The organism is Mesorhizobium sp. WSM4841 (assembly GCF_055811515.1).
On record NZ_JBVVQC010000035.1, the window covers coordinates 1 to 53,091 of the forward strand.

At 61.9% G+C, this 53,091-nt stretch carries 67 protein-coding genes and 2 pseudogenes (1 of these 69 only partly in view); 58 read left to right on the top strand and 11 right to left on the bottom strand.

The window, feature by feature from the left end:
- The 37 genes from AC0L14_RS28950 to AC0L14_RS29130 all read left to right on the top strand — a co-directional run.
- The coding region (locus AC0L14_RS28950) for an EF-Tu C-terminal domain-related protein (protein ID WP_454589835.1) at positions 1-76 on the top strand (76 nt) is incomplete at its 5' end.
- Between the two features lie 63 nt (positions 77-139).
- Positions 140-448 carry a 30S ribosomal protein S10 gene (rpsJ, locus tag AC0L14_RS28955; RefSeq protein WP_006205468.1) on the top strand — a complete coding sequence of 103 codons (309 nt, stop codon included), beginning with the start codon at positions 140-142 and terminating at the stop codon, positions 446-448.
- A gap of 94 nt (positions 449-542) precedes the next feature.
- Positions 543-1,289 carry a 50S ribosomal protein L3 gene (rplC, locus tag AC0L14_RS28960; RefSeq protein WP_473527902.1) on the top strand — a complete coding sequence of 249 codons (747 nt, stop codon included), beginning with the start codon at positions 543-545 and terminating at the stop codon, positions 1,287-1,289.
- On the top strand, positions 1,289-1,909 hold the full coding sequence (rplD, locus tag AC0L14_RS28965; protein ID WP_473527903.1) for a 50S ribosomal protein L4: 621 nt from the start codon (positions 1,289-1,291) through the stop codon (positions 1,907-1,909). The genes rplC and rplD overlap by 1 nt, the downstream gene beginning before the upstream one ends.
- Complete coding sequence (locus AC0L14_RS28970; RefSeq protein ID WP_010909275.1) at positions 1,906-2,199, top strand: 50S ribosomal protein L23; 294 nt, start codon at positions 1,906-1,908, stop codon at positions 2,197-2,199. The genes rplD and AC0L14_RS28970 overlap by 4 nt, the downstream gene beginning before the upstream one ends.
- A gap of 23 nt (positions 2,200-2,222) precedes the next feature.
- A complete protein-coding gene (rplB, locus tag AC0L14_RS28975) occupies positions 2,223-3,056 on the top strand; it encodes a 50S ribosomal protein L2 (RefSeq protein ID WP_029352208.1) in 834 nt (277 codons plus the stop codon).
- A gap of 16 nt (positions 3,057-3,072) precedes the next feature.
- Entirely contained in the window at positions 3,073-3,351 is a 279-nt protein-coding gene (gene rpsS / locus AC0L14_RS28980) for a 30S ribosomal protein S19 (RefSeq protein WP_006205463.1), read from the top strand.
- A 2-nt stretch (positions 3,352-3,353) separates the two neighbouring features.
- The gene (gene rplV / locus AC0L14_RS28985) at positions 3,354-3,743 is read left to right on the top strand and encodes a 50S ribosomal protein L22 (RefSeq protein ID WP_023799292.1); all 390 of its coding nucleotides are present in this window, start codon (positions 3,354-3,356) and stop codon (positions 3,741-3,743) included.
- A complete protein-coding gene (rpsC, locus tag AC0L14_RS28990) occupies positions 3,743-4,468 on the top strand; it encodes a 30S ribosomal protein S3 (RefSeq protein ID WP_077377560.1) in 726 nt (241 codons plus the stop codon). Before rplV ends, rpsC begins: the two co-directional genes overlap by 1 nt.
- A gap of 27 nt (positions 4,469-4,495) precedes the next feature.
- Complete coding sequence (rplP, locus tag AC0L14_RS28995) at positions 4,496-4,909, top strand: 50S ribosomal protein L16 (RefSeq protein WP_023799290.1); 414 nt, start codon at positions 4,496-4,498, stop codon at positions 4,907-4,909.
- 13 nt (positions 4,910-4,922) lie between these two features.
- Positions 4,923-5,123, top strand: a complete 201-nt coding sequence (gene rpmC, locus AC0L14_RS29000; RefSeq protein WP_006205459.1) for a 50S ribosomal protein L29 — start codon at positions 4,923-4,925, stop codon at positions 5,121-5,123.
- Positions 5,124-5,134: 11 nt separating this feature from the next.
- The gene (rpsQ, locus tag AC0L14_RS29005) at positions 5,135-5,374 is read left to right on the top strand and encodes a 30S ribosomal protein S17 (protein ID WP_023799288.1); all 240 of its coding nucleotides are present in this window, start codon (positions 5,135-5,137) and stop codon (positions 5,372-5,374) included.
- 82 nt (positions 5,375-5,456) lie between these two features.
- A complete protein-coding gene (gene rplN / locus AC0L14_RS29010) occupies positions 5,457-5,825 on the top strand; it encodes a 50S ribosomal protein L14 (protein WP_006205457.1) in 369 nt (122 codons plus the stop codon).
- A 12-nt stretch (positions 5,826-5,837) separates the two neighbouring features.
- A complete protein-coding gene (gene rplX, locus AC0L14_RS29015; RefSeq protein WP_013531428.1) occupies positions 5,838-6,152 on the top strand; it encodes a 50S ribosomal protein L24 in 315 nt (104 codons plus the stop codon).
- On the top strand, positions 6,145-6,723 hold the full coding sequence (gene rplE / locus AC0L14_RS29020) for a 50S ribosomal protein L5 (RefSeq protein WP_023799287.1): 579 nt from the start codon (positions 6,145-6,147) through the stop codon (positions 6,721-6,723). The genes rplX and rplE overlap by 8 nt, the downstream gene beginning before the upstream one ends.
- A 27-nt stretch (positions 6,724-6,750) precedes the next feature.
- A complete protein-coding gene (gene rpsN, locus AC0L14_RS29025; protein ID WP_029352223.1) occupies positions 6,751-7,056 on the top strand; it encodes a 30S ribosomal protein S14 in 306 nt (101 codons plus the stop codon).
- 12 nt (positions 7,057-7,068) lie between these two features.
- Positions 7,069-7,467: a 30S ribosomal protein S8 gene (gene rpsH / locus AC0L14_RS29030; protein WP_006205453.1), complete on the top strand. Its 399-nt coding sequence runs from the start codon at positions 7,069-7,071 to the stop codon at positions 7,465-7,467.
- A 112-nt stretch (positions 7,468-7,579) separates the two neighbouring features.
- Positions 7,580-8,113 carry a 50S ribosomal protein L6 gene (gene rplF / locus AC0L14_RS29035; protein ID WP_023799285.1) on the top strand — a complete coding sequence of 178 codons (534 nt, stop codon included), beginning with the start codon at positions 7,580-7,582 and terminating at the stop codon, positions 8,111-8,113.
- A 194-nt stretch (positions 8,114-8,307) separates the two neighbouring features.
- Positions 8,308-8,667 carry a 50S ribosomal protein L18 gene (rplR, locus tag AC0L14_RS29040; RefSeq protein ID WP_473751561.1) on the top strand — a complete coding sequence of 120 codons (360 nt, stop codon included), beginning with the start codon at positions 8,308-8,310 and terminating at the stop codon, positions 8,665-8,667.
- A gap of 154 nt (positions 8,668-8,821) precedes the next feature.
- Positions 8,822-9,385 (top strand): 30S ribosomal protein S5, encoded by a 564-nt coding sequence (gene rpsE / locus AC0L14_RS29045; protein WP_006333394.1) that lies wholly within the window; start codon positions 8,822-8,824, stop codon positions 9,383-9,385.
- Positions 9,386-9,410: 25 nt separating this feature from the next.
- Positions 9,411-9,608 (top strand): 50S ribosomal protein L30, encoded by a 198-nt coding sequence (gene rpmD, locus AC0L14_RS29050; protein WP_006205449.1) that lies wholly within the window; start codon positions 9,411-9,413, stop codon positions 9,606-9,608.
- A gap of 22 nt (positions 9,609-9,630) precedes the next feature.
- Positions 9,631-10,104 carry a 50S ribosomal protein L15 gene (gene rplO, locus AC0L14_RS29055; protein WP_123151505.1) on the top strand — a complete coding sequence of 158 codons (474 nt, stop codon included), beginning with the start codon at positions 9,631-9,633 and terminating at the stop codon, positions 10,102-10,104.
- A 192-nt stretch (positions 10,105-10,296) separates the two neighbouring features.
- A complete protein-coding gene (gene secY / locus AC0L14_RS29060) occupies positions 10,297-11,637 on the top strand; it encodes a preprotein translocase subunit SecY (protein ID WP_095494912.1) in 1,341 nt (446 codons plus the stop codon).
- Positions 11,634-12,254: an adenylate kinase gene (locus AC0L14_RS29065; RefSeq protein ID WP_473751563.1), complete on the top strand. Its 621-nt coding sequence runs from the start codon at positions 11,634-11,636 to the stop codon at positions 12,252-12,254. Before secY ends, AC0L14_RS29065 begins: the two co-directional genes overlap by 4 nt.
- 191 nt (positions 12,255-12,445) lie before the next feature.
- Positions 12,446-12,814, top strand: a complete 369-nt coding sequence (rpsM, locus tag AC0L14_RS29070) for a 30S ribosomal protein S13 (protein ID WP_029352234.1) — start codon at positions 12,446-12,448, stop codon at positions 12,812-12,814.
- A gap of 139 nt (positions 12,815-12,953) precedes the next feature.
- Complete coding sequence (gene rpsK / locus AC0L14_RS29075; RefSeq protein ID WP_023799279.1) at positions 12,954-13,343, top strand: 30S ribosomal protein S11; 390 nt, start codon at positions 12,954-12,956, stop codon at positions 13,341-13,343.
- 100 nt (positions 13,344-13,443) lie between these two features.
- A complete protein-coding gene (locus AC0L14_RS29080; protein ID WP_023799278.1) occupies positions 13,444-14,454 on the top strand; it encodes a DNA-directed RNA polymerase subunit alpha in 1,011 nt (336 codons plus the stop codon).
- Positions 14,455-14,493: 39 nt separating this feature from the next.
- On the top strand, positions 14,494-14,925 hold the full coding sequence (gene rplQ, locus AC0L14_RS29085; protein ID WP_023799277.1) for a 50S ribosomal protein L17: 432 nt from the start codon (positions 14,494-14,496) through the stop codon (positions 14,923-14,925).
- Between the two features lie 192 nt (positions 14,926-15,117).
- Entirely contained in the window at positions 15,118-16,605 is a 1,488-nt protein-coding gene (locus AC0L14_RS29090; RefSeq protein ID WP_473751564.1) for a DegQ family serine endoprotease, read from the top strand.
- 51 nt (positions 16,606-16,656) lie between these two features.
- On the top strand, positions 16,657-17,967 hold the full coding sequence (locus AC0L14_RS29095) for a replication-associated recombination protein A (protein ID WP_473751565.1): 1,311 nt from the start codon (positions 16,657-16,659) through the stop codon (positions 17,965-17,967).
- 79 nt (positions 17,968-18,046) lie between these two features.
- Complete coding sequence (gene crcB, locus AC0L14_RS29100; protein WP_473751567.1) at positions 18,047-18,436, top strand: fluoride efflux transporter CrcB; 390 nt, start codon at positions 18,047-18,049, stop codon at positions 18,434-18,436.
- A gap of 29 nt (positions 18,437-18,465) precedes the next feature.
- Positions 18,466-18,933, top strand: coding sequence for a fluoride efflux transporter CrcB (gene crcB / locus AC0L14_RS29105; RefSeq protein ID WP_473751568.1), 468 nt, complete (start codon positions 18,466-18,468; stop codon positions 18,931-18,933).
- The gene (locus tag AC0L14_RS29110; protein WP_065009799.1) at positions 18,930-19,268 is read left to right on the top strand and encodes a DUF190 domain-containing protein; all 339 of its coding nucleotides are present in this window, start codon (positions 18,930-18,932) and stop codon (positions 19,266-19,268) included. The genes crcB (AC0L14_RS29105) and AC0L14_RS29110 overlap by 4 nt, the downstream gene beginning before the upstream one ends.
- A 64-nt stretch (positions 19,269-19,332) precedes the next feature.
- Positions 19,333-20,313, top strand: coding sequence for an RluA family pseudouridine synthase (locus tag AC0L14_RS29115; protein ID WP_473494212.1), 981 nt, complete (start codon positions 19,333-19,335; stop codon positions 20,311-20,313).
- A 50-nt stretch (positions 20,314-20,363) separates the two neighbouring features.
- Positions 20,364-21,239 (top strand): DMT family transporter, encoded by an 876-nt coding sequence (locus AC0L14_RS29120; RefSeq protein ID WP_473751587.1) that lies wholly within the window; start codon positions 20,364-20,366, stop codon positions 21,237-21,239.
- Positions 21,240-21,250: 11 nt separating this feature from the next.
- Positions 21,251-22,042 carry an ATP12 family chaperone protein gene (locus AC0L14_RS29125; protein WP_473751569.1) on the top strand — a complete coding sequence of 264 codons (792 nt, stop codon included), beginning with the start codon at positions 21,251-21,253 and terminating at the stop codon, positions 22,040-22,042.
- Between the two features lie 285 nt (positions 22,043-22,327).
- Positions 22,328-24,217, top strand: a complete 1,890-nt coding sequence (locus tag AC0L14_RS29130) for an MFS transporter (RefSeq protein ID WP_473527908.1) — start codon at positions 22,328-22,330, stop codon at positions 24,215-24,217.
- Between the two features lie 87 nt (positions 24,218-24,304).
- Here AC0L14_RS29130 and AC0L14_RS29135 read toward each other — a convergent pair whose 3' ends face one another.
- Positions 24,305-24,499, bottom strand: coding sequence for a DUF2735 domain-containing protein (locus tag AC0L14_RS29135; protein WP_123151494.1), 195 nt, complete (start codon positions 24,497-24,499; stop codon positions 24,305-24,307).
- A gap of 317 nt (positions 24,500-24,816) precedes the next feature.
- On the opposite strand from AC0L14_RS29135, the gene AC0L14_RS29140 reads away from it, so the two are divergent.
- Positions 24,817-25,857, top strand: a complete 1,041-nt coding sequence (locus tag AC0L14_RS29140) for a glutamine synthetase beta-grasp domain-containing protein (protein ID WP_473751570.1) — start codon at positions 24,817-24,819, stop codon at positions 25,855-25,857.
- 172 nt (positions 25,858-26,029) lie between these two features.
- Here AC0L14_RS29140 and glnA read toward each other — a convergent pair whose 3' ends face one another.
- Both glnA and AC0L14_RS29150 read right to left on the bottom strand, forming a co-directional pair.
- Positions 26,030-27,439, bottom strand: coding sequence for a type I glutamate--ammonia ligase (gene glnA / locus AC0L14_RS29145; RefSeq protein WP_287087643.1), 1,410 nt, complete (start codon positions 27,437-27,439; stop codon positions 26,030-26,032).
- 54 nt (positions 27,440-27,493) lie between these two features.
- A complete protein-coding gene (locus tag AC0L14_RS29150; RefSeq protein WP_095494897.1) occupies positions 27,494-27,832 on the bottom strand; it encodes a P-II family nitrogen regulator in 339 nt (112 codons plus the stop codon).
- Between the two features lie 378 nt (positions 27,833-28,210).
- Between AC0L14_RS29150 and AC0L14_RS29155 the strand changes: the two genes are divergently transcribed.
- Positions 28,211-29,734, top strand: coding sequence for an NAD(P)H-hydrate dehydratase (locus AC0L14_RS29155; protein ID WP_473751571.1), 1,524 nt, complete (start codon positions 28,211-28,213; stop codon positions 29,732-29,734).
- Positions 29,731-31,734 carry a hypothetical protein gene (locus AC0L14_RS29160; protein WP_473527911.1) on the top strand — a complete coding sequence of 668 codons (2,004 nt, stop codon included), beginning with the start codon at positions 29,731-29,733 and terminating at the stop codon, positions 31,732-31,734. Before AC0L14_RS29155 ends, AC0L14_RS29160 begins: the two co-directional genes overlap by 4 nt.
- Positions 31,735-31,769: 35 nt before the next feature.
- On the opposite strand, the gene AC0L14_RS29165 is transcribed toward AC0L14_RS29160, so the two are convergent.
- The gene (locus tag AC0L14_RS29165) at positions 31,770-33,302 is read right to left on the bottom strand and encodes an acyl-CoA carboxylase subunit beta (protein WP_473527912.1); all 1,533 of its coding nucleotides are present in this window, start codon (positions 33,300-33,302) and stop codon (positions 31,770-31,772) included.
- Between the two features lie 196 nt (positions 33,303-33,498).
- Here AC0L14_RS29165 and AC0L14_RS29170 point away from each other — a divergent pair, with 196 nt between their 5' ends.
- The 3 genes from AC0L14_RS29170 to AC0L14_RS29180 all read left to right on the top strand — a co-directional run bounded on the left by AC0L14_RS29170 (position 33,499) and on the right by AC0L14_RS29180 (position 35,775).
- On the top strand, positions 33,499-33,735 hold the full coding sequence (locus AC0L14_RS29170) for a transcriptional regulator (protein WP_473527913.1): 237 nt from the start codon (positions 33,499-33,501) through the stop codon (positions 33,733-33,735).
- 6 nt (positions 33,736-33,741) lie between these two features.
- Complete coding sequence (locus AC0L14_RS29175) at positions 33,742-34,029, top strand: type II toxin-antitoxin system RelE/ParE family toxin (RefSeq protein ID WP_473527914.1); 288 nt, start codon at positions 33,742-33,744, stop codon at positions 34,027-34,029.
- Positions 34,030-34,371: 342 nt separating this feature from the next.
- Positions 34,372-35,775: a DEAD/DEAH box helicase gene (locus tag AC0L14_RS29180; RefSeq protein WP_473527915.1), complete on the top strand. Its 1,404-nt coding sequence runs from the start codon at positions 34,372-34,374 to the stop codon at positions 35,773-35,775.
- 96 nt (positions 35,776-35,871) lie between these two features.
- Here AC0L14_RS29180 and AC0L14_RS29185 read toward each other — a convergent pair whose 3' ends face one another.
- Together AC0L14_RS29185 and AC0L14_RS29190 are read right to left on the bottom strand one after the other, a co-directional pair.
- Entirely contained in the window at positions 35,872-36,846 is a 975-nt protein-coding gene (locus AC0L14_RS29185) for an alpha/beta hydrolase (protein WP_473751572.1), read from the bottom strand.
- Between the two features lie 96 nt (positions 36,847-36,942).
- Entirely contained in the window at positions 36,943-37,764 is an 822-nt protein-coding gene (locus AC0L14_RS29190) for an SDR family oxidoreductase (protein ID WP_473527917.1), read from the bottom strand.
- 210 nt (positions 37,765-37,974) lie between these two features.
- Here AC0L14_RS29190 and AC0L14_RS29195 point away from each other — a divergent pair, with 210 nt between their 5' ends.
- The 7 genes and pseudogenes from AC0L14_RS29195 (at position 37,975) to AC0L14_RS29225 (ending at position 43,528) form a co-directional block, all read left to right on the top strand.
- Positions 37,975-39,009 (top strand): cysteine synthase A, encoded by a 1,035-nt coding sequence (locus tag AC0L14_RS29195; RefSeq protein ID WP_473527918.1) that lies wholly within the window; start codon positions 37,975-37,977, stop codon positions 39,007-39,009.
- Positions 39,009-39,749 (top strand): alanyl-tRNA editing protein, encoded by a 741-nt coding sequence (locus AC0L14_RS29200; protein WP_473487437.1) that lies wholly within the window; start codon positions 39,009-39,011, stop codon positions 39,747-39,749. Before AC0L14_RS29195 ends, AC0L14_RS29200 begins: the two co-directional genes overlap by 1 nt.
- Positions 39,750-39,783: 34 nt before the next feature.
- The gene (gene sseA / locus AC0L14_RS29205) at positions 39,784-40,641 is read left to right on the top strand and encodes a 3-mercaptopyruvate sulfurtransferase (RefSeq protein ID WP_473487438.1); all 858 of its coding nucleotides are present in this window, start codon (positions 39,784-39,786) and stop codon (positions 40,639-40,641) included.
- Complete coding sequence (locus tag AC0L14_RS29210; RefSeq protein WP_473487439.1) at positions 40,641-41,204, top strand: GNAT family N-acetyltransferase; 564 nt, start codon at positions 40,641-40,643, stop codon at positions 41,202-41,204. The genes sseA and AC0L14_RS29210 overlap by 1 nt, the downstream gene beginning before the upstream one ends.
- Positions 41,205-41,303: 99 nt before the next feature.
- Positions 41,304-41,860: pseudogene (locus AC0L14_RS29215) on the top strand (OmpA family protein).
- A 316-nt stretch (positions 41,861-42,176) separates the two neighbouring features.
- Complete coding sequence (gene dapB / locus AC0L14_RS29220; RefSeq protein ID WP_473487441.1) at positions 42,177-42,983, top strand: 4-hydroxy-tetrahydrodipicolinate reductase; 807 nt, start codon at positions 42,177-42,179, stop codon at positions 42,981-42,983.
- Positions 42,984-43,060: 77 nt separating this feature from the next.
- Complete coding sequence (locus AC0L14_RS29225; protein WP_473751573.1) at positions 43,061-43,528, top strand: DUF1203 domain-containing protein; 468 nt, start codon at positions 43,061-43,063, stop codon at positions 43,526-43,528.
- Between the two features lie 115 nt (positions 43,529-43,643).
- Here the strand turns inward: AC0L14_RS29225 and AC0L14_RS29230 are convergent, their stop codons facing one another.
- Positions 43,644-44,801 (bottom strand): outer membrane protein, encoded by a 1,158-nt coding sequence (locus tag AC0L14_RS29230; RefSeq protein ID WP_473751574.1) that lies wholly within the window; start codon positions 44,799-44,801, stop codon positions 43,644-43,646.
- A gap of 252 nt (positions 44,802-45,053) precedes the next feature.
- Entirely contained in the window at positions 45,054-46,169 is a 1,116-nt protein-coding gene (ald, locus tag AC0L14_RS29235; protein ID WP_473751575.1) for an alanine dehydrogenase, read from the bottom strand.
- A 159-nt stretch (positions 46,170-46,328) separates the two neighbouring features.
- On the opposite strand from ald, the gene AC0L14_RS29240 reads away from it, so the two are divergent.
- A complete protein-coding gene (locus AC0L14_RS29240) occupies positions 46,329-46,802 on the top strand; it encodes an Lrp/AsnC family transcriptional regulator (protein ID WP_023675099.1) in 474 nt (157 codons plus the stop codon).
- Here the strand turns inward: AC0L14_RS29240 and AC0L14_RS29245 are convergent.
- Positions 46,799-47,395 (bottom strand): 5-formyltetrahydrofolate cyclo-ligase, encoded by a 597-nt coding sequence (locus AC0L14_RS29245; protein ID WP_473487491.1) that lies wholly within the window; start codon positions 47,393-47,395, stop codon positions 46,799-46,801. The two genes, AC0L14_RS29240 and AC0L14_RS29245, sit on opposite strands and share 4 nt — an antisense overlap.
- Positions 47,396-47,663: 268 nt before the next feature.
- On the opposite strand from AC0L14_RS29245, the pseudogene AC0L14_RS29250 reads away from it, so the two are divergent.
- Positions 47,664-48,101 (top strand): annotated as a pseudogene (locus AC0L14_RS29250) (NAD(P)/FAD-dependent oxidoreductase); the annotation flags it as partial.
- A 135-nt stretch (positions 48,102-48,236) separates the two neighbouring features.
- On the opposite strand, the gene AC0L14_RS29255 reads toward AC0L14_RS29250, so the two are convergent.
- A complete protein-coding gene (locus AC0L14_RS29255) occupies positions 48,237-49,493 on the bottom strand; it encodes a class I SAM-dependent methyltransferase (RefSeq protein WP_473527922.1) in 1,257 nt (418 codons plus the stop codon).
- Between the two features lie 246 nt (positions 49,494-49,739).
- On the opposite strand from AC0L14_RS29255, the gene AC0L14_RS29260 reads away from it, so the two are divergent.
- Together AC0L14_RS29260 and AC0L14_RS29265 are read left to right on the top strand one after the other, a co-directional pair.
- Positions 49,740-49,874 (top strand): hypothetical protein, encoded by a 135-nt coding sequence (locus AC0L14_RS29260; protein ID WP_473487446.1) that lies wholly within the window; start codon positions 49,740-49,742, stop codon positions 49,872-49,874.
- Positions 49,875-49,979: 105 nt separating this feature from the next.
- On the top strand, positions 49,980-50,270 hold the full coding sequence (locus AC0L14_RS29265; RefSeq protein ID WP_192364685.1) for a Dabb family protein: 291 nt from the start codon (positions 49,980-49,982) through the stop codon (positions 50,268-50,270).
- A 12-nt stretch (positions 50,271-50,282) separates the two neighbouring features.
- Here AC0L14_RS29265 and AC0L14_RS29270 read toward each other — a convergent pair whose 3' ends face one another.
- A complete protein-coding gene (locus tag AC0L14_RS29270; protein ID WP_473487447.1) occupies positions 50,283-50,408 on the bottom strand; it encodes a hypothetical protein in 126 nt (41 codons plus the stop codon).
- A 145-nt stretch (positions 50,409-50,553) separates the two neighbouring features.
- Here AC0L14_RS29270 and AC0L14_RS29275 point away from each other — a divergent pair, with 145 nt between their 5' ends.
- From AC0L14_RS29275 to AC0L14_RS29290, 4 genes are all read left to right on the top strand, one after another.
- On the top strand, positions 50,554-51,462 hold the full coding sequence (locus AC0L14_RS29275; protein ID WP_473751576.1) for a VOC family protein: 909 nt from the start codon (positions 50,554-50,556) through the stop codon (positions 51,460-51,462).
- Positions 51,459-52,289, top strand: coding sequence for a 3-deoxy-8-phosphooctulonate synthase (gene kdsA, locus AC0L14_RS29280; RefSeq protein ID WP_473751577.1), 831 nt, complete (start codon positions 51,459-51,461; stop codon positions 52,287-52,289). Before AC0L14_RS29275 ends, kdsA begins: the two co-directional genes overlap by 4 nt.
- Positions 52,290-52,391: 102 nt before the next feature.
- Positions 52,392-52,595, top strand: coding sequence for a dodecin family protein (locus tag AC0L14_RS29285; protein ID WP_095494875.1), 204 nt, complete (start codon positions 52,392-52,394; stop codon positions 52,593-52,595).
- Positions 52,596-52,781: 186 nt separating this feature from the next.
- Positions 52,782-53,091, top strand: the 5' portion of a protein-coding gene (locus AC0L14_RS29290) for a PRC-barrel domain-containing protein (protein ID WP_095494874.1). 56 nt of this gene lie beyond the right edge of the window; 310 of the gene's 366 nt are visible here — the first part of the coding sequence; its start codon is at positions 52,782-52,784; the stop codon falls past the right edge of the window.

Consider the following 53,091-nt stretch of genomic DNA (forward strand, 5'->3'; position numbering starts at 1 on the left):
AGAGAAGCTGCGCTTCGCCATCCGTGAAGGCGGCCGCACCGTCGGTGCCGGCATCGTCGTCACCATCAAAGAGTAATTTGGACTTAAACCGATCTGTCGCGGGCGCTGCCCGCGCCGCGCCAGAACAAGGAAGTGACGCATGAACGGACAGAATATCCGCATCCGCCTGAAGGCGTTCGATCACCGGGTGCTTGACGCCTCGACGCGGGAAATCGTGTCGACGGCCAAGCGCACCGGCGCCAACGTCCGCGGCCCCATTCCGCTGCCGACGCGGATCGAAAAGTTCACGGTCAACCGGTCGCCTCACGTCGACAAGAAGAGCCGCGAGCAGTTCGAGATGCGCACGCACAAGCGTCTCCTCGATATCGTCGATCCGACCCCGCAGACGGTCGACGCTTTGATGAAGCTCGATCTTGCTGCCGGTGTCGACGTCGAGATCAAGCTCTAAGGAACCAGAGGGGCGGGGCGACCCGGAACTCTGAAGGAACAAGAGGCGTGGAGGGGCGACAGCCCCGACAGGGAACTCTAAAGGAATTGAACCGATGCGTTCAGGTGTGATTGCAAAGAAGGTGGGAATGACCCGCATCTACAACGATGCCGGGGAACATGTTCCCGTCACTGTTCTCCAGATGGAGAACTGCCAGGTCGTGGCGCAGCGCACGCAGGAGAAGAACGGCTATACCGCCGTCCAGCTCGGCGTTGGCCTTGCCAAGGTGAAGAACACGTCGAAGGCGATGCGCGGCCATTTTGCGACCGCTTCCGTCGAGCCGAAGGCCAAGGTTGCCGAATTCCGTGTCTCCGCCGACAACATGATCGATGTCGGCGCCGAGATCACCGTCGATCATTTCGTCGCCGGCCAGAAGGTCGATGTGACGGGAACCACGATCGGCAAGGGTTTCCAGGGCGTTATCAAGCGGCACCACATGGGCGGTGGCCGCGCGACCCACGGCAACTCGGTCTCGCACCGTACCCACGGCTCGACCGGCCAGCGCCAGGACCCGGGCAAGGTGTTCAAGGGCAAGCATATGGCCGGCCACATGGGTGACACCCGCGTCACCACGCAGAATGTCGAGGTCGTCTCGACCGACGCCGATCGCGGTCTGATCCTGATCCGCGGCGCGGTTCCCGGTTCGAAGGGCGCCTGGATCCTGGTCCGTGACGCGGCCAAGGTTGCGCTGCCGGCCAATGCGCCGAAGCCCGCCGCAATCCGCGCCGTTGCAACCAGTGATGGCGCCAAGAACGATGCCCCGGCCACAGTAGATGCCCCGGCCACAGAGGGAGCGGAATAATGGACCTCAAGATCACAACGATTGGCGGCAAGGACGCCGGCAAGGTGAAACTCTCCGAGGAGATTTTCGGCCTTGATCCGCGCGAGGACATCCTGCAGCGCGTCGTGCGCTGGCAGCTTGCCAAGAAGCAGCAGGGCACGCACAAGACCAAGGGTCGCGCCGAGATCGCCCGCACCGGCGCCAAGATGTACAAGCAGAAGGGTACGGGCCGCGCCCGTCACCATTCGGCACGCGCTCCGCAGTTCCGCGGCGGCGGCAAGGCCCACGGTCCGGTCGTCCGCAGCCACGAGCACGACCTGCCGAAGAAGGTGCGTGCGCTGGGCCTCAAGCATGCTCTCTCGGCCAAGGCCAAGAGCGCGTCGCTCATCATCATCGACGAGCTGATGCTGACCGAGGCCAAGACCAAGGCACTGATCGCGAATTTCGCGACGCTGGGCCTGTCCAACGCCCTGCTGATCGGCGGCGCCGAGCTCGACAAGAACTTCAAGCTGGCGGCCACGAACATCCCGAACATCGACGTGCTGCCCATCCAGGGCATCAACGTCTACGACATTCTGCGCCGCGGCACGCTGGTCCTTTCGAAGGCCGCCGTCGAGGCTCTCGAGGAGCGTTTCAAATGACCGACCTTCGTCACTACGACGTGATCGTCTCGCCGGCGATCACCGAAAAGTCGACCATGGCTTCCGAGCAGAACCAGGTCGTATTCAACGTCGCCAAGAAGGCGTCGAAGCCGGAAATCAAGGCTGCCGTCGAAGCGCTGTTCGGCGTCAAGGTGATGGCCGTGAACACGCTTGTCCGCAAGGGCAAGATCAAGCGCTTCCGCGGCACGATCGGCCGCCAGAGCGACGTCAAGAAGGCGATCGTGACGCTGGCTGACGGCCAGTCGATCGACGTCGCGACGGGTCTCTGAGCAAGACCGCGAGGACAACAAAGATGGCACTGAAAAAATTCAACCCGATAACGCCGAGCACCCGCCAGTTGGTCATCGTCGATCGCTCGGGCCTCTACAAGGGCAAGCCCGTCAAGGGCTTGACCGAAGGCCTGACCAAGTCGGGCGGCCGTAACAATTACGGCCGCATCACGGCCCGCTTCATCGGCGGCGGTCACAAGCGTACATACCGCATCATCGACTTCAAGCGCCGCAAGTTCGACATTGTCGGCACTGTCGAGCGTATCGAATACGATCCGAACCGCAGCGCCTTCATCGCGCTGATCAAGTATGACGATGGTGAGCTGTCCTACATCATCGCCCCGCAGCGCCTTGCTGCCGGCGACAAGATCGTGGCCGGCGAAGCGGTCGACGTGAAGCCGGGCAATGCGATGCCGCTGGCCTCGATGCCGGTCGGCACGATCGTCCACAACATCGAGCTGAAGCCGGGCAAGGGCGCCCAGGTTGCCCGTTCGGCTGGCGGTTATGCCCAACTCGTCGGCCGTGACCAGGGCATGGCGATCCTGCGCCTGAATTCGGGTGAGCAGCGTGTCGTCCACGGCTCGTGCATGGCCACTGTCGGCGCCGTGTCCAACCCGGACCACGGCAACATCAATGACGGCAAGGCAGGCCGCACGGTGTGGCGGGGAAAACGTCCGCACAATCGCGGCGTGACCATGAACCCGGTCGACCATCCGCATGGCGGCGGCGAAGGCCGCACCTCGGGTGGCCGCCATCCGGTTTCGCCTTGGGGCAAGCCGACCAAGGGCAAGAAGACGCGGTCCAACAAGGCGACCGACAAGTTCATCCTGCGCTCGCGCCATCAGCGCAAGAGCTAAGAAGAGGTAACGCCAAGTGACTCGTTCGATTTGGAAAGGCCCCTTCATCGACGGCTACCTTCTCAAGAAGGTGGACAAGGTTCGTGAAGGTGGTCGCAATGAGGTGATCAAGATGTGGAGCCGTCGCTCCACCATCCTGCCGCAGTTCGTCGGCTTCACCTTCGGTGTCTACAACGGCCAGAAGCACGTTCCCGTTTCGGTGAACGAGGACATGGTCGGCCACAAGTTCGGTGAATTCGCTCCGACCCGGACCTATTACGGTCATGGCGCGGATAAGAAGGCGAAGAGGAAATAATCATGGGCAAGGCCAAAGCTCCGCGCAGGCTTGCTGATAACGAAGCGCGCGCCGTGTTGCGCACGATCCGTATCAGCCCGCAGAAGCTGAACCTGGTTGCCGCGCTGATCCGCGGCAAGAAGGTCGCGACAGCGCTTTCCGATCTCGAATTCTCGGCCAAGCGGATTTCCGGCACGGTCAAGAAGACGCTGGAATCGGCGATCGCCAACGCGGAAAACAACCACGACCTCGACGTCGATGCGCTGATCGTGGCGGAAGCCTATGTCGGCAAGTCGATCGTCATGAAGCGGTTCCATGCCCGTGGCCGTGGCCGCGCCAGCCGTATCGAGAAGCCGTTCTCGCACCTCACGATCGTCGTTCGTGAAGTCGAAGAAAAAGTGGAGGCCGCATAATGGGCCAGAAAATCAATCCGATCGGTCTGCGTCTTGGCATCAATCGCACCTGGGATTCGCGCTGGTTCGCCAACACCGGCGAGTACGGCAAGCTGCTGCATGAGGACATCAAGATCCGCAAGTATCTTGAGAAGGAACTCAAGCAGGCTGCGATTTCGAAGGTCGTGATCGAGCGCCCGCACAAGAAGTGCCGCGTCACCATCCATGCGGCGCGTCCGGGCCTGATCATCGGCAAGAAGGGCGCCGACATCGAGAAGCTTCGCAAGAAGCTGATGGAGATGACGAAGTCCGAGACGCATTTGAACATCGTCGAAGTGCGTAAGCCCGAGATCGACGCCACGCTGGTCGCCCAGTCGATCGCCCAGCAACTCGAGCGCCGCATCGCGTTCCGCCGCGCCATGAAGCGCGCCGTGCAGTCTGCGATGCGCCTCGGTGCCGAAGGCATCCGCATCAACTGCGCCGGCCGTCTCGGCGGCGCCGAGATCGCGCGCATGGAATGGTACCGCGAAGGTCGCGTGCCGCTGCATACGCTGCGCGCCGACGTCGACTACGGCACGGCCGAAGCACACACCGCCTACGGCATCTGCGGCGTCAAGGTCTGGGTGTTCAAGGGCGAAATCCTCGAGCACGACCCGATGGCTTCGGAGCGCCGCGCCACCGAGGGCGATCATGCCCATGGCGGTGGTGGTGAGCGCGAACGCGGTCGCCGTCGCGAAAACGCCTGAGACAGTTGAGAATTTGGAGTTAGAACGATGCTGCAGCCAAAGCGCACAAAGTTCCGCAAGCAGTTCAAGGGCCGTATCCATGGTGCCGCCAAGGGTGGCACCAATCTGGATTTCGGCGGTTTCGGGCTGAAGGCGCTTGAGCCGAACCGCGTCACCGCGCGTGAGATCGAGGCGGCCCGCCGCGCGATCACTCGCGAAATGAAGCGCGCCGGCCGCGTCTGGATCCGTATCTTCCCGGACGTGCCGGTGACGTCGAAGCCGACCGAAGTCCGCATGGGCAAGGGCAAGGGCGCGGTCGATTACTGGGCGGCGCGCGTCAAGCCGGGCCGCATCATGTTCGAGATCGACGGCGTCAATGAGGAAACCGCCCGTGAGGCGCTGCGTCTCGGCGCGGCCAAGCTCTCGGTCAGGACGCGCTTCGTACAGCGCATCGCAGAATAAGGACGGGCTGATCATGAAAGCCGAAGACATCCGGACCAAGACCCAGGACCAACTGACCGACGACCTGGCCAGCCTGAAGAAGGAGCAGTTCAACTTGCGCTTCCAGAAGGCTACCGGCCAGCTCGAGAAGACCGCGCGCGTGAGGCAGGTCCGCAAGGACATTGCGCGTATCAAGACCATCGCTGCGGAAAAGTCCGCGGCTAAGAAGGCTTAAGGACGAAAACCATGCCAAAGCGCATTCTGCAGGGCACCGTCGTCAGCGACAAAAACGAGAAGACGGTTGTCGTCAAGGTCGAACGGCGCTTCACGCATCCCGTGATGAAGAAGACCGTGCGCATGACCAAGAAGTACAAGGCGCACGACGAGAACAACGCCCACAAGGTTGGCGATCAGGTGTTCATCCAGGAATCGAAGCCGATTTCCAAGGACAAGCGCTGGACCGTCGTGTCTTCGGACCAGGCCTGATCAGGGCGAACGAAACGAATTTTGGACAGACCGGGGAAGGGTGAAGAACCCGTCCCGTTAGAAGAGAAGAAGGCGGCCAGTCATGATTCAGATGCAAACAAACCTCGACGTCGCGGATAATTCCGGCGCCCGTCGTGTCATGTGCATCAAGGTGCTGGGCGGCTCGAAGCGGAAATACGCTTCCGTGGGCGACATCATCGTGGTGTCGATCAAGGAAGCAATCCCGCGCGGCCGCGTCAAGAAGGGCGATGTGATGAAGGCGGTCGTGGTTCGCACGGCCAAGGACATCCGTCGCCCGGACGGCAGTGTGATCCGTTTCGACAAGAATGCGGCCGTTCTCGTCGACAACAAGAAAGAGCCGATCGGCACGCGTATCTTCGGACCGGTTCCGCGCGAACTCCGCGCCAAGAACCACATGAAGATCATCTCGCTCGCGCCTGAAGTGCTGTAAGGAGCCGGACCAATGCAGAAGATTAGAAAAGGCGACAAGGTCGTCGTGCTGGCCGGCAAGGACAAGGGCCGTTCGGGCGAAGTCCTCTCGGTACAGCCGAAGGAAGACACCGCGCTGGTGCGCGGCGTCAACATGATCCGTCGTCACCAGAAGCAGTCCCAGTCCCAAGAGGGCGGGATCATCACCAAGGAAGCGCCGATCCAGCTGTCGAACATCGCGCTGGCCGACCCCAAGGATGGCAAGCCGACTCGCGTCGGCTTCATCTTCCAGAAGGACGGCAAGAAGGTGCGCGTCGCCAAGCGCTCGGGAGAAGTCATCAATGGCTAAGGCTCAAACCAAGCAGGCGACTGCCCAGAACACGCCGCGCCTCAAACAGGTCTACAACGAGACCATCCGCAAGGCGCTGCAGGAGCAGTTCGGCTACGAGAACGAGATGCAGGTTCCGCGCATCGACAAAATCGTGCTGAACATGGGTGTCGGCGAAGCGACCGGCGACTCGAAGAAGCCTTCGATCGCGGCGGAAGATCTTGCGCTGATCGCCGGCCAGAAGGCCGTCGTCACGCACGCCCGCAACTCGATCGCCGGCTTCAAGGTCCGCGAAAAGATGCCGATCGGCGCCAAGGTCACGCTGCGCAAGGAACGCATGTACGAGTTCCTCGACCGTCTCGTGAACATCGCGCTGCCGCGCGTCCGCGACTTCCGCGGGCTCAATCCGAAGAGCTTCGATGGCCGTGGCAACTATGCCATGGGCATCAAGGAACACATCGTGTTCCCGGAGATCAACTACGACAAGGTTGATCAGATCTGGGGCATGGACGTCATCGTTTGTACGACTGCGAAGACGGACGACGAAGCCAGGGCATTGCTCAAGGCCTTCAACTTCCCCTTCCGCCAGTAACGGCAGCGAGAAAAGGAAAAATCTGAAATGGCAAAGACCAGCTCAGTCGAGAAGAACAACAGGCGCCGCAAGCTTGTGGACCAGTACGCTGCCAAGCGTAAGGCCCTCAAGGCGATCATCATGGATCAGTCCAAGCCGATGGAAGAGCGCTTCCGCGCTCAGCTGAAGCTTGCGGCACTGCCGCGCAACTCGGCCAAGATCCGCATCCGCAACCGCTGCGAAGTCACCGGACGCCCGCGTGCCTACTATCGCAAGCTCAAAGTATCGCGCATCGCGCTTCGAGATCTCGGCAACAACGGCCAGATCCCGGGCCTGGTCAAGTCGAGCTGGTAAGGAGGACATAACATGTCATTGAGCGATCCTCTCGGCGATATGCTGACCCGCATCCGCAACGCCTATGGCCGCAAGAAGTCGAGCGTTTCGACGCCGGCCTCGCGCCTGCGTACCCGCGTCCTCGACGTGTTGAAGGCGGAAGGCTATATCCGCGACTACAGCCAGACCGACTTCGACAACGGCAAGTCCGAAATCGAGATCGAACTGAAGTATTTCGACGGTGCGCCGGTCGTGCGCGAAATCGCCCGCGTCTCGAAGCCGGGCCGTCGCGTTTACGTTTCGGCGAAGTCGATCCCGCACGTCGCCAACGGCCTCGGCATCGCCATCCTTTCGACACCGAAGGGCGTGATGGCCGACCACGAAGCGCGTGAACAGAATGTCGGCGGGGAAATCCTCTGCCAGATCTTCTGATCTGGAGCGCGATCCCGAACCGAACCACGCAGTGAAAAGTGGAACCCGGCCTTCGGACAAGATCACGCTCGAAACAGAGACCTGAAACAAGAGAAGTGACGAGGACAACAAAATGTCTCGTATTGGAAAGAAACCCGTTTCGCTGCCGCAGGGCGTGACCGCGACCGTCGACGGCCAGACCGTCACGGCGAAGGGCCCCAAGGGTGAGCTGAAGTTCGTGGTGAACGACGAAGTGCTGGTCAAGATGGAAGGCAGCGAGATCGCTGTCCAGCCACGCGACCAGACCAAGACCGCCCGTTCTAAATGGGGCATGTCGCGCACGCAGATCGTCAACATCCTGCAAGGCGTCAAGGACGGTTTCGAAAAGAAGCTTGAGATCACCGGCGTCGGCTATCGCGCCGCCATGCAGGGCAAGAACCTGCAGCTGGCGCTCGGCTTCAGCCATGATGTCGTCTACGAAACGCCGCAGGACATCACGATCACCGTGCCGAAGCCGACGGAAATCACCGTGACCGGCATCGACAAGCAGAAGGTCGGTCAGGTTGCTGCCGAGATCCGCGAATATCGCGGTCCCGAGCCGTACAAGGGCAAGGGCGTCCGTTACGCTGGCGAGAAGATCGTCCGCAAGGAAGGCAAGAAGAAGTAGTTTCGTCAATGGTGAATGGTGAATGGTAAAATGGCAGTAGGATAGAACAGGGGCCGGGTGGCACTTCGTTTCTACCACTTCACCATTTTTCCATTCACCATTCACTGCAAATCAACGCCGCGGGGAGCGGTCGCGGGAGGCTTGTCCTACCGCATAGGGTTGCCCCCGTTTTTTGAAGGCAAGGAACTGATATCATGGGCTCGAAAGAATCCACACAACGCCGCGCTCAGCGCGTCCGCCGCCAGATCAAGAAGGTCGCCGGCGAGCGTCCGCGTCTGTCGGTCCACCGCACGTCGAAGAACATCTACGTCCAGGTGATCGACGACGCCAAGGGCCACACCATCGTTGCCGCCTCGACGCTTGAGAAGGACCTCAAGGGTTCGCTCAAGACCGGTGCAGACACTGCCGCCGCTGTGACAATCGGCAAGCTGATCGCCGAGCGCGCTTCGAAGGCCGGCGTCAAGGAAGTCGTCTTCGACCGCGGACCGTACATCTATCACGGCCGCGTCAAGGCGCTGGCCGAGGCCGCCCGTGAAGGCGGCTTGAGCTTCTAAAGCATGATCCCGAACCGGAGGTCAGCGCAGCAAAAGTTGCAGACTTTTCGGATAAGATCATGCGAAGGGAAAAATGAGTTTCGCCCCCGGCAACCCACAGAGGTGCCGGATATCATCATCAACCGTGCTTCCGGAAAAAAACAAGGAACAGGATATGGCACAGGAACGTAGGGATGGCGGCCGCGGCCGTGATCGCGAAGAGCGCGACGACGGCATGGTGGACAAGCTCGTCCACATCAACCGCGTTGCCAAGGTCGTCAAGGGCGGCCGGCGCTTCGGCTTTGCAGCACTCGTCGTCGTCGGCGACCAGAAGGGCCGCGTCGGCTTCGGTCATGGCAAGGCGCGCGAAGTGCCTGAGGCGATCCGCAAGGCGACCGAATCGGCCAAGCGCGACATGATCTTCGTGCCGCTGCGCTCGGGCCGTACGCTGCACCACGACGTCGAGGGACGCTGGGGTGCCGGACGCGTTCTCCTGCGCGCTGCCAAGCAGGGTACCGGCATCATCGCCGGCGGCCCGATGCGCGCCGTCTTCGAGACGCTCGGCATGCATGACGTGGTCGCCAAGTCGATGGGTTCGTCGAACCCGTACAACATGGTTCGCGCCACCTTCGACGCGCTGAAGAGCCAGATGCATCCCAAGGATGTGGCTGCTGCGCGCGGCATCAAGTATTCGACCCTTCAGGCCCGCCGCGGCACCGCCGTTGCGGCCGAAGAATAGTCGACGCTGACCAGGGATTGTGACCATGGCCAAGAAAGCAACCAAGACCATCACCGTCGAGCAGATCGGTTCGCCGATCCGCCGGCCGAAGGAGCAGCGCGCGACGCTGGTCGGCCTCGGCCTCAACAAGATGCACAAGCAGCGCACGCTGGAGGACACCCCCTCCGTGCGCGGCATGATCGCTGCCGTCCAGCATCTCGTCCGCGTCGTGGACGAGGGCTGAACCAGAGCGCAGGAGAACTCAGATGAAACTCAACGATCTGCGTGACAAGGACGGCGCGACGCATTCCAAGAAGCGTCTCGGCCGCGGCATCGGTTCCGGCTCGGGCAAGACCGCCGGTCGCGGCGTCAAGGGCCAGAAGGCGCGCTCCGGCGTCGCCGTCAACGGCTTCGAGGGTGGCCAGATGCCGCTCTACCGGCGCCTGCCGAAGCGTGGCTTCAATAACATCTTCGCCAAGAGCTTTGCCGTCGTGTCGCTGGCCCGCATCCAGGCCGCGCTCGACGCCAAGAAGCTCGACGCCAAGACGACCGTGACAGCCGAAGCGCTGGTCGCGGCCGGCGTCATCCGCCGCGTCAAGGACGGCGTGCGCATCCTCTCGGACGGCGACATCAAGGCCAAGCTCGCCTTCGACGTGGCCGGCGCCTCCAAGGCTGCCATCGAGAAGATCGAAAAGGCCGGCGGTTCGGTGAAGCTGCCGGAAAAGGCAGCCGCCGAGTAACGGCGATTTGAAGCGCGATCGGCAAGAGTGGGACACGTTTCGCTTTCGATTTGCGCTTTGATTCGAGCAATATGGCGGCCGCATCAACGCGGCCGCTTGCATGTTTGCAGTCCGGAGCTTATCTCGTGAGCTTCGGTGACACGCGCCGCCTGAGTTGCGGGCCATCGAGCGTGACCAAGCGGAGAATCAGGCATGGCTTCGGCTGCTGAACAACTAGCCTCGAATCTGAATTTCTCGGCCTTCGCCAAGGCGGAGGATCTGAAGAAGCGCATCTGGTTCACGATCGGCGCGCTGCTCGTCTACCGCCTCGGCACCTATATCCCGCTGCCCGGCATCAATCCGGACGCTTTCGCCCAGGCCTTCTCGTCGCAGAGCAAGGGCGTGCTTGGCATGTTCAACATGTTCGCCGGCGGCGCCGTGGAGCGCATGGCGATCTTTGCCCTCGGCATCATGCCCTATATCTCCGCTTCCATCATCATGCAGCTGATGACCTCCGTCATCCCGTCTCTGGAGGCGCTGAAGAAGGAAGGCGAACAGGGCCGCAAGGTAATCAACCAGTATACCCGCTACGGCACTGTGCTTTTGGCACTGGTCCAGGCCTACGGCATTGCGGTCGGGCTGGAAGGCGGCAACGGCATCGTCAGCGATCCCGGCATGTTCTTCCGCATCTCGACCGTCATCACGCTAGTCGGCGGCACCATGTTCCTGATGTGGCTCGGCGAGCAGATCACCGCCCGCGGCATCGGCAACGGCATTTCGCTGATCATCTTTTCCGGTATCGTCGCCGGCCTGCCGCAAGCCATCTCCGGTACGCTGGAACTTGGCCGCACCGGCGCGCTGTCGACCGGCCTGATCCTGGCGATCATCGTTCTCGCCGTCGTCGTTATCGCGCTGATCGTGTTCTTCGAACGCGCCCAGCGGCGCTTGCTGATCCAGTATCCCAAGCGCCAGGTCGGCAACCGCATGTTCCAGGGCGACACCTCGCACCTGCCGCTCAAGCTCAACACAGCCGGCGTCATTCCGCCGATCTTCGCGTCTTCGCTGCTGTTGCTGCCGGCGACGGTCGCCGGCTTCTCGCAGACGACCAACATGCCAGCCTGGGCCAGCACCGTCCTGGCGGCACTCGGCCATGGCCAGCCGCTCTACATGGCGTTCTATGCGGCGATGATCGTGTTTTTCGCCTTCTTCTATACGGCGATCGTCTTCAACCCGAAGGACACCGCCGACCAGCTCAAGAAGCATTCGGGTTTCATTCCGGGCTACCGTCCGGGCGAGCGCACCGCCGATTACATCGACTATGTTCTCACCCGCATCACCGTCGTCGGCGCCATCTATCTGGTGCTGGTGTGTCTGCTGCCCGAGTTCCTGATTTCAGCGACTGGCGTACCATTCTACCTCGGTGGCACATCGCTTCTGATCGTGGTCAGTGTAACGCTCGATACGGTGGCGCAGATTCAGGGTCACCTGATCGCGCACCAGTATGAGGGCCTGATCAAGAAGTCGAAGCTGCGCGGGGGGAAAAAGGCCAGATGAGGTTGATATTGCTTGGACCGCCAGGGGCGGGCAAGGGGACGCAAGCACAAAGACTGGTAGAAAAATACGGCATACCCCAACTCTCCACGGGCGATATGCTGCGCGCTGCTGTCCAGGCCGGTACCGAAGTCGGCAAGCGCGCCAAGGCGGTGATGGACGCTGGCGAACTGGTTTCCGACGCCATCGTCAACGCCATCGTGGCAGAGCGTATCGATCAGACCGATTGCGCAAAGGGTTTTATCCTTGACGGATACCCGCGAACCCTGGTGCAAGCGGACGCGGTTGAATCGATGCTCTCGGATCGCGGCCTCACGCTCGACGCTGTCATCGAACTTGTCGTCGACGACAAGGCACTGGTTGGTCGAATCGGCAAGCGCGCCGAGGAGGCCATGGCCGCGGGTCTGCCGGTGCGCAAGGACGATAATCCGGCGGTGTTCGAAGAGCGCCTGAAGGAGTACTACAAGAAAACGTCGCCGCTGATCGGCTACTACTATGCCAAGGGCAAGCTGAGAGGTGTCGACGGCATGGCCGACATCGATGCGGTGACGCGACAGATCGAAGTGGTGCTCTCGGCTGCGACCCCAGCGGCGGCCCAAGGGTCTGCGTACGGAAAATAAACGATTACGCTTGACTGGAGCGGTTCGCTGGGGTATGGCGGCCCGTCTTCCTATCAGGCATGAGGCTTGCTTGCCCGCAAGGGCAAGGCAGCCGCTTTGAACTGGAAACTCCCGCATGGGCCGGCCTCCACCGGACGCGGGGCAACTTTGATAGCGCCGGCTTGCCCGGCCCACATGGAGAAGAGAAGAACATGGCTCGTATAGCCGGCGTCAACATTCCGACCAACAAGCGCGTCGTCATTGCGCTTCAGTACATTCATGGCATTGGCAAGAATTTCGCCCAGGAGATCGTCGACAAGGTCGGCATCCCGGCCGAGCGCCGCGTCAACCAGCTGACCGACGCGGAAGTGCTGCAGATCCGCGAGACGATCGACCGCGACTATCAGGTCGAGGGCGATCTGCGCCGCGAAGTGTCGATGAACATCAAGCGGCTCATGGACCTCGGCTGCTATCGCGGCCTGCGTCATCGCCGCTCGCTACCGGTTCGCGGCCAGCGCACGCATACCAATGCGCGCACCCGCAAGGGCCCGGCCAAGTCGATCGCCGGCAAGAAGAAGTAATTTAGGGCAGTACGGGAGTAGGGCAGTAAGGCAATAGGATCGGCAGATATACTGCCCTACTGCCGTATTCCCCTACTGCCTTCTCCCTGGTGGAGCCGCTGGCATTACGGCGGTGTAGAGATCAACTGAAAGGACCATCATGGCCAAGGAAGCCACACGTGTTCGCCGTCGCGAACGCAAGAATATTTCGTCGGGCGTTGCCCACGTCAACTCGACCTTCAACAACACGATGATCACCATCACCGACGCGCAGGGCAATTCGATTGCCTGGTCGTCGGCGGGAGCCCAGGGCTTCAAGGGGTCTCGCAAGTCGACGCCGTTTGCTGCCCAGATGGCTGCCGAGGACGTTGCCAAGAAGGCCCAGGAACACGGCATGCGCATGCTCGAGGTCGAGGTCTGCGGACCCGGCTCCGGTCGTGAATCGGCGCTGCGTGCGCTGCAGGCAGCCGGCTTCACCATCACCTCGATCCGTGATGTGACGCCGATCCCGCACAATGGCTGCCGCCCGCGCAAGAAGCGCCGCGTCTAAGAATTACCGAACGCCGCGCGAACGCCAGTAGCGTTCCTCCACGGCATTCCAGGTCGCCCGCCACGATTGGATGGTGGCGGGTCAACGGAAGGAAAGCATCATGATCCAGAAAAATTGGCAGGAACTGATCAAGCCGAACAAGATCGAGTTTTCGTCGAAGAAGAAGACGCTGACCACGCTGGTCGCCGAGCCGCTCGAGCGCGGCTTTGGTCTCACCCTCGGCAATGCGCTGCGTCGCGTGCTTCTGTCTTCGCTGCGTGGCGCGGCTGTGACCGCCGTGCAGATCGACGGCGTTCTGCATGAATTCTCGTCCATCGCCGGCGTGCGCGAGGACGTGACCGATATCGTCTTGAACATCAAGGAAATCGCCATCCGCATGGAAGGTGACGGCCCCAAGCGCATGGTCGTGCGCAAGCAGGGACCGGGCGCCGTTCTCGCCGGCGACATCCAGACGGTCGGCGACGTCGAGATCCTCAATCCCGACCACGTCATCTGCACGCTGGACGAGGGCGCTGAAATCCGCATGGAGTTCACCGTCGATACCGGCAAGGGCTATGTGCCGGCCGACCGCAATCGCGCCGAAGACGCGCCGATCGGCCTCATCCCGGTCGACAGCCTCTACTCGCCGGTCAAGAAGGTTTCCTACAAGGTCGAGAACACCCGCGAGGGCCAGGTTCTCGACTATGACAAGCTGACCATGACGATCGACACCGACGGTTCGATCTCGGGCGAGGACGCGGTGGCTTTCGCCGCCCGCATCCTGCAGGACCAGCTTGGCCTGTTCGTCAATTTCGACGAGCCGCAGAAGGAAGTCGCCGCCGAACAGGTGACCGAACTTGCCTTCAACCCGGCGCTGCTCAAGAAGGTCGACGAGCTCGAACTTTCGGTGCGTTCGGCCAACTGCCTGAAGAACGACAACATCGTCTATATCGGCGACCTGATCCAGAAGACCGAAGCCGAGATGCTGCGCACCCCGAACTTCGGCCGCAAGTCGCTGAACGAGATCAAGGAAGTCCTGGCGGCGATGGGCCTGCACCTCGGCATGGAAGTGCCGGATTGGCCGCCGGAAAACATCGAAGACCTCGCCAAGCGTTACGAAGATCAATATTGAGGCTGTGGCCTCTTGAACCCGGAATGAAGGAGAAGAGCCATGCGCCACGGATTTAAAGGCCGCCGGTTCGCCCGCAGCATAAGCCATCGCAAGTCGATGTTTGCCAACCTTGCCGTATCGCTCATCGAGCATGAGCAGATCCTCACCACCTTGCCGAAGGCGAAGGATCTGCGTCCGATCGTCGAGAAGCTGGTGACGCTCGGCAAGCGCGGCGATCTGCATGCCCGCCGCCAGGTGATTGCCCAGATCGGCAATGAAGGCGTCGTCAAGCGCCTGTTCGACACGATCGCGCCGCGCTACGCCACCCGCAACGGCGGCTATCTGCGCATCATGAAGGCGGGCTTCCGTCACGGTGACAATGCCGCGATGGCGGTCATCGAGTTCGTCGATCGCGACACCTCGGCCAAGGGCGCCGGCGACCGTGCCCGCATCGAGGCAGAAGGCACCGACGAGGAAGCCGCAGCCGCATAAGCTTCGGTTTGCTTGAAAGAGTTCAAAAGGGCCTGCGGGCCCTTTTGTGCATTCTGGAAGCGGTACGGAGCATTGCGGCGATTTTCTTGACTCAGCTCATGTCTTTTCCTCGAGAATAATTCGATTTCATTGCCTTAGCCATTCATTTTGCACAATCGTCGGGACAATGGCGCCCGACCCGGAGGATTCGGAATGCGCGTAAAACGGCTGTCCCTTGTTCTACTCTGCGCCTTGATGGCGCTGGCAGTCGTGCCGGCGGCCAGGCAGGCGCTGGCTCAGGACACCAAGGCCGATCCCGGTCTGTCCGATGTGCTGACCGACATGCTGCGCGGCGCCGAAGGCGAAAATGCCACCTCCGGTCCAGACAAGCGCGTGCCGTTCGGCCGCGAGGAGATGCAACTGTCCTTCGCGCCGCTGGTCAAGCAGACGGCGCCAGCCGTGGTCAATGTCTATGCCTCGCAAACGGCCAAGTTGAGGTCGCCCTTCGACGGCGATCCTTTCTTCGAAGAGTTCTTCGGCCGTTCGCAGCCGCGTGCGCAGTCCTCGCTCGGCTCCGGCGTGCTGGTCGATCCGACAGGCATAGTGGTCACCAATTTCCACCTCATCAAGGACGCCGATCAGGTCAAGGTCGCCACCGCGGACGGGCGTGAATTCGACAGCAAGGTGCTGCTCAAGGACGAGACGCTTGACCTCGCTGTGCTCAAGATCTCCTCCGACAAGCCATTTCCGGTCGTCGCCATCGGCGATTCCGACGCGCTCGAGGTTGGTGACCTGTTGCTGGCCATCGGCAATCCCTTCGGTGTCGGCCAGACCACCACCAGCGGCATCGTTTCGGCGCTTGCCCGCAGCCACATCGGCGTTTCCGATTCCAGTTTCTTCATCCAGACCGACGCCGCGATCAATCCCGGCAATTCCGGCGGTGCGCTGATCAACATGGGTGGCCAACTGGTCGGCATCAACACGGCGATCTACAGCCGCAGCGGCGGCTCGATCGGCATCGGCTTTGCTATTCCCTCCAACATGGTTCGCGCGTTTGCCGATGCGGCCAAGGCCGGGCGCGACTTCTTCGAGCGGCCCTATATCGGCGCCGAATTCGAGCGCGTGACGCTGCAGATCGCCGAATCGCTCGGTCTGGAGACCCCGACCGGGGCGCTGGTTTCGACCGTCGAAGAAGCAGGGCCGGCGGCCACGGCGGGGCTCAAGCCCGGCGATGTCGTGCTGTCGCTCAACGGCACGCCGGTCGAGAGTATCGAGGCGCTGGATTACCGGATGGCGACGCTGTCGATCGGCACCAATGCCAGCTTCGGCGTCCTCAGCAAAGGCCAGCAAGCGACGATGGAGATTGCGCTGGAGCGCGCGCCGGAAGGTGCAAAACTCGCGGCGTTGACACTGCGCGGTCGCAGCCCGTTTTCCGGTGCCAAGGTTGCGGAACTGTCGCCCCGGCTCGCCCAGCGGCTCGGCATGCGTACCGATGTCAAGGGTGTTACGGTGGTCGACATCAATCGGGGTTCGCCCGCAGCCGATTTCGGGTTCCAGCCGGGCGACATCGTTCGCGAGGTCAATGGCTTGACCATCGATACCGCCGCGACCCTGGAACAGGCAGCCATGGAAGAGACGCGCTGGTGGCGCTTTACCGTCGAGCGCGGCGGGCAGATACTGCGCCAGGTGTTGCGTTACTGAGCCCGAGCGTCGATCCTTCGGACGAGATCGCGCTCCAACGAAACGAAGTGCATGGCCGATCTGTTCAGTGTCGATGAACCGGAAAAGGCGCCGCCCGGCAGGCCGCTGGCCGACCGGCTGCGCCCGAAGAACCTCGGCGAGGTCGTTGGCCAGGAGCATCTGACCGGGCCCGACGGCGCACTGACGCGGCTGATCGGCTCTGGCTCGCTCGGCTCGATGATCTTCTGGGGGCCGCCCGGGACGGGCAAGACTACGGTCGCGCGGCTGCTTGCCGGCGAAACCAGCCTTGCCTTCCAACAGATATCGGCGGTGTTTTCCGGTGTCGCCGACCTGAAGAAAGTGTTCGAGGCGGCGAAGCTGCGCCGCTCCAACGGCCGTCAGACGCTGCTCTTCGTCGACGAGATCCATCGCTTCAACCGCGCCCAGCAGGACAGTTTTCTGCCTGTCATGGAAGACGGCACCGTCGTGCTGGTTGGCGCCACAACCGAGAACCCGTCCTTCGAGCTGAACGCGGCGCTTCTATCCCGCGCGCGCGTGCTGGTCTTCCATTCGCTCGGTGAGGACAGCATCGCAAAACTGCTGGCGCGTGCCGAGGAGACCGAGGGCAGGGCGCTGCCGCTCGACGACGAGGCGAGGGCGATGCTCATCCGCATGAGCGATGGCGATGGCCGCGCGGCGCTGACGCTGGCCGAAGAGGTCTGGCGCGCCGCCAAGTCAGGCGAGGTGTTCGGCGCCGAGGGCCTGCAGCGCATCGTCCAGCGCCGGGCGCCGATCTACGACAAGGGCCAGGACGGCCACTACAATCTGATCTCGGCACTGCACAAATCGGTGCGCGGCTCCGACCCCGACGCCGCCCTCTATTATCTCGCCCGTATGTTCGACGCCGGCGAGGATCCGCTCTATCTCGGCCGCCGGCTGGTGCGCATGGCGATGGAGGATATCGGGCTGGCCGACCCGCAGGCGCTGGTCATCGCCAATGCCGCCAAGGATGCCTACGACTACCTGGGCTCGCCAGAGGGCGAGCTCGCCTTCGCCGAGGCCACCGTCTATCTCGCCAGCGCGCCCAAATCCAATGCCGTCTACACCGCCTTCAAGGCCGCCACTCAGGCGGCGAAGGAGTTCGGCTCACTGCTGCCGCCCAAACACATCCTCAACGCGCCGACCAAGCTGATGAAAGAAGAAGATTACGGCGCCGGCTACCGTTACGACCACGACGAGCCGGACGCTTTTTCCGGACAGGATTATTTTCCGGAAAGGATGGGCCGCCGCACATTCTATGATCCGCCGGAGCGCGGTTTCGAGCGTGATATCAGGAAACGGCTCGACTATTGGGCGAAGCTGCGCGGCGAGCGGCAAAAGTAGGCTCGCGCGGCCCTGCGGTCTCTTGAGACCAAGAAGGCCGGAGCTGCCTGACACCGTAGCTTGACCGGCAAGAGGGAGCATGATGTATCATCTGTTGTTTGTCTGTCTTGGCGGCGCGATCGGCGCAATGGCCCGCTTCTTCCTGTCCGGCTTCGTCGCCCGCCGGGTCGGCGAGACCTTTCCCTGGGGCACAATGGTCGTCAACGTTTCGGGGGCATTTGCGATCGGTGTTGTTGCGCATGCGGTGGCGCGCGACAGCATGCCCGCCATCTGGGCCTTTGCCGCAACCGGCGGCCTCGGCTGCTACACCACGGTTTCCTCCTTTAGCCTGCAGACGCTGGCACTGGCGCGCGAGGGCGAATGGCTGCGCGCCGGTGGCAATGTGCTGCTTTCAGTCTTTCTGAGCCTCGGTGGTGTGACGCTGGGTTTTGCCGCAGGAAGTCTTCTGATTGGCAGTGGGGCGCCATGAGCAGCCCGCGGAAGCTCCGCTCCGGCGGGATGGACACCGCCGCAGCAGAGCATGCGGCGCGCCTCATTAGCTGGCGCAAAACGAACGAAGCGGTTCGGATCTATGCGACCGTGGCCGCAGGCAGCATGATTGGCGGCGTGCTGCGGGCGCTTGCCTCGCTGACGAGCACTGCCCTGTGGGGCAATGGATTCCCATTCGGCACGCTCCTCGTGAATATTGTCGGCTCATTCCTCATCGGCTTCTACGCGACGTTGACGGGGCCGGATGGCCGTGTCTTCGCCAGCCCGTTGCAGCGCCAGTTCTTCATGACCGGCTTCTGCGGTGGCCTGACAACCTTCTCCGCCTTCAGCCTTGAAACGCTCACCCTCGCGCAAAGCGGGAAGCTTATGGCGGCTGCGGCCAATATCGCGATCTCCGTGGTAACGTGGCTTGCCGCCGTCTGGCTTGGCCACATCCTTGCAGTGCGCCTCAACCGGCTGAGAGGATCCAGGCAATGAAGATACCAAGACAGGCGCAGTTGCTGCGCATATTCATCGGCGAGAACGACAGGGCAGACGGCCGTCCGCTGTATGAGGCGATTGTGCTGAAGGCCCGCGAAATGCAAATTGCCGGCGCTACCGTCCTGCGCGGGGCGATGGGGTTCGGCCATTCCAGCCGGCTTCACACCACGAAGATCCTCCGTCTGTCGGAGGATCTGCCCCTTGTGATCGAGATCGTCGATGACGAGGAAAAGATAGCCGCTTTCCTGCCTGTCCTTGAAACAATCATGACAAGTGGTTTGATCACACTGGAGAAAGTTCAGGTTCTGCAATATGGAACCGATAACGAATGATCGAGTGTGAGGTTGCGGGTGCCGGTGAATGCCGTTGCATGCCCGCGAAACGGCGATTGGAATTATGGCAGGCGTAGAACAGATCACGGTGGAGGCCGGCGAGGCGGGCATGCGGCTCGACCGCTGGTTCAAGACCCATTTTCCGGGTCTTGGCTTCGGCCATCTGCAAAAGCTGCTGCGCTCCGGCCAGATCCGTGTCGATGGTGGCAGGGTGAAGGCCGATACCCGCGTCGAGCCGGGCCAGATGGTTCGTATCCCGCCGCTCGAAGTGGACAAGAAAGGCGAGAGCCCGCTCACCGGTCACTCGATCCGCAACCAGGGCGACGCCGACGTTCTGGCCAAGATGCTGATCCATGAAGATCCGAAAGTCTTCGTCTTCAACAAGCCGGCCGGCCTCGCCGTCCAGGGTGGCTCGGGCGTCACCCGCAATGTTGACGACATGCTGGAAGCCTGGCGCAGCCAGAAGGGCGAGAAACCGCGTTTGGTGCACCGGCTCGACCGCGACACGTCAGGCGTGCTGGTCGTCGCCCGCACCAGGCTCGCCGCCATGAAGCTTGCCGAGGCGTTCCGGGCGCGTGAGACCAAGAAGACCTATTGGGCGCTGGTCAAAGGCGTGCCGCCGAAGCGCGAGGACAAGATCTCGACCTGGCTGATCAAGGAGCCGACACCCGACGGCGACCGCGTTCGCGTCGCCAAGCATGGCGAAAAGGGTGCCGACCACGCGGTGTCTTACTACCGGATCGTCGAACAGGCGGCGCAGACCCTGTCCTGGCTGGAAATGGAACCTTATACCGGCCGTACCCACCAGCTTCGCGTCCATGCCGCTCACATCGGCTGCCCGATCATCGGTGACCCTAAATATTTCGAGGCCGACACCAATTGGGATTTCCCCGGCGGCATGCAGAACCGCTTGCATCTGCACGCGCGCCGCATCGTCATCCCGCATCCCGACAAGGGTTTTATCGACGTCACCGCACCGATGCCGCCGCATATGCGCCAGAGCTGGAATCTGATCGGCTTCGACGACGCCAGCGCGGAGGACTAGGTCCAGTGGGTATCGCCACCGAGACACTCGACCGCCGCGACAGGGTCGACATGGCGGCAGCTGCCATCATGGTCGGACTGACCTTTTCCTGGGGGCTGAACTACGTCGCCGCCAAAATCTCCTATGCCGGCTATGATCCCGTTTTCCTGTCGATTGCGCGGTCGATCATTGGCGGGCTGTGCGTTCTCGCCTGGTGCTGCTGGCGCGGTATTGTGCTTTTTACCCGCGACGGAACGCTTGTCGCCGGCATTCTGGCAGGCGCGCTTTTTGGTCTCGAGTTCCTGTTTCTCTATGTCGGGCTCGAACAGACGACCGTCGCGCGCAACACCTTGCTGGTCAACACCATGCCGTTCTGGGTACTGGTCGGCGGGCATTTCCTGCTGGACGAACGCATCACCGCGCGCCGGCTCGTCGGACTTCTGCTCGCATTCGCTGGATTGGTCGCGGTGTTCTCCGACCAGTTGAGCGCCGATAATGGTGCGACACTGACCGGTGACCTGCTCAGTCTTGGCGCCGGCATTCTTTGGGCATTGACCTACATCGTCATCAAGCGGACGAAATTGGCGGAAACGAGCGCCGAGAAATTGCTGCTCTACCAATTGGCCGGCGCTGCCGTGGTCGGCGCCTTGGTGGCGCCTTTTGCCGGGCCGCCTGTCCGCGACTTCGCCGCGTTGCCGACCTTGGCTCTGCTTTTTCAGGCGGTCTACATCGTCGCCTTCACCTATGTGCTGTGGTTCTGGCTGCTGCGGCGCTATCCGGCGTCGGGCCTGTCGAGCTTCACCTTCCTGTCGCCGGTGTTCGGCGTGCTGTGCGGCGCCATCTTCTTGAACGAGCCGCTGACCATTCGTATTTTCCTGGCACTCGGCCTCATCGCAGCCGGCCTGATCATTGTGAATCGGCCGGCCCGAAAACAGATCCCCGGATGAAAGGCTCCGGCATGCGCGATATTCTCAACGACCTCGAAGCGGGAAAGCAGCTCTCCGATCCGGATCCGGTACGCCGTGCCCAGATCCAGATGAAGACGCACCTGCCGAAACGCTTCTACAAAGCCGTCTCGGTCGCACCGGCCGAAGCTGGTTTTGCCGTTCATCTCGATGGCAAGCCGGTTCGCACGCCGGGCAAGGCGCTGCTGGTGCTGCCGACCGAAAAAGCGGCCGCGCTGGTCGCCGACGAGTTCGCTGCGCAAGGTGAGACCATCGATCCGATGACGATGCCGGTCATGCGTCTGGTCAACACGGCCATCGACGGCGTCGCCAGTGACCCGCAGGCGGTGCTGGAGGACATCCTGCGCTTCGCCTCGTCCGACCTGCTCTGCTATCGCGCCGACGCCCCACAAGGGCTGGTCGACCGTCAGAACGAACATTGGGATCCCATCATCGACTGGGCGCGGAGCGCGCTCGGCGCCCGGTTTCACCTCGCCGAAGGGGTGATCCATGTCGAGCAGCCGCGCGAGAGCATCGCGGTGCTCGGGGTTCATCTTGCCCAGCGTGCCGACCCGCTGCGGCTGGCGGCCATCCACGTCATGACGTCGCTGACAGGATCGGCTCTGCTGGCGCTGGCCGTCGAGTTCGGCGAGATCGACGGCGACGCCGCCTGGACTGCCGGCCATGTCGACGAGGACTGGCAGGCCGAGCACTGGGGCCATGACGCGGAGGCCGTCGCCCGCCGTGCCCACCGCAAGCGCGACATGATGGCCGCCGTCGGCCTTCTCGAGGCGCTCAAGGGCTGACCACAATCACCGCCCTCATTCGTTTCGTGTTGCCCATTAGAGCGACGTGCGTTCCAGTTGGACGTGCAAAGTACGCTCTAACACCTTGAATCTATGCATCATGCTTTCCGAAGATCGATTCCGATCTTCGGGCCGATGCATTGGACCAAAGTCATAATCCCAAAGGCGGGCTGCCTCTGGGCGGCGCTTTCTGTCATTTCTCGCGGCGATTGCTGCCCGAGTTCGTGTCTAGGCACGACACCGCGCAGCATCAAGCACAGCGAGATGTCACGGGAGGACAAATTCATGGCAATGGCAGCGACCGCCGGCAGAGCAAGCCGCGGCATGACGCGGGAAGAGAAGAAAGTCATCTTCGCTTCCTCACTCGGCACCGTTTTCGAATGGTATGATTTTTATCTCTACGGCACTTTGGCGGCCGCGATCGGCGCTGCGTTCTTCACGCAATATCCCGAAACAACGCGCAACATCTTCACGCTGCTGGCTTTCGCCGCAGGCTTCCTCGTGCGCCCGTTCGGTGCGCTGGTGTTCGGCCGCATCGGCGATCTCGTCGGCCGCAAATACACTTTTCTCGTCACCATCCTGATCATGGGCCTGTCGACCTTCCTGGTCGGCATACTTCCTGGCGCGGCCAGTTGGGGCATCGCGGCGCCGATCATCCTGGTTGCGCTGCGCATGCTGCAAGGCCTGGCGCTCGGTGGCGAGTATGGCGGTGCCGCGACCTACGTCGCCGAGCACGCTCCCGACGACCGTCGTGGCTTCTACACGTCGTGGATCCAGACGACAGCCACGCTCGGCCTGTTCCTGTCGCTGATCGTCATCCTGACCGTGCAGAATTCACTGAGCAAGGAAGACTTCGCGGAGTGGGGCTGGCGCATTCCGTTCCTGGTTTCGGCGATCCTGCTGGGCATTTCGGTCTGGATTCGCCTGTCGCTTGCCGAATCGCCGACATTCCAGCGGATGAAGGACGAAGGTAAGGGTTCCAAGGCGCCGCTGACGGAAGCATTCGGCCAATGGAAAAATGCCAAGATCGCCATTCTGGCGCTTCTCGGCCTTACTGCCGGCCAGGCCGTGGTCTGGTACAACGGCCAATTCTACGCGCTGTTCTTCCTGCAGAACGTGCTCAAGGTCGACGGCCAGTCTGTCAACATCATGATCGCCATCGCGCTGGCGCTCGGCACGATCTTCTTCGTCGTGTTCGGCTGGCTCTCCGACAAGATCGGCCGCAAGCCGATCATCATGGCGGGCCTGGCGCTGGCGATCGTCACCACCTTCCCGCTGTTCAAGGCGCTGACCTGGGCAGCCAACCCGGCGCTCGCCACTGCGCAGCAAAACACCCGTGCGACGATTACCGCTGCGCCTGGCGACTGCAAGTTCCAGTTCAATCCAACCGGAACGCGCAAGCCTCTCACGTCGTGCGATATTGCGACGGATTTCCTTGCCAAGAGCTCCGTCCCCTATGACATTGTCACGACAGCGGCAGCGGGCACCGCGGCCAGCGTCAAGATCGGCAACGAAACGGTGGCGTCCTATGATGCCGTGGCAGCCGCAGACAAGGCAGCTTCAAGCGACTCCGCGTTCAAGAAGGCAATCAACATTGCTTTGCAGGACGGCGGCTATCCGCTGAAGCGTGCTGCGGCCAAGGTCGCCGACCAGAAGCTTGACGCCTTCGTCGCGGCCAATCCGGAACTGAAGCTCGACGCCGCCGCAATCCGCGCCGGCGACAAGACGACGGTTGCGGCCGACCAGGCGATCAAGGACAAGCTGCTGACGGCCGACGAGGCCGCGGCGGGAGCGCCTGAGGTCACCGTCTACAGCGTCCCGGCAGCAGGCGCCTTTGCGATGTTTGCCGACCCTGAACAGGTCAACTGGGCAAAGGTCATCGGCATCCTGTTCGTCCTGGTCCTTTACGTGACCATGGTCTACGGACCGATCGCCGCGATCTTGGTCGAGATGTTCCCCACACGCATCCGCTATACCGGCATGTCGTTGCCCTATCACATCGGCAATGGCTGGTTCGGCGGCCTGCTGCCGGCGACGGTGTTCGCGCTCAGCGCCTACAGCGGCGATATCTATTACGGCCTCTGGTATCCGGTGGTGATCGCGGCGATGTCGCTGGTCATCGGTATGATCTTTGTCAAGGATACGCTGGGAACGGACTTGCACGCCAAGACCTGATCCTCGCCTGACAGCAAAAATGAAAAGCCCGGCGCGAGTGATCGCGCCGGGCTTTGCAATTCGTCAAAAGCGATGCGGACGAAAGGTTTAGCTCTTCCGGTCCTGTTTTTCTTCCTCGATGGCCGCTTCGTGATACCAGCCGCTTCCGAAATCCGTACGGTTGCGCAATGAAGCAAGTTCTGCCGCGAACTTAGCCTTTCCGCTTAAATTTGAGGCAGAAGCGCGCGCTGCCACCGGGAACATCAGGATTTTGGCCGACTGACGGGCAGGAGTGATTTCCATTGTCGGTCTCCCTTCTTCTGCAGAGCCTTGCCGATTCAATCTTTCCCCAAGATAAGTTCTGCAATCCAGTTAGGCAATATGATTATAAAAAGATCAGTATCTGCCTGTTATTTATGCAGAACATGCTTGTGATTGATCCGGACGCATTGCGATTACGCGGCACCGGATTTGTCGGGATGCGGCGTCAGTTTTGTCGCATCCTTGGCCGGTGAAAATGGCACACGAATTGCTTTTTGATAGTCCGGCAGGTCGGCTGCAGGGTGGCTGGCATGCCGGCGCCGTCCAAGGTTCGGTGATCAAAGCAACGAGAGGCTAGAATGACGAAATACAAGCTCGAGTACATTTGGCTCGATGGATACACCCCGGTTCCCAACCTTCGCGGAAAGACGCAGATCAAGGAATATGCCGAATTCCCGACGCTCGACCAGCTTCCGCTGTGGGGCTTCGACGGTTCCTCGACCATGCAGGCCGAAGGCCACTCGTCCGACTGCGTGCTGAAGCCGGTCGCCATCTATCCGGATCCCGCGCGCACAAACGGCGTGCTCGTCATGTGCGAAGTCATGATGCCGGACGGCATGACGCCGCATGCATCCAACAAGCGCGCAACCATCCTCGATGACGAGGGCGCTTGGTTCGGCTTCGAGCAGGAGTATTTCTTCTACAAGGACGGCCGCCCGCTCGGCTTCCCCGAGAGCGGTTACCCTGCGCCGCAAGGCCCGTACTACACCGGCGTCGGCTACAGCAACGTCGGCAGCGTCGCCAGGCAGATCGTCGAGGAGCATCTCGACCTCTGCCTTGCCGCCGGCATCAACCATGAAGGCATCAACGCCGAGGTGGCCAAGGGCCAGTGGGAATTCCAGATCTTCGGCAAAGGCTCCAAGAAGGCCGCCGACCAGATGTGGATGGCCCGCTACCTGATGCAGCGCCTCACCGAGAAATACGGCATCGACATCGAATACCACTGCAAGCCGCTCGGCGACACCGACTGGAACGGTTCCGGCATGCACGCCAATTTCTCGACCGCTCATATGCGCGAGGTCGGCGGCAAGGACTATTTCGAGGCGCTGATGGCCGCCTTCGACAAGAATCTGATGGATCACATCGCCGTCTACGGCCCGGACAACGACAAGCGTTTGACCGGAAAGCATGAGACCGCGCCGTGGAACAGGTTCAGCTATGGCATCGCCGACCGCGGCGCCTCGATCCGCGTGCCGCATTCCTTCATCAGCAACGGCTACAAAGGTTATCTTGAGGATCGCCGCCCGAACTCGCAGGGCGACCCCTACCAGATCGCCTCGCAGATCCTAAAGACGATCGCCTCTGTCCCGACCAGCGCCCAGGTTTCGGCTGCCGCTTGAACATGTAGTCACGGTGCGGACCTGAGTGTCTGCGCCGTGACTGCTCCTCGTCGCGTCGGCGTTTTGCCAAGGGCGACTACACCAACTGCTCGATTGAGTATTTTCTCCATCCCAAACAAAACCCCGCCGGATCGCTCCGGCGGGGTTTTGTTTGTCCCTTAGCCGATCCGGGTCAGATCGAATAATACATGTCGTATTCGACCGGATGCGGGGTCATTTCGAAGCGCATCACTTCGGCCATCTTGAGCTCTATATAGCTGTCGATCTGGTCGTCGTCGAACACGCCGCCGGCCTTCAGGAAGCCGCGATCCTTGTCGAGGCTCTGAAGGGCTTCGCGCAGCGAGCCGCAGACGGTCGGGATTTTCTTCAGTTCCTTCGGCGGCAGGTCGTAGAGATCCTTGTCCATCGGCTGGCCGGGATGGATCTTGTTCTTGATGCCGTCGAGGCCGGCCATCAGCATGGCGGCAAAGGCGAGGTAGGGGTTCGCGCCGGGATCGGGGAAGCGGACCTCGACGCGCTTGGCCTTCGGCGACGAGCCGAATGGGATGCGGCAGGAGGCAGAACGGTTGCGGGCCGAATAGGCGAGCAGCACCGGCGCTTCATAGCCCGGGACCAGGCGCTTGTAGGAGTTGGTCAGCGGGTTGGTGAAAGCATTGATCGCCTTGGCGTGCTTGATGATGCCGCCGATGTAAAACAGGCAGCTCTCCGAGAGGCCGGCATATTCATTGCCGGCGAAGGTCGGCTTGCCTTCCTTCCAGATCGACTGGTGGACGTGCATGCCCGAGCCGTTGTCGCCGAAGACCGGCTTCGGCATGAAGGTGGCCGTCTTGCCGTAGGCATTGGCGACCTGGTGCACGACGTACTTGTAGATCAGCATCTTGTCGGCGTTGCGGACCAGCGTGTCGAACTTGATGCCGAGTTCGTGCTGGGCAGCGGCCACTTCGTGGTGATGCTTTTCGACCCGCACGCCCATTTCGGCGAGCACGGTCAGCATCTCCGAGCGCATGTCCTGCGCCGAGTCGATCGGCGGCACCGGGAAATAGCCGCCCTTGATGCGCGGACGGTGACCGAGGTTGCCGGTCTCATAGTCGGTGTCGTCGTTGGACGGCAATTCGGTGGAGTCGAGCTTGAAGCCGGTGTTGTACGGGTCGGCCTTGTACTTGACGTCATCGAACACGAAGAACTCGGCTTCCGGGCCGACGAAGATCTGATCGCCGATGCCTTCCGCCTTCATATAGGCTTCGGCCTTCTTGGCGGTGCCGCGCGGGTCGCGGTTGTAGGATTCTCCGGAGATCGGGTCGAGGATATCGCACAGGATGACCATGGTCGACTGCGCGAAGAACGGATCCATATGCACCGTCTCGGTATCGGGCATCAGCACCATGTCGGACTCGTTGATCGCCTTCCAGCCGGCGATGGAGGACCCATCGAACATGACGCCGTCGGCAAACATGTCTTCCTCGACCTCGACGACATCCATCGTCACGTGCTGCAGCTTGCCCTTCGGATCGGTGAAGCGCAGATCAACGAATTTAACGTCGTTGTCCTTGATCTGCTTCATGATGTCTTTGGCTGTCGTCATGTCATGTTTCCCTGTCTGATGACGTTTCGAGGAAATGATCTGAAATCAGAAAGCTCAGACCGCGTCCATCCCTGTTTCGCCGGTGCGGATGCGCACGACTTCCTCGATGTTGGAGACAAAGATCTTGCCGTCGCCGATGCGGCCGGTCTGGGCCGCCTTGCGAATGGCTTCGATCGCGCCTTCGACCGCCTCGTCGCCGAGCACGACCTCGATTTTCACCTTGGGCAGAAAATCCACGACATATTCAGCGCCGCGATAGAGTTCGGTATGGCCCTTCTGGCGGCCAAAACCCTTGGCCTCCGTAACGGTGATGCCTTGCAGCCCGGCCTCCTGAAGCGCTTCCTTCACTTCGTCTAGCTTGAACGGCTTGATGATCGCTTCGATCTTTTTCATGTAAAAAATGGCCTCCACTGCCAAAAAGACGGGTTGTGAGCCCCGCTTGCGCCTCCTTCAAGCACGAATTGTGCCAATTTGAGGGGATTCGAAGCGGTATCACGCGATTTCGATGCCATGCCGCGTTGGGGGGTAAATTCGCGTCATTCGCTGCGTTGGATGCGTCATGGATACCGGGAACCTACACATTGTCGGCGCTTTCGTCCGCACAATAATTGGGCAGACAGAGCATTTCGTGAGCATTTGTGCTTCGACGAAGCCATTGTCCCCAAGATGTGCTTATGGATTGTGCCACCTCATCACCGTTTGCTTCGAACCGAAAACTGGACAATGTTTTGACCACAAGGATCGGGCTTGAGCCAATGCGGATCGGCATCCATGAACAATGAAATTTTGTCTCCGGCCGAAATGGCTGAGGCCGACCGGTTGACGGTCTCCGCCGGACCTCTCGACGGCATTGGCCTGATGCGCAATGCAGGTGCCGCGGTCGCTGCGGTGGTGCTCGCCCATTTTCCGGCTGCCAGGCGCGTCCACGTGTTGTGCGGGGCGGGCAACAATGGCGGCGACGGATATGTCGTCGCCCGCATTCTTCAGGACAGCGCCATCGACGTCTTGACGTGGGCATCCGGCTCGGCCAAAGCCGGCAGCGACGCGGCGCTCGCCGCTTCGGAATGCCCCGTCAGGCCTCGGCCGCTGTCGGAATTTGCCGCCGAGACAGGAGCGATCCTGGTCGATGCGCTTTATGGGGCAGGGCTGTCCAAGCCGCTGTCCGGTGATGCCGCCAGGGCGGTCGAAGTTGCGACAGAACTGAACCTGCCTGTCGTCGCGGTCGATCTGCCCTCAGGCGTGTCCGGCGAGAGCGGCCAGATTCTCGGCCAGGCATTCCGCGCCCGAATCACGGTGACGTTCGCGCGAAAAAAGCCCGGCCATCTGCTGTTGCCTGGGCGCGAGATGTGCGGCGAACTCGTGCTTACCGACATCGGCATCGGCGATAGGATCATTGCGCAGCTTGAACCGCGGACCTTCGAGAACACCCCGCCGCTTTGGTTAGAAAGTTTCCCGATTCCAGCCGTCGACACGCATAAATACAGGCGCGGCCATGTCGGCGTTTTTTCGGGCGGGCCATCTGCGACGGGTGCGGCACGGCTGTCGGCGCTTGCCGCGGCCAGAAGCGGGGCAGGGGCGGTGACCGTGCTGTCGCCGGCGAATGCGGTGCAGGTGAATGCCGCGCATTTGACTTCGATCATGTTGCGCAAGGCCGACACCATCGCGGACGTACAGGAATTCATCGGCGACCGCCGGCCGTCGGCTTTCGTCCTCGGACCCGGATTTGGCGTCGGCGAAAAAACACGCGATTTTGCCCTCGGCGTACTGGCCGCCGGACAACGGCCAGACGGCAGGGTCGACGGGCTGGTGCTCGATGCCGATGGCATCACCGCGTTTCGCGATACGCCCAACGTTTTGTTCGAAGCCGCCCGCCGCCCGAACGCACCGGCGTTGGTGCTGACGCCACATGAGGGCGAATTCGCCAGGCTGTTTCCGGACATCGCCGGAGACAAGAACCTGTCCAAGCTGGCCAAGGCGCGCTCTGCCGCCGCGCGCGCCGGCGCCATCGTCGTCTACAAGGGCGCGGACACGGTGATCGCGGCGCCCGATGGCAGGGCGGCGATCAACGGCAACGGCGCGCCATGGCTGGCCACAGCTGGTTCGGGCGACGTGCTGTCGGGCATCATCGCCGGCTTCCTGGCGCAAGGCATGCCGGCTTTCGAAGCCGCCTGCGCGGCGGTCTGGATCCATGCCGAGGCCGGCAGCCGTTTCGGGCCTGGGCTGATCGCCGAAGACCTGCTGGTGCCGGTGCTGCGCGAGCTTGTCGAAAATCGCCACGGGATGACCGCTGAATGAACCGTCGGCTCGCCTTGATCGCTGTGATTTTCGTCAGCCTCTTCCTAGCCAACCTCGCGCGCGCCGAAGGTCCGGTGATGATCGTCGACGATCCGGCCTTGCTTGCCGCCCTCGACACCAAGGGTTTTGGCTTCGCCGGCATTTTTGGCGTCGATGGCGGGGGCGACCTGAAGGCGCTCTATGACAAGACGCCTGCTTATCACCAGATCGTCGAAACGGTTGCCGGCGATGTCGCCGCGCTGCGGGCCGAGATGAAGGCTGGCGGGCGGCCGCTCTACGAAGTCACCGACGGCAATGTCGGCCGCATCATGGACATGCGCTGGCTGAAGACCGACGCCGCCCGTTTCCGGCTGGTCGGTGTCGTCAACCGGCTCGATCGGCGTGATTTCGCCGATATACGAGGCGACGGGCGCTGCGGCGAGGTGCGTTTCATCTATCGCCTTGCCTACAGCTTCAAGAAAAACGGCAAGGTTCTGGCCTCGCGCCTGCCGTTCAACTTCAATGCTATCTACAGCGCCGCGCCGGACGCCGACGGCGGCTGCGTCGGCGTTGCCGGGCGCTGGACGCCGCAGCTCGACGAGACCGTCGATACCGGCTGGCTCATCGGCGGGCCGCTGGAGAAGGCCGGGCTGACCTTCAAGCAGCTCGAGCTCAACGCCCAGGTGGTGCGCTTCCCCTCCGGCCAGGAGACCGAATTCGGCGGGCAGGCCGCCTATCTCATGCGGATTTTCGGCGTCGATGGAGAAACGGTCAGCGAAAAGCCGCTGGAAAACACGCCGGATGTGGCGCTGCTCTCGGAAAACGCCGCTCTGAAAGCAAAACTTGCCGACTATATCAGCTCCAATCTCGCGGCGGTCGATCTCGGCGTCTATGAAATCCCCGATGAATTCCTGGCGAAGAAGGTCATTTCGTGGTCGACTTTCGGCAGCGCAAGGCAGGCCAATCACCCGTTCACGCCGCTGTTCCAGCCCGCGGATTTTTCTGGGCTCGACTATTCCGCACTGAAGCTGGTGCGCACGCCGGAAGCGCTGGTCGAGCGGCTGGATAATGGCGCCTGCCAGGGTTGCCATCAGGCGGGTTCGACCGCCGGTTTCCATTTCATCGGCCTCGACGACAAGACCACATCGCCGCTGAACCGCATCGAAGTCGGCATCTCGCCGCATCTCCACGCCGAGATACCGCGGCGCGAAGCGTGGCTGCGCGCGACCGTCGAGGGCAAGGAGCCGAACCGCCTCCGCCCGCTGTCCTTCGCGCCGCCGGCCGCATGGCAGGACGCCGGCGAGGTCGCCTATCTGCCGGCCGAGGTGGCGATGCCGTGTCTGATGCCGGAGGACGCAAAGCACTTCGCTGCGGGCTGGCAATGCGGCGGCGGCACCGTCTGCACGGTGCTGGCGACTGCATCGGGCGTGCGGATGAAACTGGCGCAATGCCTGCTGCCCAAGCACAGCGAAAAGATGTTCTCCGGCCATCCATGTCTGACCGGCTCGATCGCCAGCAACCCGGCGCAGCCTTTCAAAGACCGCTACATCATATCAGGCCAATTCGCGGCCTTCGCCACCGATATTTCGCGCACCGCCTACACTTGCCGGCCGCCGAAGATCGGCGTGCCGGCCGGCATCGCCTATCGCGGCTGCAATGACAAGGATCGTGCTTTTGCCGGCTTCAAGCCGGGCAAGCCGATGCCGAACGAGATCTGCGGGCTCGTCGGCGGGAAAAAATTCGACATTTGCGTGGCGACCAACAATTTCGACCAGTGCCTCGGCGGCGCCGTTAATCGCGGCAACAGGCCGGCCTGCTCGGCCGATCATTTCTGCCGCGAGGATTATATGTGCCAATCGCTGCCGCCCGATACGCCTGGTATCGGCAAGGTGAAAGGTATCGGCTTCTGCTCGCCGACCTATTTTATCTTCCAGATGCGCATCGACAATCATGCCACACCCTGGGCGGGCGCTGTCCGCGCCACCATGTGGGCGGGGTCTGGCGCGGCGGAAGCGGAGTGAGCTTTTGCTGTGGTCGCTTTCGCGACATCAGCGTCTCACAACGGAATGTTGTCGTGCTTCTTCCAGGGGTTCTGCATATCCTTGTTGCGCAGCATGCGGAGCGCGCGCGCAATGCGGCGGCGGGTCGAATGCGGCATGATCACCTCATCGACATAGCCGCGCTCGGCGGCGACGAAGGGCGACAGGAAGCGATCCTCGTAAGCCTTTGTATGCGCTGCGATCTTCTCCGCATCGCCGATGTCCTTGCGATAGATGATCTCGACCGCGCCCCTAGCGCCCATCACCGCGATCTGCGCCGACGGCCAGGCATAGTTCATGTCGCCGCGCAGATGCTTTGACGCCATCACGTCATAAGCGCCGCCATAGGCCTTTCGGGTGATGACGGTGATCTTCGGGACCGTCGCTTCGGCATAGGCGAACAAGAGCTTGGCGCCGTGCTTGATCAGCCCGCCATATTCCTGCGCGGTACCGGGCAGGAAGCCTGGAACGTCGACGAAGGTGACGATCGGAATCGAAAAACAGTCGCAGAAGCGCACGAACCGCGCCGCCTTGCGGCTGGCGTCCGAATCGAGCACGCCGGCCAGCACCATCGGCTGGTTGGCGACGAAGCCGACCGTGCGGCCCTCGACGCGCCCGAAACCGGTGACGATGTTTTTCGCAAAATTCTGCTGGATCTCGAAGAAGTCACCCTCATCGGCAACTTTAAGGATCAACTCCTTGATGTCGTAGGGTTTGTTGGCGTTGTCAGGGATCAGTCGATCGAGCGACAAATCGTGATCGGTGACCGACTGGTAGCATTCGATCTCGGGGATATCAGCCGTGTTGGAGGCAGGCAGCAGATCGACCAGCCGGCGCATCTGCAGCAACGCCTCGACGTCATTGTCGTAGGCGCCATCGGCGATCGAGGACTTGGTCGTGTGGACGAAGGCGCCGCCGAGGCTCTCGGCAGTCACCGTCTCGTTGGTGACCGTCTTCACCACGTCCGGCCCGGTGACGAACATGTATGAGGTGTCACGAACCATGAAAATGAAGTCAGTCATCGCCGGCGAATAGACGTCGCCGCCGGCGCAAGGGCCCATGATCAGTGAAATCTGCGGGATGACGCCGGAGGCGAGCACATTGCGCTGGAAGATCTCGGCATAGCCGCCAAGTGCTGCCACGCCTTCCTGGATGCGAGCGCCGCCGGCGTCGTAGAGGCCGATGATCGGCGCGCGGTTGCGCAACGCCATCTCCTGCACCTTGACCACCTTTTCGGCGTGGGCCTCGGACAGGGAGCCGCCGAACACAGTAAAATCCTTGGCGAAGACATAGACCGGGCGGCCGTTGACGGTACCCCAGCCGGTGACGACGCCGTCGCCGGCGATCTTGGTCTTCTCCATACCGAAATCGGTCGAGCGATGCTCGACATACATGTCGAACTCCTCGAACGAACCCTCGTCGAGAAAGACGTCGATGCGTTCGCGCGCGGTGAGCTTGCCCTTCTTGTGCTGGGCGTCGATGCGGGCCTGGCCGCCGCCCATGCGCGCCATATCGCGGCGGCGCTCGAGTTCCTTCAGCACGTCCTTCATCGGTCGATCCCCAAATGGAAGCTGATTTGTGGTATCATGGCGACAGGGGAGCGCAAGCTCTGCTTTCGTCACGGCTTTTGCTGCGCAATACTGGCCGCGCTTTTGCCTCCGGTCTCGATACGCCGGTGCCCCATGGCTGGCTCTCCCGCGGCGAAACTTCTTGGCAGGCATTCGCCTGATATGGCAGACTAGAGCTATGAAGAACGACATTGAAATATCCGAGGACTTGAGCCGCCGGATCGACATGCTGGCCTCACGGTCCACTTTGACTCGCGATCAGATCATTGAGGATGCGCTGTCGCACGGCCGTTCTCTGGCTTGGCAGGAAAAATGGATCGCCGGTGTCCAGGCGGGAATCGAGGCCGCCGACCGTGAGGACTTCGCAAGCGAAGAAGAGATTACGGCGGTTCTCAACAAATACAGTCGGGCATAAAGGTCTGTGCGGATTGTCTGGACCCGACATTATCTGATCGAGCTTGCATCAATCGGCGACCATATCGGCCAACACAACCCACGTGCTGCCGCCCGTGTCGTCAATGATATTCATTCAAAGACTGCTCGGCTGTTGTCTGCCAATCCGTTTATCGGGCGCATCGGTGAGATCAAAGGCACTCGTGAACTGGTGATTTCCGGCACACCCTACGTCGTCGCGTATCGCGTGAAAGACACTCAAATAGAAGTTCTATTCGTCCAGCATGGGGCGAGGGAATGGCCGGACGAAGTTTAAGTTGACGTCCACTGCTGCTCCTGGCTGTTTTTGTTGCGCTGCAACATGACGCCCCTTGCATTTCGCGGCGAACTGGGCCATATGCGGCGACATAGGCGCTTGGGCCGGGACCATCCGGCCTTCTCGACGAATGAGACTGGTTGCGTCTGTTTTCCCTCTTTCCGACATCTCGGCAAGGCGGCGAAAAGCCCCGTGGCATGATGCCTGCGGGCACGACAGCGCAGCCGTGCGGACGATAACGTCCGACGCCTTGTCGTTTCATGACAGTTTTTTCGACGGCAGGTTGTTGCGCCCTGCCGCCATCGATGTTTGCGGCCAGGAGCCGCGTGAAAGAAGAATATTTTGACCAACGAAAACACTTTGACCGGCAAGGACACTGGGGAACTTTCAGGTTTCGCAGCACTTGGAATTACGGGCGCGCTGCTCAAGGCCACCCATGGCGCCGGCTTCACCGATCCGAAGCCGATCCAGGCGCAGGCGATCCCGCCGCAGCTGGAAGGCCGTGACATTTTCGGCATCGCCCAGACCGGATCGGGCAAGACTGCGGCGTTCGCGCTGCCGATCCTGTCGAAGATCATCGCGCTCGGCACCAAGCGCCGGCCGAAGACCGCTCGCGCGCTGATCCTGGCGCCGACGCGGGAACTCGCCGTGCAGATCGAAGAGATGATCAAGCTGCTCGCCAAGGGCGCGCATGTCTCGACAGCACTCGTGCTTGGCGGCGTCTCGCGCTTCAGCCAGGTGAAAAAGATTGCTCCCGGCGTCGACATCCTTATTGCCACACCCGGCCGGCTGACCGACCTGGTGCGTGAGGGCGATCTCGTGCTTGCCGACACCAAATGGCTGGTGCTGGACGAGGGCGACCGCATGCTCGACATGGGCTTCATCAACGACGTCAAGCGCATCGCCAGGGCGACCGCGCCGGACCGTCAGACGGTGTTGTTCTCGGCGACCATGCCGGCCGAAATCGCCGAACTGGCCAAGGGTCTGCTGAAGAACCCGATCCGCGTCGAAGTGGCGCCTCACAGCACTGCGGCGGCCGAGATCGTGCAGGGCGTCGTCTTTGCCCGTACCAAGCAGAAGCGCCAGGTGCTGTCGACGATGCTCGCCGACGACGCCATGAAGTCCGTCATCATCTTTTCGCGCACCAAGCATGGCGCCGACAGGGTGACCAAGGACCTCGAGCGCGACGGCTTCAAGGCCGCCGTCATCCATGGCAACAAATCGCAGAACGCCCGCCAGAAGGCGCTGAATGATTTCCGCGAGGGTTCGGTGCGTATTCTTGTGGCGACCGATATCGCGGCGCGCGGCATCGACGTGCCCGGCATCAGCCACGTGGTGAATTTCGACCTGCCGGACGAGGCGGAGAGCTATGTCCACCGCATCGGCCGCACCGGTCGTAACGGTATGGACGGCATCGCCATCACGCTTTGCGACCCGTCCGAGAACAGCAAGCTGCGCCAGGTCGAGCGTATCATCCGCACCAAGCTGCCGATTGTTGCCGACCATCTCGGCAGCCCCGATCCGCAGCGCAATCCCGCCGAAAAGAACGAGCGCAGCTTCGAGCCGGCCAACGACCGCAATGGCCGTCGCGACGGCAGGCGTCCCGGTGGCCAGAACAACGGCTTCGGCAAGAAGCGCTTCGGCGAGGCCTTCGCCGGCGAGCGTAAGCCGGAAGGCGCCAAGCCCTTCAAGGGCAACAACAAGCGTCGTTTCGGCGGCAAGCGGCCAGCGGCGCGGGCTGCGTAATAGTGCAGCCGGCCGAGCCTGTCGGGCTCGGCTCGGCTGCTCACAATTGAAAAAGGCGATCGGAGCGATGCTTCGGTCGCCTTTTTCGCCTGAGATCTACTTCACCACCGCCTGTACCCACACGACAATGCGCTGCGCGAGGAAAGCTGTGGTTGCTGGCGACAGCGCGTCACCGGCAATGACGTGGTTGTCTCGATCGCCGGTATCGTCGACCGGCACCAGTTCGTGCGCGGCGCCCCAGCGCCCGGCGATTTCGCGGGTGCGGTCTTGCCGCACGATCTTGTCCGAATCCGAAAAGATGAAGAGGGCAGGGATGGTCGCCTTCTCCACCGGCGCGCCATAGGCAAGCTCGGTCAGCGCCACCATCGGCAGGGTCGCGGCGATCGGATAGCGGTAGGTCCAGAATCTCTCGTGCAGCGCATTGCGTGGCACGAAGCTGCGCTCCTTGCCGGCGACCAACTCGGCGATCTCTCGGCCCCACGGCATGGTCAGAAGTTCGGCGCCGGAAGCCTTGACGCCGAAATTCGGCGAGATGAACGCGATTGCCGCCACTCCGTCCGATGCGCCCGGCTGCGTCGCAGCCCAGGCTGCCAGCGAGCCGCCGGTCGAGGTGGCGATGACGATCACCTTGTCGCCGATCGCCCGGCCTATGGCGAGAGCTTCCTCATAGTCGTTGATCCAGGCGTTGACGCTGCCGTCCGCCATTGCGGCACCGCCCCGTCCGTGGCCGGTGAGGCGGGTGTAGTAAAGATTGGCATCGAGCTGGTCGGCCACCTCGTCCGGCAGCGGACGAACCTCGCCCTTCGACGCCGAAAAGCCGTGGATATAGACGATCGACAGCGGCGTCCTGGCGTGAACCATCGGATTGGCCCAGATGATCTCCTTCTCCAGCCCGTAGTAGACGCCCGGTACGGCAGCCTCCTTGCGTGCCAGATAAGCTTGTGGATCATCGCCGATCACGGAAGGATCGAAGCGGATCGTGGTGTCGGCTTGGATGCGCGGGCCAAGCGCGAAGGCCAGGACAAGAATGACGGCGAGACCCAATACCGCAAGCACGATCCGTCGCCCCATCGCAGACTCCACGCAACAATCTGCAACCTATGGCCGCGATGGCAAACAGGCAACGGCGTCTCGCCGGCGGCGGGATCGCCAACTTTGAAGGCCCGTCTATTCGCTTGGCGGCTTGCGGTCGAAAATCAGCGGACGCGCCTTCCAGCGGGTCGCGGTGCCGATGACCCATCGGCAGAACGGTCTCGGCAGGATTCTGAGCAGCTTCAGGCCCCAGCTCAAGCGGCGCGGGAAGGTGACTTCGAAGCCGCCGGATTTGATGCCGCGCGCCATGCGGCGCGAGGCGCGATTGACGGGCATCAGACCGGGCATCGGCAGCAAATTCTTCTCGGTCAGCGGGGTGTCGACGAAGCCCGGATTTATCACCTGGATGCGGACGTTCATCTTGTCGAAATCGTATTTCAGCGACTCTGCGAGGATATTGACCGCTGCCTTGGTGCCGCCATAGGCGGCCGTGGTCGGCCAGCCGAAATAGGCGGTGACCGAACCGACCAGGACGATATGGCCGCGCGCGCGGACGCGCATGCGTTCGATGACCGGCACCAGGCCGTTGATGATGCCGAAATAATTGACATCGAAGGACTGGCGAAATCCATGGACGGTGAGGTCTTCGCCGGCGGTCGCAATATAGCTCCCGGCATTGAAGACGGCCAAGACGATCGGGCCAAGATCCTTCTCGATCGCCGCGACTGTCTTTGCCATGCGCTTCTCGTCAGTGACGTCGCAAGGATAGGCCGTGACATGGCCCGGCATCTGCGCCGTCTCGACAACAAGCGTGTCGATCGGATCGTCGTCGAGCGCCGTCACCGCGACGGCATAGCCTTGCTCCGCAAGGTCCTTGGCCAATGAACGGCCGATACCGCTGCTGCCGCCCGTGATCCACGCGACGCCGTCTTTCGGGTTGGCCCGGTAGAGAGTCATGCTATGCCCTGCGACTTTTTTAGCCTGTGCTCTAGCGGTGAAGAAATCGAATGAAAAGAGCGCTTTTCAGTGGGAGCTTCAACGAATAGCGGAAGGCGACGTCTATTTTAGGAATTGCAGCCCAGAAATGCCGCTGGACCAGACAAATTCTTGCCTTGAAACCGAAGCTTCGGGTTTCTAGGGTTCCGCCGCAAGCATAAAGGAATCTCCATGCCCCGTTCTGTGATCGAAGCGATCGGCAATACGCCTCTGATCCGCCTCAACAAAGCCTCGGAAGAAACCGGCTGCGAGATCCTGGGCAAGGCCGAATTCATGAATCCGGGCCAGTCGGTGAAGGACCGCGCCGCGCTGTTCATCATCCGCGACGCCGAGCAGCGCGGGCTCTTGAGGCCGGGCGGGGTCATCGTCGAGGGGACGGCCGGCAACACCGGCATCGGATTGACGCTTGTGGCCAAGGCGCTTGGCTACCGCACCGTGATCGTCATCCCCGACACGCAAAGCCAGGAGAAGAAGGACACGATCAAATTGCTTGGCGCCGAGCTGATCGAGGTGCCTGCCGTTCCCTACAAGAACCCCAACAATTATGTGAAACTGTCGGGCCGCCTGGCCGAGCAGATGGCCCAGTCCGAGCCGAACGGCGCGATCTGGGCCAATCAGTTCGACAACGTCGCCAACCGTGACGGCCATACCCGCACCACGGCGGAAGAAATCTGGGCCCAGACTGGCGGCAAGGTCGACGGTTTCGTCTCGGCGGTCGGCTCCGGCGGAACGCTGGCCGGCGTCGCCTTCGGGCTTAAGTCCAGGAGCAAGGACGTCAAGATCGCGCTCGCCGATCCGCTGGGTGCGGCGCTCTATAGTTTCTACACCACCGGAGAGCTGAAATCCGAAGGCAGCTCGATCACGGAAGGCATCGGGCAGGGGCGGGTCACCGCCAATCTGGAAGGGTTCACACCGGATTTCTCCTTCCAGATTCCGGACGAGGATGCACTGCCGATCGTCTTCGATCTTATCCAGGAGGAGGGTCTGTGCGTCGGCGGCTCGACCGGCATCAACATTGCCGGCGCGATCCGGTTGGCGCGTGAGATGGGTCCCGGCCACACCATCGTGACCGTGCTTTGCGACTACGGCACGCGCTATCAGTCGAAATTGTTCAACCCTGAATTCCTGCGCCAAAAGAAACTGCCGGTGCCGGGCTGGATGGAACAGCGGAGCACAATTTCGGTGCCGTTCGAGAAGGTCGCGTGATGGCTTACAAAACGGAAGCGCTGTTTCGCGACGACGCCTATCTCAGGACGGCTGATGCCACGATTGTCGCCGTCAACGACCGTGGCGGCATCATTCTGGACCGGACGGTCTTCTATGCCACGTCGGGCGGGCAGCCGGGCGATACCGGCACCCTCGAACGCGCCGACGGCAGCCTGATCAACGTTGCCGCCACCATCACCGGCGAGACCAAGGACGAGATCATCCATGTGCCGCCTGAGCAGGCAGTGCTTGAGGTCGGCGAACCGATAAAGCTCGCCGTCGATTGGGAGAGGCGGTATCTGCTGATGCGCATGCACACAGCCTGCCATTTGCTCACCGTCGTCTGCCCGTTCCCGATCACCGGCGCCTCGGTTTCCGAGGACGACAGCCGTGTCGACTTCGACATCCCGGATGCCGGGTTCACCAGGGAAGACGTGACGGCCAGGCTGATGGATCTGGTGCGGGCCGACCACCCGGTCTTTGTCAGGCTGATCACAGACGAGGAACTGGCGGCCAATCCGGGACTGGTGAAATCGAAAAATGTTCGGCCACCCGTCGGCACGGGCAAGATCCGACTGGTCTGCATTGGCGAGAATGCCTCGATCGACAGCCAGCCTTGTGGCGGCACCCATGTAAAGAGCACTGGAGAAGTCGGCGAGATCCATATCGGCAAGATCGAGAAGAAGGGTCGCGAGAACCGGCGCTTCCGAATACGCTTTGGACCGATGCCGCCGGCCTGATAAACAGATGTCAAAGGCGTGCAGGAGAAGAAGAATGGCCGAAGACGGCCCTTTCACCGTCGATGCGGACTGGTTGCAGAAGCGCCTCGGCGAGCCTGGCCTGACCATCGTCGACGCGTCCTGGTATCTGCCGGCGCAGAAGCGCGACGCGCGCGCCGAATATGACGCAGCGCACATTCCAGGCGCCCGTTTCCTGGATCAGGATGCGATCTCGGATCCTGATTCCCCACTGCCGCACACGCTGCCGTCGCCGCAGCATTTCGCCCAATATGTCGGCGCCATGGGCATTTCGGCCGACGACACCATCGTCGTCTATGACGGTCCGGGCTTCTTCTCGGCGCCGCGCGCCTGGTGGATGTTTCGTGTCATGGGGGTGTTCCAGGTCTACGTATTGGACGGCGGTTTCGACCGCTGGAAAGCGGAGGGACGGCCGGTAACGGCGGAGCCGACGAAGATCGCGCCCTGCGTGTTTCATGCCGACTTCGATGCCGCTCGCGTCGCCAGCCTGGCCGATATGCGCCGGATCGTCGAGACCGGGGAAAGCCAGATCGCCGACGCGCGTTCGCCTGGCCGGTTTGCCGGTACCGAGCCGGAGCCTCGCGCCGGCATCCGCTCGGGCCATATGCCCGGCGCGCACAATGTGCCGTTTTCGGCGCTTGCCGAGGACGGCGAGCTGCTGTCGAAAGACCGATTGCGCAAGGTGATCGAGGACGCAGGCATCGACCTGTCGAAGCCGGTTGTCACCTCTTGCGGCTCAGGCGTCACTGCGGCGGCGATCACGCTGGCGCTTGAGACGCTTGGCCATACCGACAACAGGCTCTACGACGGTTCATGGACGGAATGGGGAGGGCTTGGCGATACGCCCGTCGTGACGGGCAAGGATCGACAGTGATGGAAAACGGAGCGCTTGAAGACATCGAGGTCACGGTGACGTTTCTCGAAATGCATGTGCCGCCGGCCTATTCGCCGCCGGTGCCGTACAACCGCCAGGTCGCTCTGCTGAAGACCAAAGACATTCCGCTGCATTTCTACCGCTATTTGATGGATCGGGTAGGCCGCAAATGGCACTGGGTCAACGTGCTGAGGCTGAGCGACGAGGAGCTTTCTGCAGGCATCCATCGCGAGGACCGCGACATCAGGGTGCTGTATCTCGATGGATCTCCGGCCGGCTTCTTCGACCTAAAGCCGCATCTGCCTGAAGAAGTGGAACTTGCCTATTTCGGCATGATGGAGCACGCGACCGGCCAAGGCATCGGCCGTTGGTTCCTCGGTGCGGCGATCGCCGCCGCCTGGTCGCACGGCCCAAGGCGGGTGACGGTGCAGACCTGCACGCTCGACCATCCGGCGGCATTGCCGCTCTACCAGAAGCTCGGCTTTGCACCGGTCGCGCAAAAGAAGGAGATCGTGCATCCAATGACCTTCGCCGAGCGTGCGGCCAGTGTCATGCGGCCATGATTTTCTCCGCAAACTGAACCTATTGTTCATCAATGCTTCAGCTTGTCTTTGCCATCTTGCCGGCACCATCAATGCGGCAGAGGCCGAAGGAGAAAAGACATGCTGACCCGACGCACATTTGCCGCCGCGCTGATTGCGGCCCTCGCCGTGCCGACCTTTGCCGCCGCCCAGGCAACCACGCCTTCGGCGGCGACGATCGAGCGTCAGCTCGAGGCCGCACCCCGCGTTAAGCTGCGCCCGAACCAGCGCGTCTCCATCCGCGAATTCAAGAGGCGGCCGGACCTGCGGCGCATGGCCCGTTCGATCGATATCCAGTCGATCAATTTCGCCTTTGGCTCGGCGGCCATTTCCGAATCGCAATATGGCAAGATCGAAAATATCGCCGATGCGCTTCGGCGCATCCTGCGGCGCGACCGCGGTGCCCGCGTGCTGATCGAAGCCATACCGACGCGGTCGGCTCTTTCCAGTCGAACCAGATCCTCTCCGAACAGCGCGCCGCTTCGCTGAAGCGCACCTTGGTGCGCGAATTCGGCGTGCCGGACTATACATTGGAAACCGTCGGCTACGGCGAGGAATTCCTGCTGGTGCAGACGCAGAACGAGAATTGGCGCAATCGCCGGGTGACGCTGCGCCGCTTCGACGACTTCATCCGCTGAGCCTGTCCGAAATCCGCATTGGCGGCCATCTGAAGGCGTTTTCTGCGCTTCCGGTTCTCGAAGACACCATCATCTGACTCGCCGCTGTAATTTTCGAAACAGGCTCAGTCACTGCGGTCTGGATCAACAGCCGAAAAAGAGCCTGGCTTGAATGAGTCGCGCTCTTTCCATATCGCTGTCGGTCAAAGCCTACCGCATCGGCCCGAAAATCGGGATCGATTTTCGGAAAGCACGATGCGTAGACTCAAATGTTGGAGCGTCCTTTGCGCGTCCAAAAAGGACGCGTGGCGCTCCAATGATGATGGAGGATCAAACGATGACGATTCGGGTGGTGATGGCCGGTGCGACCGGCTGGATCGGCAAGGCACTGGTTCCGGCGATCGGGGCGCAAGGCGACATGGCACTGGCCGGGGCTGTGTCGCGCAGCGGCGCGGGGCAGGATTCCGGCCTCCTGGTTGGCATGCCGGCCAACGGCATCACCGTTTCCGCCTCGCTGACCGAGGCGCTGGAGGTACCGTCGGACGTGCTGGTCGACTACACCAGGCCGCATGTGGTGAAAGACCATGCGCTGCTGGCCATAGAGAAGGGGCGGCACGTTGTGATCGGCACGTCGGGGCTGGGTGCGACCGATTTCGGCGAGATCGACGCTGCAGCACGCGCCAATCGTGTCGGCGTCATTGCAGCCGGCAATTTTTCGATCACCGCCACGCTGATGAAGCGGTTTGCCCTGATGGCGGCGAAATACGTGCCGGATGTCGAGGTGATCGACTATGCGAGCGCCAAGAAACCCGACGCGCCGTCCGGCACCGCGCGCGAGCTTGCCGAAGCGCTGGCCGATGTCCGCAAGGCTTCGACGGTGCGGCCGGTCTCGGAGGTCTCGGGTGTGCCGGGAACCCGCGGTGCGGCGGTCGGTACGGGCGAGGGGGTGCAGGTGCATGCGCTTCGCCTGCCTTCCTACATCCTGTCCTGTGAGGCGCTGTTCGGCCTGCCCGACGAGCGGCTGACCATTCGTCACGACGCCGGCTCGTCCGCTGCTCCTTACGTGGCCGGCACACTGCTCGCTATCAGGCGGGTACAGGAGATCACAGGGCTGGTGCGCGGTCTCGACGCCTTGATGGACTGATCCAAATTGGCAGGAATCGGGTGGGAGACGCTGGCGCAGCGGCGTAATTTCCGGTCGACGATACCGGAGATTTCGCCATGACCATCCAGTTCAAAGCCTTGCCCACGGAAGATGTCAGAGCCTTGCAGCGCGGCGCGCCGGACGCCTATGGCCTGATACCAGAGCGGAAAATATCCGACGGCGACGGCGTGCCTTGCCGCCACTGCCTGAAGAACGTGATCGCCGGAGGCGCCTATCTCATCCTGGCCTACCGGCCATTCCCGGAATTGCAGCCCTACGCCGAAACCGGACCGATCTTTCTGCATGCCGAGGAATGCGAGCGCGCCGCCGAAGCCGAGGCGCTTCCAGAAATGCTCGAAAGTGCCGACTACATCGTGCGCGGCTACGGCAGGGACGACCGCATCGTCTATGGCAGCGGCGGCGTCATTCCAACGGCCGCTATCGCGGCGCGGGCCGAGACCTTGTTCGAGCGCAACGATATCGCCTATGTGCATGTCCGCTCGGCGCGCAACAATTGCTACCAGTGCCGGATCGAGCGCGCGTGACGATCCGGGCGGTATTCATCGGTCGCAGCTGTCGTACGCCTGTCGCATTGTCGCGTTACGGAATGACTGTCGATCGATTTGCCGACCGCGGATGAACCGGCGGGAAGTCTCGATATCAGAGGAAGCGGGGCTTTGGCTCCGCTTTTTTGTTGCCCGCCCTGTCCGCCCCGCATTTCTTCCGCCCCAAAGAAAAAGCCCGCCGGAATGACCGGCGGGCTTTGACTGTTGTCTGGACGGTTTTTAGTTGAACTTGTACTTCGCGCCGATGCGGACGGTATGGAACGAAGGCGTGGAGGTGGTCCGGCAGCCCAAGTTCCGACGAGAAATCCTTCTCGGAGAACTGCGAATAGCGGTACTCGAGGCCGACGGTCACGTTGCTGGACATGGCCGTTTCCAGACCACCACCCACCGAGAAGCCGCTGGAGTCCCAATCGAGGATATCGCCGATGGGTGAAGACGCGTTCAGATCGAAGTGCTGCCAACTGTAACCACCGAGCACGTAGGCGAGGGTTGATTCGTTGACTTTCATACCGACACAACCAAGCACATCGAATCCGTAATCAATATCCAGATTGATCGACCCGCCCGGGATCTCAAGTTCCGAAGTCATGCCGGAGTAGCGGGCATCCACCATGACGCCTGCGACCCAGCTGCCGAAATCATGGTCGTAGCCGACGTTCAATTCGCCGAACACGCCTTCGCCACCGATCCCGTTGAACTCGAGGTCGCCAGCCGGCGGAACGTCGATCTGATGCACCGATGCACCCGCACCGGCGGCGCCGCCGACGTAGAAGCCGGTCCAGTTGTAGGCAGGAGCCTCAAAAGAGGCGGCGCCACCATTCTGGGCGCCAAAGCGATAGTTGGCCGCAACCTGGAACGTATGCCGCGACGTGTCGAGGTTGAGGGTGCCATCCGGCACACCGAAATCGGAAAGGAGATCATCATTAGTACCGAAGCGGGTATAGCGATATTCTGACTTGATGGTCCAGTTGCTGTTGATGGCCGTTTCAACGCCAGCTCCGACGAAGTAGCCGCTCTGGTCCCAATCGAGATCAAAACCAGCGTTCGTGTCGAGTTTGTATTTCTGCCAGGAATAGCCACCCAGCACATAGCCCAAAGTGTTTGGCGTGAAGAGATAACCAAGCCGCAACCCAGCGTCGAAACCGTAGGTCTCGCGGACCGAAGCTTCAAAACCAGCAACATCGAGCGTGGTTTCAATGTTGCCGGCATGGGCATCCAGAAGTCCGCCGATCAGGAAGCGCGGCGACACCATTAGTCGTACCCAACTGTCAGTTCACCGTATACGCCTTCACCGCCAATGCCGTTGACGGCACAACCGCGTCGGCGGCATGGGAAACCGATCCGAGCGCCAGAACGGAAACTGCGCCAAGAAGAAGAGATTTTGCGAATCGGAAGCATGACGGGCAAAGCCGGTCAGCCAATCGCAAACCGTGAAATTTGCTTGTGGAAAAAAGAGCCGCCGAGGGCGTCGGCGGCTCTGTCGGGAGAGGATTGAGCGGCGGGTTCAGGCGGCGAGAACGGCCTTCGGCTCGACCAACTCATAGCCGAGTGATTCGGCCACCGCGCGGTTGGTGATCTTGCCCTTGTGGACATTCAGGCCGTTGCGCAAATGATGATCGTCGATCAGCGCCTTCAGGCCCTTGTCGGCGAGCTGCAGGCCGTAATGCAACGTTGCGTTGTTGAGCGCGTGGGCCGAAGTGACCGGCACCGCACCCGGCATATTGGCGACGCAATAGTGAATGACGCCGTCGACCTCATAGGTCGGCGCGGCATGAGTTGTGGCGTGCGAGGTCTCGAAGCAGCCGCCCTGGTCGATGGCGACGTCGACAAGCACCGAGCCTTTCTTCATGCCCGACAGCATCTCGCGCGAAACGAGTTTCGGCGCGGCGGCGCCCGGGATCAGCACGGCGCCGACGACGATGTCGGCCGAAAAACATTCCTCTTCCAGTGCCTCGACGGTCGAATAGCGGGTGTGGACGCGGCCGCCGAAGATATCGTCGAGCTGGCGCAGGCGCGGGATCGAGCGGTCGATGATGGTGACGTCGGCGCCAAGGCCGACCGCCATCCGGGCGGCGTGCAGGCCGACGACGCCGCCGCCGAGCACCGTGACCTTGCCGGGCAGAACGCCGGGCACGCCGCCAAGCAGCACGCCGCGGCCGCCATTGGCCTTCTGCAGCGCGGTGGCGCCGGCCTGGATCGACAGGCGGCCGGCGACTTCCGACATCGGCGCCAGCAGCGGCAGGCCGCCGCGGTCGTCGGTGACCGTCTCGTAGGCGATGGCCGTCACGCCGGAGGCCATCAGGCCCTTGGTCTGCTCTGGATCCGGGGCGAGATGGAGATAGGTGTAGAGGATCTGGCCGTCACGTAGCTGGACCCATTCGTCGGGCTGCGGCTCTTTGACCTTGACGATCATGTCGGACTTGGCAAACACGTCGGCGGCCGTCTTGGCGATGGTGGCGCCGGCTGCGCGATAGGCGTTGTCGTCGGCGCCGATGCCGGCGCCGGCACCGGCCTCGATCAGTACTTCGTGGCCATGCGCGACATATTCGCGGACCGAGCCCGGCGTCAGGCCGACGCGGTATTCGTGGTTCTTGATTTCCCTGGGGCAGCCGACGCGCATCTTCTTCTCCTCCTGATCCGGCCCTTTGAGGCACGTTCCCTGTTTAGACATAGTGAACCACGAATCGTCCCGTAGGTGTTTGCGAATGCGCTTGCGCAAGAGGGCACGGTTCGATAATCGTTGCGCAAAACAGCCGGATTGTCGCAGGAATCCTGAAAAATGCCACTCGACAGGATCGATATCGCCATTCTCGAAACCTTGCAGAAGGATGGGCGGATACCCAACGCGGCGCTTGCCGAGAAGGTCGGATTGTCGCAGTCGGCCTGCTCGCGGCGGCTGGACAATCTGGAGAAATCCGGAACCATCCGCGGCTATCACGCCCGGCTTTCCAATGCCGCTCTTGGCCACCAGATGACGGCGATCGTGCATATATCGCTGTCGGGGCAATTCGAGAAGACGCTGTCGGATTTCGAGGCGGCGATAAAGCGCTGCCCGAATGTCCTGTCCTGCCACCTGATGTCGGGTGAATACGATTATATCCTGCGCATCGCGGCAAAGGACCTCGTCGACTATGAGCGTATCCACAAGGAATGGCTGTCGGCGATGCCGCATGTGACGAAGATCAATTCATCCTTCGCCTTGCGCGAGATCGTCGACCGGACGGCGGTGGGGATGAAGCCGGAACTTGCTTAGGCCTTGAAGGCCCCCGTCACCACCCGGTCCATCGGGATGTCGTGCGGCTGCGGATAGATGGTGGCAATGCGCTGCAGTTCGTAGCCGACACCGATGACCAGCGGCTTGAAAGGCATCGCCGCCAGTGTGCGGTCGAAGAAGCCGCCGCCATAGCCCAGCCGATACTGTCCCGGATCGATGCCGACGATCGGTGAGATGACGATGTCGGGCAGCACCGGATCGCCTTCAGCTGGGATCGGGATATTCCAGACGCCCTTCTCCAGTCGGTCGCCCGGTGTGTAGGCGCGAAAGACTAGCGGCCGGCCTTTCTCGATCACAACAGGCAGTGCGGTACGGCCGCCGCGCTCATTGACGGAAGCCATCCATGGCCGCAGGTCCGGCTCGCCGCGGAACGGCCAGTAGAGGCTGACCACGCGGCCGGCGACGTCGCCGATAACCGCGTCGAGGCTTTCGCCGATGCGCTGCGACATTGCCGTTCGCGCGTCAGCCGAGACAGCGAGGCGCGCCGCAATCAGCCGCTCGCGCTCGGCCTTGCGCCATCGTTTCACGTCGGTCCAGTCGGATAGGGGCGCCCGGAATTCCAGGTCGTGCATGAAGCAAGGGGGCGAGGAATAGTGAGCCGGACCTTCATCGTCATGATCGCTATCCAAGTTCCACTCCTGTCGTCAGTTTCAATGAAATTATACTCGGCGGCAGGATAGGGCATGTACATTCGCGACATCTTAGGGCGGGCAGTCAGCAAAGTCGGATGTTGTTGCAGTGCACAAACGTCCCTACATCAGATTTGGCGAAATTGCTCTCCAGCCTGCTCTCCCGGCCAACCTGTTCTCCCGGCCAACCTGCTCTCCCGAAGTGAATGAGATGAACGAATCCAGCCATCGTGTCGTCGTCGTCGTCGGGGCGGGCTTTGGGGGGCTCGAATTCACCCGCGCGCTTGACGGTGCGCCGGTGCGCATCACCATGATCGACAAGCGCAACCATCATCTCTTCCAGCCGCTGCTCTACCAGGTGGCGACCACGGCGCTGGCGACCTCGGAAGTCGCCTGGCCGATCCGCCATCTCCTGCGCAAGCGCAAGGACGTGACGACGCTGCTCGCCACCGTCAGCGGCGTCGACCCCGTTGGCAAGCGCGTGCTGTTCGATGATGGCGGCGCGGTCGCCTACGACACGCTGCTGCTGGCCACCGGCGCCCGCCACGCCTATTTCGGCCATGACGAATGGGAGCCTTTCGCGCCAGGGTTGAAGACGCTGGAGGATGCCACCACCATTCGACGGCGCATTCTGCTGGCCTTCCACCAAAAAATTACCGTGCCCGCGGGCGGCAATTCCCGGAGATCAACGCCTCGAAGATCATCTGCGAGGCGCCGGACACCAACCGCGACGTGATTGTGCTACCTCATCAGCCAGGGCACGATCAACCCGTCGGCGGACGCCCTAAGCCCTGTAAACCACCTGGCGCACATCGATGTAGCTGGCGCGGAAGCCAGCTTCGCAATAATGCAGGTAAAACACCCAGAGCTTCTTGAAGCGGTCGTCGAAACCGAGTGGGACGATCTTTTCCCATGACCCCCAAAAGCGGTGGCGCCATTCGGCGAGCGTGCGGGCATAGTCGTCCGGGAAAATGCGCTCGCGCAGATGAGCAAGGCCATGGTCTTTGCCGAGCGTTTTCAGGATCGACGGCGTCGGCAGCATGCCGCCCGGGAAGACGTAACGCTGGATGAAATCCGGCCGGGCGCGATAGGTGTCGTAGGCTTTCTCGTTGATGGTGATGATCTGCAGGCCGGCGGTGCCGCCAGGCCGCAGGCAATCCTTCATCTTGCCGAAAAACACTGGCCAGTATTTTTCGCCGACCGCCTCGAACATCTCGATCGAAGCGATGCGGTCGTAGGAACCGGTTTCGTCGCGGTAGTCCTGCAGCTTGATGTCGACCTTGTCGGCAAATCCAGCCTTCTGGACGCGTGCGCTGGCGAAATCATGCTGCTCGCGGCTGATCGTCAGCCCGGTGACGCGGCAGCCGATCTCGCGCGCCGCGAATTCGGCAAAGCCGCCCCAGCCGCAACCGATTTCAAGCACGTGGTCGTTCGCGCCGATGCCCGTGTCCTTGGCCAGCGCGCGATATTTGGCGGCTTGCGCGCTTTCCAGATCGTTGGCGCCAGCCGCATAGAGCGCCGACGAATAGGTCATGCTCGGATCCAGCCATTCCTTGTAAAAGGCGTTGCCGAGATCGTAATGCGCCGAAATGTTGCGCTTCGAGCCGGTGCGGGTGTTTTGGTTGAACCAGTGGCGAACACGCTGGACGGCGTTGATCAGCCAGTTGGCGCCGCCGGCGATGCGCTCTCCGATTTCTGAATTGACTACGAACAGTTCCAGGAAACTGGTCACATCGGGACTGTCCCAATCGCCGTCCATGTAGGATTCGGCGATGCCGATGGTGCCGCCGGTGAAGGCACGGCCGGGCAAGCGCCAGTTCTTGAGCACCAGTTCGGCGTCCGGACCCGGGCCCTTGCCGCCGACGAGGACGGCGCGACCGTCCGGCATCCTCACCTTGAGCGAGCCACGCGGCAGGTTCATCGCCGCCGACAGCACCATGCGCGCCTTGGCCGGCAGGCCTTTGACGGTCTCGGCGAAATTGAATTCGTCCAATCTGACCGCGTCGCCCGACGCAACGCTGGTGTCTTCCTTGTGAGCCATGTCACGCCCCCGGGACTTTTGCGGCGCCGGCGCAAAATCGCCGGTTTCAACACTCTCTCGCAGTTCATTCGCCAGGGCGCGAACGCCGCTTCCCGATGAATCCCCGCAGCAATCTTTCATGCCATCAAAGGGAACTTCAAGAGCCAAGGCAAGCGAACATGGATCAATGGATAGATTTTGCGGGAGGGCGCTGATCAACGCCGGAATCACTATGGTTGCAGCCACCCAGATGCAGTAGTTTTAGCCATGCGTTATGTCATCGTCATCTGCACCGTCACGTTCTTCCTGATCTGGGACGGACTCTACAATCAGGGCCGCTATCTCGACACCACGGTCAGCGAGATAACGCGCATCGTGCGCTACATCACCGGGATGGTATAGGTTCTTTTCCCCGCCCAATGCGTTGTCGCCGCGACATCGTTGCCGGTTGACGCGACCGTTTTGCCCACACAAAACACGCTTGCACATCGATCGAGGAGGCTGGGGTTGATCCGGCATATCGTTTTCTTCAGCGCGCGGCACAAAGAGGATGTCGAGGTCGTACGCACGGGCTTGCTGGCGCTGGGCAACATCCCTCATTCCCGTCTTTTCGAGGTGACGCTCAACAGCAAGGTCGACCCGCTTTCGGACGAGATCGACGTGGTCGTTTATGCCGAGTTCGAGGATGATGCCGCGCTGGCCGCCTACAAGGCGCATCCGCTCTATGCCGAGACTACCAGCCAGGTCAAACCGCTGCGCGAATTGCGATATTCGGCGGATGTTGTGGCTGCAACCTGAAGAGAAGCAACGTTACTCCGTCTGAGCGGCGGTCGGTTCGGTCGGATCGGCGCCCGGCCGCTTCGGTGCGTCCCAGACCAGCATGGCGAGAACAGCCATTGCGACGACCGCTGTCGCTATGAACAGGATCTTTCTCATTTTGGACCACGTAGGTTGGTTTTCGGGCAGCGGCAAGTATCCCGGAGGTTCGCGTAACGCGGCCACGCGATCGGCTGCCTTGGATCCTTGCTGCGTCAGGCGAGGCTCTTGAACCAACCTCCGGAATGATGCACACCGCGCCGGCATGACCGAGACGAAGACAGCAGGCCCTTATCCGCCGCGTACCTATCCGCTTGACCATCTTGTGCTGCCGACCGCGAGCCTCGACGTGGCGCGGGCGCGGCTGGTTTCGCTTGGCTTTGTCGTGGCGCCGACCGGCATCCATACTTTCGGCACGGAAAACTGCTGCGTCTTCCTTGAGGACGGCACCTATCTCGAGCCGCTGGCGGTGGGCAACGAGCAGGCGGTGGCGAAAGCGATCGCCGACGGCAACGTCTTCGTCGCGCGCGATCGCGCCTATCGCGACAAGCGCGGCAATGAGGGATTTTCCGCCCTGGTCTTGGGCACCCAAAATGCGGATGCCGACCACGCGCGCCATGTTGAAGCCGGCCTGTCGGCTGGAGACATGCTGAGCTTTTCGCGCGCCTTCACCGACGCGGCGGGAAACAGCGACACGGCATCGTTCAAACTGGCCTTCGCCTCCGGCACCGGGGCGACGGACGCATTCCTGTTTGCCTGCGAGCGGATCAATGCGCCGAAAGTGGACCGCGACGCGTTGCAGGTCCACGCCAATGGCGCAACCGGCATTATCGAAGTCGTGGCGGTCAGCAACGAGCCATCCGAACAGCGCCGATTGATTTCGATCGCGACGCGCAGTCCGGCGACCGGGCAGGGGAGCGGCACTGCGTTTGACCTGCCGAACGCGACCTTGACCCTGCTTGATCCCGTCGCTTTCGAAACGCGCTTCGGCATACCTGCCGGCGCGCCATCGGAACTCCGCTTCGCGGCGATCGTCTTTTCAGTTCGTTTCGCCGACACGGTCGCCAAGCTGCTTGCAGCAAGTTCCGTCGAACACGACATACGCGGCGATGATATTGTCGTGCGGCCGGCATCCGGGCAGGGTGCGGCCTTCGTTTTCCAGGAGAAAGCATGAGCAAGCCCAATTCGTCCGTAACCGTCGGCAATGTCGTCTTCGGCAACACCGCGCCGCTGTCGCTGATCGCCGGCCCGTGCCAGCTTGAATCGCGCCAGCACGCCTTCGACATGGCTGGCGCGCTGAAGGAACTGACCGAGAAGCTCGGGCTGGGCCTCGTCTACAAGACCAGTTACGACAAGGCCAACCGCACCTCGCTTGGCGGCACGCGCGGCGCCGGGCTCGACGCGGCGCTGCCCGTCTTCGACGATTTGCGCAAGGCGTTTTCGCTGCCGATCCTGACCGATATCCACACCGAGGAACAGTGCGCGCTCGTGGCGCCGCATGTCGATATCCTGCAGATTCCGGCTTTCCTCAGCCGCCAGACCGATCTGCTGATCGCGGCGGCAAGAACCGGCAAGGTCGTCAATGTGAAGAAGGGCCAGTTCCTCGCACCGTGGGACATGAAGAACGTCGTCGCCAAGATCACCGGTTCCGGCAACGCCAATGTGTTGGTCACCGAGCGCGGCGCGTCCTTCGGCTACAACACGCTGGTGTCCGATATGCGCGCCCTGCCGATCATGGCCGAGATCGGCGCGCCGGTGATTTTCGACGCCACGCATTCGGTGCAGCAGCCGGGCGGGCAGGGCGGCTCGTCAGGTGGCGATCGGCGCTTCGTCGAGACGCTGGCGCGCGCTGCGGTTGCGGTCGGTGTCGCCGGCGTCTTCATCGAGACGCATCAGGATCCCGACAATGCCCCCTCTGACGGTCCCAATATGGTGCCGCTGAAGGACCTTCAGGCGCTGCTTGAAAGGCTGATGGCATTCGATCGCGTCGCCAAGGGCTGAGCAAGCTGAGGGGCCGGGCCTAAGTCCCGGCCCCTAAACTTGTGGTCAACAGGTGCCGGTTGTACGCTGCCCAGGCAACAGAGTGCATTGGAGGAGGAAGCCATGTCCGTCGCCCGCGTCACCGAGATCACATCATCGTCTAATAAGAGTTTTCAGGAAGCCATCGAACTAGGAATTGCGCGCGCCGCAAAGACCTTGAAGAACGTCGAAGGCGCGTGGATCCAGGACCAGAAGGTGGTCGTCGAGGACGGCAAGATCTCCGCGTATCGCGTCAATATGAAGGTCACCTTCATCCTCGCTGAGTGACCGGTTAGAGCATTTTTGCAGCCAAGTGGAATCACTTGACGTCGCTGAAATGCAGCTAAAACAAATAGATAGAGCGGGATGCTCAGTTCAATTTGAATGCATCCCGCTCTAGCGTCGAAAACTCTGGAACCTTCATCCGCGCCCCTCATTGTCAGGCATAGCGTCAACGACAACGAGGAGTACACAATGACCACCCAGACAGGACACACTGAAGCCATCGCTGCCTCGCGGGTCATCGGCACATCCGTCTACAACACTGAAGGCACGCACATCGGCGACATCGAGGATGTCATGCTCGACAAGTTGTCGAATGGAATCATGTTTGCCGTGATCGGCTTTGGCGGATTTCTAGGCATCGGCGAGAAGTACCACGCCATTCCGTGGGCGAGCCTCGACTATGACGAGAACAAGGGCGGCTATGTCGTGCCGTTCACGAAGGAGCAACTGAAGGCTGCTCCGGCCTATTCGATCAACGAATTGACGGGCGCCGACGGCG

Excerpts from the sequence above, each read along its gene's own strand:
- rpsJ (WP_006205468.1), top strand. The coding sequence starts at position 140 with ATGAACGGACAGAATATCCGCATCCGCCTGAAGGCGTTCGATCACCGG.
- rplC (WP_473527902.1), top strand. The coding sequence starts at position 543 with ATGCGTTCAGGTGTGATTGCAAAGAAGGTGGGAATGACCCGCATCTAC.
- rplD (WP_473527903.1), top strand. The coding sequence starts at position 1,289 with ATGGACCTCAAGATCACAACGATTGGCGGCAAGGACGCCGGCAAGGTG.
- AC0L14_RS28970 (WP_010909275.1), top strand. The coding sequence starts at position 1,906 with ATGACCGACCTTCGTCACTACGACGTGATCGTCTCGCCGGCGATCACC.
- rplB (WP_029352208.1), top strand. The coding sequence starts at position 2,223 with ATGGCACTGAAAAAATTCAACCCGATAACGCCGAGCACCCGCCAGTTG.
- rplV (WP_023799292.1), top strand. The coding sequence starts at position 3,354 with ATGGGCAAGGCCAAAGCTCCGCGCAGGCTTGCTGATAACGAAGCGCGC.
- rpsC (WP_077377560.1), top strand. The coding sequence starts at position 3,743 with ATGGGCCAGAAAATCAATCCGATCGGTCTGCGTCTTGGCATCAATCGC.
- rplP (WP_023799290.1), top strand. The coding sequence starts at position 4,496 with ATGCTGCAGCCAAAGCGCACAAAGTTCCGCAAGCAGTTCAAGGGCCGT.
- rpmC (WP_006205459.1), top strand. The coding sequence starts at position 4,923 with ATGAAAGCCGAAGACATCCGGACCAAGACCCAGGACCAACTGACCGAC.
- rpsQ (WP_023799288.1), top strand. The coding sequence starts at position 5,135 with ATGCCAAAGCGCATTCTGCAGGGCACCGTCGTCAGCGACAAAAACGAG.
- rplN (WP_006205457.1), top strand. The coding sequence starts at position 5,457 with ATGATTCAGATGCAAACAAACCTCGACGTCGCGGATAATTCCGGCGCC.
- rplX (WP_013531428.1), top strand. The coding sequence starts at position 5,838 with ATGCAGAAGATTAGAAAAGGCGACAAGGTCGTCGTGCTGGCCGGCAAG.
- rplE (WP_023799287.1), top strand. The coding sequence starts at position 6,145 with ATGGCTAAGGCTCAAACCAAGCAGGCGACTGCCCAGAACACGCCGCGC.
- rpsN (WP_029352223.1), top strand. The coding sequence starts at position 6,751 with ATGGCAAAGACCAGCTCAGTCGAGAAGAACAACAGGCGCCGCAAGCTT.
- rpsH (WP_006205453.1), top strand. The coding sequence starts at position 7,069 with ATGTCATTGAGCGATCCTCTCGGCGATATGCTGACCCGCATCCGCAAC.
- rplF (WP_023799285.1), top strand. The coding sequence starts at position 7,580 with ATGTCTCGTATTGGAAAGAAACCCGTTTCGCTGCCGCAGGGCGTGACC.
- rplR (WP_473751561.1), top strand. The coding sequence starts at position 8,308 with ATGGGCTCGAAAGAATCCACACAACGCCGCGCTCAGCGCGTCCGCCGC.
- rpsE (WP_006333394.1), top strand. The coding sequence starts at position 8,822 with ATGGCACAGGAACGTAGGGATGGCGGCCGCGGCCGTGATCGCGAAGAG.
- rpmD (WP_006205449.1), top strand. The coding sequence starts at position 9,411 with ATGGCCAAGAAAGCAACCAAGACCATCACCGTCGAGCAGATCGGTTCG.
- rplO (WP_123151505.1), top strand. The coding sequence starts at position 9,631 with ATGAAACTCAACGATCTGCGTGACAAGGACGGCGCGACGCATTCCAAG.
- secY (WP_095494912.1), top strand. The coding sequence starts at position 10,297 with ATGGCTTCGGCTGCTGAACAACTAGCCTCGAATCTGAATTTCTCGGCC.
- AC0L14_RS29065 (WP_473751563.1), top strand. The coding sequence starts at position 11,634 with ATGAGGTTGATATTGCTTGGACCGCCAGGGGCGGGCAAGGGGACGCAA.
- rpsM (WP_029352234.1), top strand. The coding sequence starts at position 12,446 with ATGGCTCGTATAGCCGGCGTCAACATTCCGACCAACAAGCGCGTCGTC.
- rpsK (WP_023799279.1), top strand. The coding sequence starts at position 12,954 with ATGGCCAAGGAAGCCACACGTGTTCGCCGTCGCGAACGCAAGAATATT.
- AC0L14_RS29080 (WP_023799278.1), top strand. The coding sequence starts at position 13,444 with ATGATCCAGAAAAATTGGCAGGAACTGATCAAGCCGAACAAGATCGAG.
- rplQ (WP_023799277.1), top strand. The coding sequence starts at position 14,494 with ATGCGCCACGGATTTAAAGGCCGCCGGTTCGCCCGCAGCATAAGCCAT.
- AC0L14_RS29090 (WP_473751564.1), top strand. The coding sequence starts at position 15,118 with ATGCGCGTAAAACGGCTGTCCCTTGTTCTACTCTGCGCCTTGATGGCG.
- AC0L14_RS29095 (WP_473751565.1), top strand. The coding sequence starts at position 16,657 with ATGGCCGATCTGTTCAGTGTCGATGAACCGGAAAAGGCGCCGCCCGGC.
- crcB (WP_473751567.1), top strand. The coding sequence starts at position 18,047 with ATGATGTATCATCTGTTGTTTGTCTGTCTTGGCGGCGCGATCGGCGCA.
- crcB (WP_473751568.1), top strand. The coding sequence starts at position 18,466 with ATGGACACCGCCGCAGCAGAGCATGCGGCGCGCCTCATTAGCTGGCGC.
- AC0L14_RS29110 (WP_065009799.1), top strand. The coding sequence starts at position 18,930 with ATGAAGATACCAAGACAGGCGCAGTTGCTGCGCATATTCATCGGCGAG.
- AC0L14_RS29115 (WP_473494212.1), top strand. The coding sequence starts at position 19,333 with ATGGCAGGCGTAGAACAGATCACGGTGGAGGCCGGCGAGGCGGGCATG.
- AC0L14_RS29120 (WP_473751587.1), top strand. The coding sequence starts at position 20,364 with ATGGCGGCAGCTGCCATCATGGTCGGACTGACCTTTTCCTGGGGGCTG.
- AC0L14_RS29125 (WP_473751569.1), top strand. The coding sequence starts at position 21,251 with ATGCGCGATATTCTCAACGACCTCGAAGCGGGAAAGCAGCTCTCCGAT.
- AC0L14_RS29130 (WP_473527908.1), top strand. The coding sequence starts at position 22,328 with ATGGCAATGGCAGCGACCGCCGGCAGAGCAAGCCGCGGCATGACGCGG.
- AC0L14_RS29135 (WP_123151494.1), bottom strand. The coding sequence starts at position 24,499 with ATGGAAATCACTCCTGCCCGTCAGTCGGCCAAAATCCTGATGTTCCCG.
- AC0L14_RS29140 (WP_473751570.1), top strand. The coding sequence starts at position 24,817 with ATGACGAAATACAAGCTCGAGTACATTTGGCTCGATGGATACACCCCG.
- glnA (WP_287087643.1), bottom strand. The coding sequence starts at position 27,439 with ATGACGACAGCCAAAGACATCATGAAGCAGATCAAGGACAACGACGTT.
- AC0L14_RS29150 (WP_095494897.1), bottom strand. The coding sequence starts at position 27,832 with ATGAAAAAGATCGAAGCGATCATCAAGCCGTTCAAGCTAGACGAAGTG.
- AC0L14_RS29155 (WP_473751571.1), top strand. The coding sequence starts at position 28,211 with ATGAACAATGAAATTTTGTCTCCGGCCGAAATGGCTGAGGCCGACCGG.
- AC0L14_RS29160 (WP_473527911.1), top strand. The coding sequence starts at position 29,731 with ATGAACCGTCGGCTCGCCTTGATCGCTGTGATTTTCGTCAGCCTCTTC.
- AC0L14_RS29165 (WP_473527912.1), bottom strand. The coding sequence starts at position 33,302 with ATGAAGGACGTGCTGAAGGAACTCGAGCGCCGCCGCGATATGGCGCGC.
- AC0L14_RS29170 (WP_473527913.1), top strand. The coding sequence starts at position 33,499 with ATGAAGAACGACATTGAAATATCCGAGGACTTGAGCCGCCGGATCGAC.
- AC0L14_RS29185 (WP_473751572.1), bottom strand. The coding sequence starts at position 36,846 with ATGGGGCGACGGATCGTGCTTGCGGTATTGGGTCTCGCCGTCATTCTT.
- AC0L14_RS29190 (WP_473527917.1), bottom strand. The coding sequence starts at position 37,764 with ATGACTCTCTACCGGGCCAACCCGAAAGACGGCGTCGCGTGGATCACG.
- AC0L14_RS29195 (WP_473527918.1), top strand. The coding sequence starts at position 37,975 with ATGCCCCGTTCTGTGATCGAAGCGATCGGCAATACGCCTCTGATCCGC.
- AC0L14_RS29200 (WP_473487437.1), top strand. The coding sequence starts at position 39,009 with ATGGCTTACAAAACGGAAGCGCTGTTTCGCGACGACGCCTATCTCAGG.
- sseA (WP_473487438.1), top strand. The coding sequence starts at position 39,784 with ATGGCCGAAGACGGCCCTTTCACCGTCGATGCGGACTGGTTGCAGAAG.
- AC0L14_RS29210 (WP_473487439.1), top strand. The coding sequence starts at position 40,641 with ATGGAAAACGGAGCGCTTGAAGACATCGAGGTCACGGTGACGTTTCTC.
- dapB (WP_473487441.1), top strand. The coding sequence starts at position 42,177 with ATGACGATTCGGGTGGTGATGGCCGGTGCGACCGGCTGGATCGGCAAG.
- AC0L14_RS29225 (WP_473751573.1), top strand. The coding sequence starts at position 43,061 with ATGACCATCCAGTTCAAAGCCTTGCCCACGGAAGATGTCAGAGCCTTG.
- AC0L14_RS29230 (WP_473751574.1), bottom strand. The coding sequence starts at position 44,801 with ATGGTGTCGCCGCGCTTCCTGATCGGCGGACTTCTGGATGCCCATGCC.
- ald (WP_473751575.1), bottom strand. The coding sequence starts at position 46,169 with ATGCGCGTCGGCTGCCCCAGGGAAATCAAGAACCACGAATACCGCGTC.
- AC0L14_RS29240 (WP_023675099.1), top strand. The coding sequence starts at position 46,329 with ATGCCACTCGACAGGATCGATATCGCCATTCTCGAAACCTTGCAGAAG.
- AC0L14_RS29245 (WP_473487491.1), bottom strand. The coding sequence starts at position 47,395 with ATGCACGACCTGGAATTCCGGGCGCCCCTATCCGACTGGACCGACGTG.
- AC0L14_RS29255 (WP_473527922.1), bottom strand. The coding sequence starts at position 49,493 with ATGGCTCACAAGGAAGACACCAGCGTTGCGTCGGGCGACGCGGTCAGA.
- AC0L14_RS29260 (WP_473487446.1), top strand. The coding sequence starts at position 49,740 with ATGCGTTATGTCATCGTCATCTGCACCGTCACGTTCTTCCTGATCTGG.
- AC0L14_RS29270 (WP_473487447.1), bottom strand. The coding sequence starts at position 50,408 with ATGAGAAAGATCCTGTTCATAGCGACAGCGGTCGTCGCAATGGCTGTT.
- AC0L14_RS29275 (WP_473751576.1), top strand. The coding sequence starts at position 50,554 with ATGACCGAGACGAAGACAGCAGGCCCTTATCCGCCGCGTACCTATCCG.
- kdsA (WP_473751577.1), top strand. The coding sequence starts at position 51,459 with ATGAGCAAGCCCAATTCGTCCGTAACCGTCGGCAATGTCGTCTTCGGC.
- AC0L14_RS29285 (WP_095494875.1), top strand. The coding sequence starts at position 52,392 with ATGTCCGTCGCCCGCGTCACCGAGATCACATCATCGTCTAATAAGAGT.